The organism is Candidatus Nitrosotenuis uzonensis (genome assembly GCF_000723185.1).
GTDB lineage: Archaea > Thermoproteota > Nitrososphaeria > Nitrososphaerales > Nitrosopumilaceae > Nitrosotenuis > Nitrosotenuis uzonensis.
The window spans coordinates 281,071-336,630 of sequence record NZ_CBTY010000008.1 but is presented as its reverse complement, the minus strand read 5'-3'; the positions used below and the strand labels follow the sequence as shown (position 1 = coordinate 336,630).

Here is a 55,560-nt window from a genome sequence, read left to right as displayed (position 1 = left end):
TACGGCAATTGCAACTAGCAACAGCGTGGCAATTACAGGCGCTACTCCTTTGCGCGATTTATGAAGTCTTCGAGTGTTGTTTTGTATGTTCATTAAAGAATGTGGGGTATCGCAGATGTTAAGCCAAATGCTGTTCATTCAACACAGCATTTTCTATTAAAAATATTTCAACTCCAAAAGAACTGGTCAAGACCAGTCTGTTTTGGTCTACCGACTATCTTGTCAAAATCAAGGTCCATGGAGGATGTTATCTGGTCCAGAGTGGACTCCATAAATTCCATATACTTTGCAGAATCAATCTCATCTTGTCTTGCCATCTCTACTGGCTTTACGCCAGGCTTGTTGATTATTTTTACGTATGATATGATATCGCCACGCTTTATCTCGCGGTGCTGCTCTAACAATTTTGCTGCGCGTATGTGCTGAGGAACTGTCTTGTCATATTCATCGGGTGCCTTGCTTATCATTACATTGAAGGCAAGATCTGGAATCGGTATTTTCTTTTCCTTTACTTTTGTCGCACATTCTGAAATTTTATCACTAATCTTTTTCTTTGCGGCTTCGAAATCGTTTGCGGTTTCAACTTTCGATAAAATATCTAGCAGCTCGTAAAACAAATTCTTGATGAATGGAGGAGTGTGGCTTTTTTTGCCTGTCAAACCTTTTACGTCCACTTTTCCGTCCTTTGTCACCCCAAGATAGTTTTTCTTTCTGTTACTTAATACTACATAGCGGTATATCTTATCCACTTCTAATTCTACACCATGATCCGCTTTTGCAGTTTCAATAATTGACGATATTTGTTCTTGAGTTGGATTTTTTATAAAGAGACTGTCTGTATCAGAGTATAATACCTGAATTCCTCGTTCTTTACACTTTTTGATCGTCTCCATGATTATGTGTCTGCCAATCGCAGTGGTAGCTTCTGCCGCTGGAAGAAAATACAGTGGAAATATCTCCGCACCCATCACCCCGTAGCTGGCATTTAGGATAACCTTGAGCGCTTGGCTTACTACAGTGTATTGTTCTTTTTGCTCCTGAGTTTTCGCCCTTTTTGCCAGGCTTTTGTAATAGTTCACCCTTAGATCTCGTAGTGAGCCAATCAACATTGATGTAAGACCGTTGTATTTTGTGCACACCCAGTGATTTGTATCTGGAATGGTGTTATTCTTACATTCATCATGCGTACATCTTACTGTTTCATATGATAGATTGCGCACCTTGATTATGCTGGGATAGAGGCTTGCAAAATCCATAATAGTCACATTAAAGTGGATTCCCTCTGTAGGTTCTACCACCAGCCCTCCACGGTACTTTTTGTCTTTAATGACTGCGTCATTCATAACTCCCTGTGACTTGCTGTCAAGCTCCTCTCTTCTTGGGATCATCGCGTTTCTTTGCCTATGCTCATAGTACAACAAGCTGCGAATCCACTGTGATACGCCCATCCTTGCAATATCATCAACTGGCATCCTTGCGATCCTAGAAATTACAACCAGCAAATTCATCAACAAATCGCTGTTAAAGCTGGTAAGCTTGAGCGTAATCCTTGCATCATTATAGCAATAATTGGCAAGCTGATAGTTTGTTAGTCTGTCAAGGTCTACGCCGTAGTCGATCTTTGACTCGCCCAAAAGCGCCTTTGTGACGCTATTTAGGGAAAAATCAGTGTATTTGTGGCTGAACGCGTAGATCTGAAACGACCTGTTCGACATTGTTCTGTAAAGGTCGATATGCACCCCATGCTTTAGTGTGGCAGAATCACGCATCATGTATAATGGATTGTCCGAGTTTTTCAGGCCTAGTCTTTCTGCCCTGTTATACAGATATGGCATGTCAAAGTCATCGCCGTTGTATGTGATCACAAACGGATAGTCAGCTATTATCTTGAATGCATCCTCTATCATTTTCTTCTCATCGTTTTCTGCATAGAATGTCACCTTGATATCAGGTGGCAGCTCGCTCGTCCCATCATTAGAGCCAGTCTTTCGTAAAACAAAGACCTGTTTGAAACCATCAGAGCCTGCAAATCCTACTGCGGTGATACGTTTTTCTGCAATCTTGGGGTCCGGAATTCTGCCAATCTCTGATTCTACCTCGATATCAAAGCTAAGCCTCCTTATTTTTGGAATCGGTTGGTTCAAAAGGTGTGCCCACTGCGTGATGTATTCCTGGAATTCTTTTACATCTACCAGTCCCTTTGTGGTGTTTGCGTCAAGAAGCAAGCTCTTCATTGCAAGGTTGACGTCCTCACTGAGCTTAAAATCATGAGGAATTATTCTGCCATTCTCTATTCTGTAAAACTTGCCAACTATCAGGCCTTGATCATACAGGTAATTCTCATAATATTTGATATCTGACTCCCATGTCTCTATGATGTTTCTTATGCTCTTGTCAGTTTGTGTTCCGCCGATTGCAAGTGGGTCAGCCACAATTATCTTTGAGACTGTCTCCTCTGCATCCTTGAGAAAATTTTTCCGCTTTACTGCCTCTATTTTGATAATGTCTTTTCTTGAAGATAAAAATCCAAGCTCGTCTGGTTTTAGCTTAGAGTAACAGTACGGCTTGTGTCCTGTCTGATCCTTCCATAGTACGATCTTCTGCGTTTCCGGATTGTAAAACTTTAGCACTGCCGACTGGCTCTGGTTGTCATAAGTTGCAGATACTAAAAGCGATGGCGCTAATGTTTCTAGCGGTTCTGACACAACTCACACCTTTGGCTCATCAGTTAGTGAGCTTGCCCATCGCTGTATTCTTTTTTTGTCAAGCTTTACTATTTCCACTCCGGCTTCTCTTAGAAGGTCATAGTCAGTCTCAGGGTATGTGTCAAGGCAGACTATTCTTTTGATTCCTATGGTTATTGCCATCTTGGTGCATTCCAGGCATGGCACAAAAGTAGTATACAGTATAGCATCCTTTGTTCCAGCCTCTATTCCCATTATAGCACAGTGCATTATGGCGTTTGCCTCAGCATGGTTGCACAGACACCTATCAAGCGATGCGCCAGACTCTATCTTGCCTTCCATTCTGAGCATGCATCTTTTGCAGCCGCCCTCAAAACAGTTTTTCACGCCAGGCGGTGTGCCATTATATCCTGTGGCAATCTGGCGGTTGTTCCTTACTATGACTGCACCGACCTGCCTTGTCATGCAGTTTGAGCGAAGCTTGGCAAGCTCTGCCTGTAGCATAAAGTATTCATCCCAGTTGGGTCGCTCAAACTTTATCACACCAAATCCACAATCTATTTGATATTTTAGTGGATCTGTACTGCTCTTTTTAGTTGAGCTTGAAGCTACATTCTGCTAAACAAAATAATAAAATGCGCAGATCGGCCTAACTGAAGGTACTTGGCAGAGTATCTGGAGCACAAATTCATACGAGCAAATACGGTGGAAGCACGTGAATACCAAATCGCGCTTGCAAACCAGGCAAAAAGTGAGAACTGCATGATTGTGCTGCCTACTGGACTTGGCAAGACGGCGGTGGCACTGCAGGTAATAGCTGAATATCTGCAAAGAGGCAAAGGGGGAGTTCTATTTCTTGCACCCACAAGGGTTCTTGCAAACCAGCACTATGAATTCCTAAAGAACAATCTCAATCTTGATGATATCGCACTCCTGACGGGAGAGGATGTACTTGCAAAAAGAAAAAAGCTTTGGGCAAACAGCGTTGTTTGTGCGACTCCAGAGATTACAAAAAATGATCTTGAGCGTGGCATAGTTTCAGCCGACCAGTTCTCGCTTGTAATATTTGACGAGGCCCACAGAACAATAGGTGATTATTCCTATTCCTACATTGCACAAAAGCTTGCTGCAACTAATGCGCGTATAGTTGGCATGACTGCGACATTGCCAAGCGAGAAGGAAAAAGCAACTGAGATAATCACCACGTTGAGGATAGCAAGCGTTGCACAAAGAAACGACGACAGCCCTGATGTAAGGCCTTATGTGCAGCAGACAAACACCGAGTGGGTAAAAGTTGAGCTACCCGAAGAGTTAAGGCAAGTGCAGTATTATCTAAGAAAAGCACTTGCAGTACAGCATGACCTGCTTCAGAGATGCGGCCTGAAGCTCTCAAACGCGCCTTCGCTCTCACAACTTCTTCGAGCGCGCGATTTTGTAATAAGGCAGAACAGGCGCGCAGCAAAGCCGCTGTTCACTGCAATCAGACTCCACTATGCGCTCAACATTTTAGAATCGCACGGGATCACATCATTTCTTCGGTTCTGTGAGCGCACAAGGGAGAAAAAGGGCGCTGGAATAAGGGAACTCTTTGAGAGTGATTCCAACTTTGTTCGCGCTCTTGCATACGCAAAAGATGCCCAGAAAAAGGGAATAGAGCATAGCAAGATACCCAAGCTTGCAGAAATTATAAAATCACTTAGCGGCAAGATAATAGTCTTTACAAGCTATCGCGATTCCGTTGAGATAATCCATGAAAAGCTTATCCAGATGGGAATTTCTGCAACTTTTCTTATCGGCAAGGCAGGAGAGACGGGCCTGAAACAAAAAGAACAGATTGAGACAGTGCACAAGTTTCGTGACGGGAAATATAACGTGCTGATTGCAACGCGAGTTGGAGAGGAAGGACTTGATATCTCGGAGGTCAATACCGTGATATTCTTTGATAACGTGCCAAGCTCCATTCGGTTCATACAAAGGAAGGGAAGGACAGGACGCAAGTCTGCAGGAAGGCTGGTAGTGCTAATTGCCAAAGATACAATAGATGAGGTCTATTATTGGGTGGGACAAAGAAAGATAAAGTCAGCTCAGAGCATGGGCGAGCGCCTCAGCCGTGATCTGCAAAAACAAAATAACGGAACATCGAGCTCCGTACTCGATGCATACTTTTAGGCAAGCCTCTTGATGATGTGATAGCCAAATTCTGATTTTACCGGCTCTGATATCTGGCCTATTGACAGCTTGAAAGCGGCTACCTCGAACGGTTTTACCATCATGCCGCGCCCAAAGTATCCAAGGTCGCCACCACGTTTGCCGCTGCCCCTGTCAGTTGACAGTTCCTTGGCAAGCTCGGCAAACTTTTCGCCTTTTTTGAGCCTCTCAAGTATTGCAAGTGCTTGACTCTGCTTTTCAACAAGTATGTGGGCGCATTTTATTTTCTCCATAAATATCACAGTTTTGGTGTCTTTGAAATATTTTATGCCATTCCCCAAGATACCTTTGTTAGTGGGACTAGTTTGAGAAAAGGCGCCTCACCTTCCTTCCATGGATCCTTTCTGACCCACTCGAACTTTTCAAAAAACTTGGAATATATTTTCTTGAACTGGGCACCGTTCTCGATTATCTCAACTTTGCCCTGTGCAAGTATGGCTTTGTGGCCACCTGGTCTGTATATGTCGACAGATATTGCTGCATATTTGTTCGCCTTGATGTTCTTGTAGGTTCTTGTGTGATAGTCAGTGGCAATGAAAAATGCACCACCATCGAAGATGAACGAGACTGGTTTGACGTGAGGCATTTTTTTACTTGTGGTTGCAAAACGTGCCTCTTCAATTGAGGCCAGAAATTTTTTCTCTTTTTCTGAGAATCTTATCAACTGAAAATCCGCTCTCTTACTTGTGGAATCTTGGAGTAAATTAAATCGCGAATCTTTATCTGGTCTTGCTCTGTAGGTATGCCCTGCCTTACTGCAGCAACCGCGGTGCTTGCCATGCCAAGTGCCATCCCCATTACGATTCCATAAACAAATTCCTTCACATTGCTTACTTTTAGCTCATCCTGGTTTTGTTCTATTTCGCTCATGTATGATGGTATCATTGCCAGAGCGCCATCAAGTGTCTGGTTGATTAGCTGTTCAAGCTGTTCATCATCACTCATGGATGTACTGAAAGGCTATTGGTAATAAATCTGCCAGCCACATAATGCTTTTAATGCTCAAATTTTCATACCCAAACAATGTTTTCTTATTTTACTGTGGCCAATGCCAATGAGGCACTCCCAAAAGTGATTGAAAAATACAAGGCGTTAAAAAAACAGAAGCTCGAAGTCGAGCGCCTTGAGGCAAAGCTGAACTCGCAAATGTCCATCTCTTTTAATCTTGCAGAATATGCAGCAATAAAAAGAGAGTTAAACTCGGCAGTCACAAAATTCTATCAGGCAGTAGAAGATCTTGAGAATACCGGAGTCGTACTCAAAAGCCTTGAGGAAGGACTGCTTGACTTTCCTTCAAAAAGATTTGATGATGAAGTCTGGCTGTGCTGGAAAGAAGGCGAGACTGAGATAAAGTTCTGGCACGAAAAGGATGTTGGCTTTATGGGTCGCAAGCCTTTGAGCGTAAGCGACGAGTCCCTTGTATGAGTCTGTCAGTATGGTTCAGAGTAATTAGGGTAAAGTTTCTCCTAGCGTCAGTCATAGCGGTCTCGCTTGGCCTTGCAGTATCGTACTGGAAGGCCCAGAATATCGATCTTACAAGTGCGGTAATCACTATGGGCGGGGTTGTAGCATTGCATGCAAGCGTTGATCTGCTAAACGACTACTGGGACTACAAACGGGGAATCGACACTGCTACCAAGAGAACAAAGTTCAGCGGCGGCACAGGTGTACTACCGGAGGGCCTGCTAAAGCCGTCTATCGTTTATCGTGCAGGAATTCTGTTTCTAGTACTTGGCTCGCTTGCAGGAGTATATTTTGTTGCACTGTATGGATGGATAATTGCAGCAATACTTGGGTTTGCAATCATTTCAATTTACTTTTACTCTACAAGAATAGTCGATTCCGGACTAGGCGAGATATTTGTCGCAATAAAAGGATGTATGATCGTGCTTGGCACATCATACATTCAGACACAGTTCATCACCGCAACCGACATTGCAGCTGGCATTATAGCAGGCACGCTCTCATCATTTGTATTATACATCACATCGTTTCCTGACCATGATGCAGACAAGCAAAAGGGAAGACGAACGCTTGTCATAGTGCTTGGCAAGGCATCGGCCTCAAAGGTATTCTGGGCGTTTCCTGCAGTGACGTATGGTTTTGTAATCGGCGGCATTGCATCTGGACTTTTTCCTGTTTTTTGCCTACTTTCTTTAGCTTCATCTTTTTTTGCACTTGATGCAGGCAGGAAGATTACTGCAAGCATAAATGATGAAAAAGAGTTTCTTTCCGTTATGAAATCAACGCTGCTGTTCAGCAGGATAACTGGCGCATTGTTTGTGGCAGGATTTCTAGTTTCGTTTGTTGCAGATAATTACGGTTAAATTCGTACCCTTCCTAGGGATTTTATGATTTCAGGATTTTCCACGCCGGAAGGCACAAAAAAGTTCTCAGAAAAGCACGGACTTGCAGCAAACTTTAGGCTTGTTCATGGATTGACGCTCTCGAACGTCGGTATGGGAACCTATCTTGGGAATCCTGATGCGGCAACGGATACACTAGTAACTGATGCAATAAAAAAATCAGTCATGGCAGGCATAAATGTAATTGATACTGCGATAAACTACCGGGCACAAAAGGCTGAACGCTCTGTTGGAAGGGCATTATCTGAGCTAATACAGCAAGAAAGCATAAAGCGAGATCAGATATTTGTTAGTACAAAGAACGGGTACATTACAAATGATGCTGACATAAAAGAAGACTTTTGGGCGTATGTACAGCGCGAATACACAAAACCGGGAATCATAGGCCCGGACGATATTTCATCCGGATACCATTGTATGAAGGTCTCTTATCTTGAGGACCAGCTGAATCGAAGTCTCAAAAATTTGGGACTAGAATGCGTGGATCTGATGTACCTGCACAACGCAGTAGAAGGACAGATTCAGGACATATCTAAAGAAGAGTTTGTAAAAAACCTAAAGCAGGTCTTTGAGATGTACGAGCAAAAACGCAGAGACGGCAAGATAAGATTCTACGGCATGGCCACTTGGGAGTGCTTTAGGGTGGGCGAAGATAATCCGCAGTATTTGTCACTAAGTGAGACTGTGAGTATTGCAAAACAGATTGGCGGAGACGACCACGGTTTTAGATTTATTCAGCTTCCATACAATATGTATTATGATCAGGCATTCATGGCAAAAAACCAAAAAATCGACGGTATCCAAGTCTCGGTACTCGATGCTGCACAAAAACTTGGCATCGGTATCTTTACTAGTGTACCGCTCATGCAGGGAAGGCTCCTTGCACCTGGGACAATACCGGAGTTTGGCCAGCTAAAGCCATCACTTAGATGTCTCCAGTTTATCCGCTCAACTCCTGGTGTGCTTGCCCCGCTTGTGGGTCAGAAAGATCCATCCCACGTTCAGGAAAACTTGGAAATTCTCAAAGTGCCACCAATGTCGCATGATGAGTTTATCGGACTTGTAAGGAAACTCGTGCCGTCATACTAGTCATTTTTTACTTTGCCGCCAAAGTCAAGAATAGATGTTGATATGTTGGGCACAGTTCTCTGAATATCCAACAATATTCCCTGCTTTTCAGTTGCCTGTATCTGCAGATATTCGCCTGTAGACGGCCTGTCCTTCTCTGAGTAAATTATTACAAGGTTCATTATCTCGCCGTTCTGCAGGTACTTGTCACCGTCAAGGTTGATTATCCAATAAAGAAACGCTACAGTTTCCTGCGGTTTTTGTTCATCTATTAGCGGGTTGGCGCTTATCAGACCTTGCTCTTTTGCAGCCTTGATTGCAGATCCTACAGAATTGTATGATGTTCCGTACAGCGTTCCTGCATAGATGTTCTCCTGTGTTATGGTATAGCTTGCGTCTTTTATTATCTTGTAGGCAATTTTGATATTTGATGTATCAAGATCCACTATTCCATTTATGGTGGTGGTTATGGGCGTTGCTGTAACCATTACCTCATTTGCAGCAACTTGCGCGGTTCCAGTCATGCTACCTACAACTTGAAACGCATTGGCAGAATCTGTTACTGCGTCCTCGATTACATCCTTCATTACCTCGCTTGATGAGAATCCAGAGTTCATCACAGTCCATGTCATTCCTATTGCGACTGCAGCAAATGTGACTAGTGCGGCGTTGTGCCAGAACAGCAAGCCCGCCCTATTTTGAAATCTCAACGTATTATGTGGATTCCAAGTGACTATTTTTTCTAGTGTGTTTGAGCTGAACGGATAACTTTCTCATTCGTTTTATATTGTGCGTTCTGTGAAAGGCTGCATGAGCTGCCTACCAAAATTTTCTAGCAAGGCGTTTTTGGCTCCCATGGCAGGCGTCAGCGATGCAGCACTGAGGCTGCTTTGCAAGGAGATGGGTGCAGGTCTTGTTGCAACAGAGCTTACAAGCATACATGCAATAATTGCAAAAGAAAGGCAGCTAAGACTTGAGGGCAAGAAAATAACTGAATTTGTCGAGTTTTCTGAAAAGGAACGGCCCATATCAATACAATTGTTTGGCTCAGATCTTGATGCACTTGGAAGGGCAGCGAAAATAGTAGAACCATTCTTTGATATAATTGACTACAATATGGGCTGTCCCGCCCCGCACATAACACAGCAGATGGCCGGAGGAGCACTACTTCAAAATAACGACCTTACAAGAAAGATATTTCGAACACTTGTCTCGTCTGTGAAAAAACCCATCACGCTAAAGATGCGAGCAGGCATCAACGACCCGGATAGATTCAAAGACATAGCACGAATTGCACAGGAGGAGGGAATACAGATGATAACGCTTCATGCAAGAACTGTAAGACAGGGCTATTCTGGACAGTCTGATTGGTCACTGATACGAAAGCTAAAAGAAATTGTAGACGTGCCAGTGGTGGGCAACGGTGATATTACAAGTCCGGAACTTGCAAAAAAGATGCTAGATGAGACAGGATGTGATTATATCATGATTGGCAGGGCGGCCATGGGGAATCCGTTTCTTTTCAAGCAGATTGGCGAGTACATTATGACTGGCACATACCAGGAATACTCTGCAAGATACCAAGTGGAAATGTTTCTCAAGTACGCCGAATATGCCTTACACTATAACATAAAATTTCCAAACATACGACAGCAGGCAATGAGGTTCACAAAGGGACTTGTGGGAAGCACTAGACTAAGAGATAGGATAATGGTAGCAGATACTATAGACGATATCCGAACAGTGATGTTAGAAGCATAGTATCTGTGAGTCTATGTACAGCCAAGTGTATAAATAGAAAATATGCCGGGTCTAGTTATGCCCGTGGATCCTGTGTGCGGAATCGAAATGGATGAGAGCCTTGCAGTTACCTACGAATACGACAGTAAGAAATATTTTTTCTGTTGCAACGGATGCAGACGAATCTTTAAGAAAAAACCCAAAAAATGGGCAAAAAAGAGCTAAACTGGAAACTTGCCACACATCCTACAAAATCTGGACTCTATTCCAGCATTGCAGTCGGGGCATTTTTGAACTCCAATTGAGCTTGGGGGGTCATGGTTTTTGCGGAATATCTCATAGTATTGTAGCGACTCCTTTGTCCTGATTGTAACGTTGTCCTTTTCTTTTATCTGCCTTGCCCTTTGAGCAAATACATGATCTGGAATAGAGTGCTCAAAAAACTCTGTCAGCCCTTGAGTTCCAGCCCCCTCCTGCATCGGTGATTTCTCTCTCCAAACTATTGACTTTGGTATTTTATCTTCAAAGACCTTGCGTAAAATCAGCTTGCCATATTTTTTACCATCGTGTTCCCCGACAAGCATGTTTGCAGGAATAGTTTTTGCAAATTTGAGTACATTAGTGCTACAGAAAGGGGACTCTACAGCTATGCCTAGTGCCTTTCCTATCTTTTGAGATGGAAAGTGCATTATTTTTCTAATTCTGTCTAGCTCGACCTGTAGCTCACTTTCGGTTTTATTTAAAAGGAAATTATACCCTGCAAATATCTCATCTGCCCCGTCACCGGTGACTATTCTATCAAAACCTAGATTCTTTGCTTCATCAAATGCAAGGTATGCCACTACGTTGTTTCTTATCTCTATGTCATTGAAGTTACCAAGTATTTCCACCGTCTGCTCTATTGCATGGTATATCTGATCTATCTGGCACATCTTGATTGAAAGTGGCATTTTGAATCTCTTGGCGGCAAGCTGGCAATAAGTTAGGTCACTTGCAATAAAGTCTTTTGAAATGACGGATATTGCGCTAACTCCTTTATCTTGCAGAAAGTATGCGATGATTGCACTATCAAGTCCGCCTGAGAGTGAGATGGATTTGGCGTTGCATTCTAAGACGGCATTTTCCAGTATTTTGTATGTCTGTTGGAGAACCTGATTCATATTGATATCTGTATTGATTTGAAATTAAATTTTGAGTTCTGGCAATCTTTGGATTTAAAACAATGTTTGTTGCATTTTGAATGTAAATGCAAATTAGTTTAAGCTAAATTTATCCTGTCAAAATAATGTGTGTGATTTTGTAAATGTTGATGTGCATGTTAACTTTAAATATATTGTAGGCTGATTTTTGCTATTGCTACTGCCTGCCGAGATTGAATCAAAAACGCTAATTCCTGCACTGCGCGCCATACTGGCAAAAAAACTAGCAGAAGAGCACAAGATACGCGAAGATGAAATATCGAAAATGCTTGGAGTAACTCAAGCTGCAATCAGCAACTACATACGTGGGACTAGAGGTGACCCAAAACTAATCCAAAAACTTGTTGCCGATGAACAGGTATCACAGATGATAAAGGAGCTAAGCGAGCGACTTGCTTCGGATATGGCATACACCCCATCAAGTCTTGCCAAATTCATTAGTTTGTGCAACTATATCAAGTCAAGTCTATTGATATGCGAGATACACCACAATCTGGAATCTAACATAGATGAGGCAATCTGCAAAGAATGTGAGAACATGTTGCTAAAAGGGCCAGGCAGCGTATACTAGTTTTTTACAATTAAAATCTCTATTGTTGAGATCATTCTTTTCCCAAACTCGTTTTCTGAATCAAGAAGTATGTGCTCTATGGTGCAAACTCTGTTTAGCATCTTTTCCACTAGTATGTTTGCAATGGCAACAGCACTTGGAATGGAGCCCCCCTTTGCAAGCAACATGCCTTTGCCATGCTTGTTGATTATAGTGAAAACATCAAGTGCAGCCTGCATTACCGGCTCGTTTCTGACATGATATATGTAAGGTTCTGTCCTTTTTTCAGCAACTCTTAATTCCTCCGTTGTCTCCCCCATACTAATCATTGAGTTTTTCCAAAAATGCAGCGTTTTTAAGTTTTATCGACGATTTGTTCATTAGTTGAAATAATCTATTGGAATATTCTGATAGTCGCCATTTGGCAATCTACGTCTGATTACGATTGGGATTGCTCTGTCTTCTAGCTCTTTTAATGCGATATCTAGTGATGTTCTTGCATCTGGTGGAATCGATATGAACGGTGGTGCACCTTGTGAGAGTTGTAGTGCACGTGCTCCAAGAATTCGTGCTTTCTCAAATCTTGTCAATGTCGGTGGCCCGATTGCAATCTTGCCCTTCCCTGCAAGCGGTATCTCGACTGCTTGGTGGATTGGGTCGACATCGATAATTTCTCGCTGTTCCATTTCCTTTATTTTCTTGTCTAGCTCGGCTCGTTCCTCATCAGTAAGTTCTTTTGTCTCAAAAATTTTCCTGTATGCGTTAATTGCATCCTCCATCGAGGTATCTTCGCTTACTTCTTCACCTGCCGGTCTGACAAAATCTGGTTCCTCTTCGATCTCTTCTGTAATCTCAACTTCAGCTTCTTCAGGATCGGACAAGTGAAAAAACTCACTTGGTACGGTTATATATTCATACGCGAAATCTCTGTGAATGAGCGCCGGCTCCGTATCTGGTCTACGTCTGATTTTAGAAGTCAAAGGTAAGGCAAAACTCAACTGCGAGCTAAAACGACACCTCTCACCAAAAACAGTAGGATTGATATCGCGATCACTACCGCTTTCTGGCAACACACACTTTCTTGGGCAAAGCATAGTCTATTTTGAAACGATGGTAAATTCTGGTGTAGAAAGACAAAGAAAAGAGTTCAAAAAAGGCGATATTGCATTCTCGCCTACTGGTAGTAGCATCTGCATTTTTGTTGCAGATGTGATAACAACCAAACCTATGACGCCTATAGGAAAGATACTAGAAGACGTTGAACTATTAAAATCTGCCAAACCCGGTGACGTGTTGTCGCTTTATGAAGTTGGCTGATATATCCAGTGGCCGCTAAATCCGCCGGCTCTTTTTACTGCGCCTTTCTTTAGAAGACCAACAAGGCACGTATTTGCAGTAGATATCTTGACTCCTGTCTGCCTTGCAAGCTCGGTGGCGGTGATAAAATTATTTGATTTTATGAGCTTGAGCGCTTGGTCCTCGTTTACTATGACTGTAATCTCTGCTTTCTTTTCCTGTTTTTCTTGCTTTTTGTCTTTCTTGCCGCCTGATTCTTTTTTCTTGTCGCTTTCCTGGCTTTTTTCCATTTGAGCTGCACTCTTTTTTTTGTCTCCGCCCATCGTCTAATGGCTTATTTCATCCATTTATAACGATTTACGTAATATCTGTGTCAAATCCATAAAATCTGTTCGTGTATATTTTACAAACTAGATTTAGTATACCAAGTGAAAGGATAGGAGTTAGAATGACGCGTAGGTATCTGGACCGCAAGACAAAGGAGCGCTACAAGCGCCTTATGCGATCTGATGATTATCCAAAACACATAACGGAACACGGCCCAAAGATTCCCGAGCTTGACGAGACGCTAACGCCAAAGAGGATCATATATCTGAAGGACGTCTCAGCAGAGCCATGTTCACTGAGCGAGATTCTTGAGGAAAAGATCTCCGAGCTAAACAAGACTGCCGAGGAAACTAGCAGGTACATAAAACATGTGAATAACCACCTTGACCAGCAAAAGATCAGAATAAACGAACTAAAGAAATTCCAAAAAATATTTGAAAAACAGATTGCATCACTTGATGCAAATCAAAAAGTGCAACAAAACTAATTCTAAATTCTCCCATGCTTGCTTATCGTGATTGCAATTTGAGCAGGATCAAACGGTTTTAACACATAGTCTATTGCCCCCGCACGCATAGAGTCCTGAACTATGTGGCTTTTTCCAGTGGACGAGATCATTATCACTTTGGCAAAAGGATCGATTTTCTTGATTGCCCTTAGCGCCTGTATGCCGTCTGCTTTTGGCATAAGCACGTCCATTGTCACAAGTGTAGGTCTGTGCTCTTTGTATTTCATTACTGCTTCCACACCGTCTGCTGCTTCAATGATCTTTGTTGCAAGCATATTTGATTCTATTATCTTTCGTATTGCACGCCTTGTAAAATGCGAGTCATCAACTATCAATATGGATGGTTCCCAGTCTTCGCTCAATGCAATCACTTTGCGTTTGCCAGTGCGTAAAGCACGTTGGTCTTGTTTATGATGCCAACAAGCTCTCCGCTACTGTTGCTTACCCCAAGACTATCTATCTTCTTCTCAAGCATCAATTTGGCAGCTTCCATCATATTTTGATTGGATCTTATGCTGATAATTCCCTCACTCATTACCTCACCTGCTTGCTTTGAGCCAACGAATCCTGACTCTGACCACAGCCTGTTTTCTTCTGAATATGTGGTAAGACTTGACTGGACTATGCTTAATTTGTTAATTGACATAGTAATTCTAAAAATATCTCCGTTTGTTATTATCCCTACAGGAGTCTGATTTTCTGTTATGACAACACGCGAGACATCACATGTGATCATCTTTTTGATTATCTCGTGCAGTTTTGATTCCACGTCTGCAGAGTAATAACTTATGGTCATGTAATCAAGTACCTTGCTGGTATCGTGCATCCTGTTAACATAGTATTGTAACAGATCTGTTTTAGTGACTATTCCTAAAAGATGTTGGCGTGAGCCGATCCCAAGTGAGCTTATCTTGTTGATTAGCATTGTTTGTGCTGCTTGCCTGCACGTAAGGCTGTCAATAACATAACAAATACTGTTCATTATCTGGTCCACAGTAATCTCATCAAACCGCTTACCACTTCGTTCGTTGTATAGGAATCTGATAATGTCTTTATCAGTAACTATGCCTACTGGCAGATTCTTATCAAATATGAACAGCTTACTTATCCCATTGGTGATGAGGTTTATTATGACATCGTACAGATTATCAGAAACGTCAGCCTTGATAATATCTGCATTCTTTATTTCAATCACAGTGTCATCTGGTGACGAACCTACAAGGTATTCTGAGTGTGCCATTTGCTAGAATTGGCAAATTCGCAATATTATCTCGTAGTTAGTTTGTTACGAACAAACATTTTGTCTGTGGTGTTTCAACTATAAATATAATGTAATTAATCCACATGCATGGGAATCGTGGCAAAAGGTGCCAAATGCGACGTCGATGGATGCAGTAACGACGGAGCACGTTCGCTAAACTCCTCAAAGGTGGAAAATGCGGGTATGCGCCTAAGATCATCTGCCAAAAAGGCAGTTCTCTGTAAGGACCACTACAAGGAATGGAAGAAAGAAACTAAGGATGACCGCGAACTAGAACGAGCTAGATTCGACAGATTCTAGTGCTTTCTTTTTATTTTGGCCTTGCCTTTGTGAACGTTTTGCAGATAATCCTGCTGCAACTTTGAATAGTATTTTGAAAGATCTTTGTATATTCTCTTTGGCTTTCTTGGCTTTTGCGTTGCAAGCACATATGCCGCTATTATTGGAAATGCAATAGTAGAATCGGCATAAACTGTGACTGTGCCAGAATGCGCATCCTGCACCTTGCCCCAGCTTTTTCCTTCTTGCAGTGTCGCTCCAGAAAGTCCTCCAGTATCAGGTCTTGCATCAGTAATCTGTATTATGTAGTCTTGACCTCCATCATTATTACCGAGTATTTGATCTAACATCGGACCTGTTTGTTGTGCTGTATTCTTGGGCACGCCACCCCCAAGTTCAACTATTGCCGATTTTTTAGAGTTGTAAACTATTGCCGCCTGCTCAAGAATCTCTCGCACAAAGTCAAGATTATAGACTTTATTCTGCAGTCTATGCACTCCCAAGTTCATCGCAAGTGAGGAGTCCTTTAGGGTGGAAACGTATACTGGAACATCGTATTTGTACGCAGATACAAGGAAGCTTTTTTCCGGATACTTTGCATTCTTGGCACTTAGCATGCCCATGATGTTACAAAATTCAGCAGTGGTAAACGGTTTGCCAACTAGTTGGTCTCTGAACATCTGTTGCACGACCTTATCCTCGGCCGCAAGCGTTTCAATAAATTTTATGTAAACATCTCTTATCCGGACTATTTCCTTCTCGTACAATATCATGTCATCAACTTCAAAATGGCCCTGTTTTACTGGAAAGCCTCTTGCAAAATGATCTTCATGGTACACGTTCGCACCAGTGGCAATTATCCAGTCAACAAAACCTTTCTCTATCAGAGTCTTTATGATGCCGCCAAAACCTACTGGTGTCATGGCGCCCGCTACGGTAAGACAAATGACTGCATCTTCTTCAATCATTCTTGCGTACAGCTTTGCCGCATCCCCAAGCTGCCTTGCATTGTAACCGGTGCTTGAGAAGACATCTACAAGATCCTCTATGGTTGTCTTTGATGTGAGCCGGATATGTGGTATGTCCTTGCCTTTAAAATGATGGTGATCCATGATCAGGAGTTTTCGTATTGGTATAATAATCCTGTGTCTGAAAATAAAATTCTTAAAATGTACATAATTGTTTTAGATGTCAGTTGAAAATAATCGATGTTGCAAATCCACAACGGGTCAACCGTAATCCTGATAAAACTATGACTCTTCTTTCGTCAGGAAATTTTGTAGAGTATGGTGTCACAGTAAAGAGAGTCGAGATGCGTCTGTATATTGAAGGCAGCGATCCAAAACTTGGATCGTATTCACTGATAACTGTTCTTGTTCAGACAGACATGGGAGAAATCGAATCAACATACGATGAAGGGTACAGAGGCGATAATGCCCTTGAGCACACATCTCAATTCGTTCTGAATAATCTGGGATTATCTGGCATAATACTTCGTTCCGTAATTACACTAAAAGAAGAGACGAAACAGAACAATGTAAAATCAAACTGAAAGTAAGGGGAACAGTTGGTAGGGCTCTACCAAAAGCACTATGGTCTGGGGAACCGTTCCCGTAACTACATGTATGTGTTATGCATATAATATGAATTCAGCTAATCTTATGATAAATCAGCTGATCACATTAGCAATTGTAATATGAGAAAAATCAATTATGACAACGTTGGAAACAACAACCATCTACAAAGAGAACAGACTGCACGATCTGGCATATCTTGGGATTAGGTTGGCACTAGGTGCAATATTTATCGTTCACGGATATGCCAAAGTTGACGCAGGTTTTGCCGGCTTTCTTGGCCGTCTTGGCCTGCCTGCAGAAATGCAAATACTGATAGCTCTGGCAGAAATTGTACCAGGAGTATTGCTAATTGCAGGAGTGATAACAAGAATATCTGCTTCCATCCTCTCTACAATCATGTTGGGAGCAATTTTCTATGTGAAAAAACCAACCGAGTTGACAGGACAGGCAGGCTTTGAGCTCGAGCTAATTCTGCTGGTTAGCAGTTTGCTTCTTGTAGCAGTCGGCGCCGGAAAGTTCTCAGCTTCGCACACTTTGAAGAAACTACCGGGCTTTCTAAAATAATCTTTCTTATTTTTTGCTAGTTACACCATTTTACTGTGTTTTCAGTATGGAAAAGATCAAATACTACTCAGAATCAAGACTCATTCTTGAGAATAGATAGCTGCAGAAACTGTGGTAATGCCCTAGAGGTCTCCAAGTACTGTCCAGTATGCAACCAGCCACTGCAGTTTATCTGTATACATTGCGCCCATTTTGCTGACGATCCGATACATACTGGATGTGCTCAAAATAAAATGATAAAACATACACTAGCTTAGGCAAATTGGCCTTGCAGTGGCCACAAACATTTAATTCAATATCATCTTTCCTCGAGATTGTGCGTATACTACAGTTACACTGCGACAGCATAGAATACAATCCAACGAAAAAAGAGATCAAATCCGCAGAAGAGATCACACCGGAACCAAAGAAAATAGAGGAGGTAGTAGTGGCCTTTATCGCAATAGAAGATGGTGATGATTCCGAAGTTGCAAGAAAGGCAATTGCGGAGATCACTGCAAGCATGGCAAAGGTAGGGTGCAACAGATTATTGCTTTACCCGTATGCGCATCTGAGCTCAAACCTTGCATCACCTTCGATCGCACTTTCACTTCTAAAGGAAATGGAATCAAACGCAAACTGCGAGGTCTCGCACGCACCATTTGGCTGGACAAAATCATACAATATCAAGGTCAAAGGACACCCGTTGGCGGAGAGCTCAAAAGTGATAACAAAGGAAGGACATGAACACGAAGACGGTCATACCTCGGAGGCACTGAAATCAGAATCAAAGATCAAGTCGTACTGGTACATAATGACTACCGATGGCATAATGCATGAAATCGACAATTTTGACTTTACAAAGCATGAAAAACTAGAGATTCTCTCAAAGTATGAATCTGCAAAGAAACGGTCAGTTGATGAGCCCCCGCCACACGTGAAGCTGATGAAGAAGATGGCCATCGCAGATTATGAGCCAGCATCTGATTCTGGTAACATGAGGTTTTATCCGAACGGACGACTCATAAAATCACTTCTTGAAAGATACGTCACAGACGAGGTGAAAAACTATGGTGGTCTGGAAGTTGAAACACCGATTATGTATGATTCGCATCATCCTAGTATGGAAAGTTACTTTAACAGGTTTCCGGCAAGACAATATAATATCAACACCGAGGGAAAGCAACTCTTTTTGCGATTTGCAGCATGTTTTGGCCAGTTTCTGATGGCAAATGATTTTCAGATATCATACAAGAATCTACCGCTAAAGCTGTACGAGCTTACGCGATACAGCTTCAGGCGCGAACAATCAGGCGAGCTTGTGGGCCTCAGAAGACTGCGCGCATTTACGATGCCTGATTGTCATGCATTCTGCCAAGATATCCCACAGGCCATAACTGAGATAAGGAAGAGATTTGATCTTTCTCGTTCTGTACTCAGAGAAATAGGAATAACGGAATCTGATTACGAAATGGCAATAAGATTTACAGAAGAATTCTATAACGAACACAAGGAAATAATTGTAGACCTGGTCAAGAAAATGGGCAAGCCGGTACTTGTGGAAATGTGGAAGGAGCGCTTCTTTTATTTTGTACTTAAATGGGAATTCAACTACGTTGACAACCTTGGAAAGGCATCTGCACTCTCAACTGACCAAATCGATGTCGAAAACGGGGCAAGATATGGAATAAAGTTTTTCGATGAGAGTAATACTCCGCACCACCCTATAATTCTGCACAACTCGCCTAGCGGTGCAATAGAGCGTGTTGTTTATGCGCTTTTGGAAAAGGCTGCATTTGAACAAAAAGAAGGGAAAAAACCACAGCTGCCGCTCTGGCTCGCTCCTACTCAGGTAAGAATAATACCACTAAAGGAAGAATTCCTAAAGTACTGCGAGGATCTGGCAGACAGACTGAGCTCCCAGAACATACGCGTGGATATTGACGATAGGAACGAGAGTATAGGAAAAAGAATTAGGGAATCGGAAACAGAATGGATAAGGTATAGCCTCGTTATAGGAGAAAAAGAAATCAACAAAAAAGAGCTGGCAGTAAGGGACAGGCAATCTGGCAATGTAAAAGAGATACCGTTTGAAGAGTTTGTTAGGGAAATAAAAGAGCAGACAAAGGACAAACCATTCACAAAGTTGAATTTGGCAAGGCACCTCTCAAAGCGTCCGCAGATAATGGTCTAGTTTGTTTGGAATAAACAGACCAATCTAAAATAGCATGGAAATACAACAAATGAGAATGGGCAGAAACATACTCGTGGCAGAAGACAGTCCATCATACGCGCTACTTTACAAGCAGATATTCGAGTCACGAGGGCATACGGTGACTGTTACTAGTGATGGAGAGGAATGCGTTGCATTATACAAGAATATGACTGCAAACTCTGATGCTAGGCAGTTTGATATGGTGATTCTGGATTACTCCATGCCAAAAAAGAACGGACTTGAGACTGCAAAGGAGATTCTTCAGATACGGCCAGATCAGAGGATTCTCTTTATTAGCTCGTTCGGAGATGAGCTTACGCCAAAGCTTCGCGCCTTGAGCAACGGGACTAACATAGACGTACTGGAAAAACCGTTCAACTCCCAGAGCCTGATACAGAAAGTTGAGTTTGAAATTGAGGGACAAGTACAGACCGGCCTGGTGCTCCAATAATGATCTATTGATTTATTTTCTAGTGATTTTAAAGTAAAAATTGAAATTGAGTTATCTTGATTTGTATATGACCAAGAGTCCGTACATAATTAGCCCGGATGACAGAGCTGAGCCTGCTGCCATTGTATTTGGAATCCCATTTGACTCTACGCATTCTTACAAGCCAGGATGCAGATTTGGTCCTGAAGCAATACGCAGCGCATTCAACAACATAGAGATTTTTCATCCGGATTTACAAGTAGACCTCGAGTCCGTCAACATACAGGATCTTGGCAACGTGCACCACACAGTAAACGTAGAAGAGATGACAGATATGGTTCACAAGCTTACTAGCGAGCTGATTGCAAAGAACAAACTGTTGATAATCCTTGGAGGCGAGCACTCTCTTACATTCCCGACATATACTGCATTCCCAAAGGACACCGGCTATATGGTGTTTGATGCACATTATGATCTACGCTCGCAATACGCAGGTGTTCGACTCAGTCATGCTGCATACCTCAGACGCATAGTGGAAAAAAATGGTGCAGAAAACATAATCCATGTCGGGGCTCGCTCGTTTGTAGGAGAAGAGCTTGCATTTCTTAAGGAAAATAAAATCAAGACCATAACAGACAAAGACATCCGGGATGGAAAGGGCCCAAAGATGGTATCTGACGCTATTTCTACCTTCAAAAAAGTGTATGTGAGTGTAGACCTTGACGTATTAGATCCAGCGTTCGCTCCAGGAGTTGGCAACCCTGAAGCCGTAGGAATCACATCGCGAGAACTGTTTGATATGGTCTATGCTATGGATGGCCACAAGATAGCGTGCCTTGACATAGTGGAACTAAACCCTGCATTTGATAACGGTGCTACCTCATCGCTTGCAGCCAAGCTAATGTCAACTATGATTGCCATGAGTATTAAATAGAATCTTTTCTTGTTACAAGGTAACCAATGCTAAACAATTTTAGAGACTCACTCAAGCCGCATCTTGAAAAAATAGGTACTGTGTTTGCATCTACAGGACTGTCGCCCAATTTCTGGACTGCAGTAGGACTTGTCTTTGCATTTGCTTCGGCTGCAGTATATGGGCTTAACATGCACATCTCATACGCTGCAATAATAGGCGGCATTTTATTGTTGGTGTCTGGATTCTTTGACATTGTTGACGGTCAGGTGGCAAGGATCACCAAAAAGGTCTCAAAGAAGGGCGGTTTTTTGGATTCAGTATTTGACAAGGTCGCAGAAGTTGCGATATTTCTTGGGATTTTGGTCGGCAACTTTGCAGAGCCTCATATGGTACTCTTGGCAATAACACTGTCACTTCTTGTAAGCTATTCGCGTTCACGGGCAGAATCTCTTGGCGTAAAACTACAAGGAATCGGAATTGGCGAGCGTGCAGAGCGATTGCTTGTGATTGCGATAATTGGAATGATCCCAGGACTCATGCCGTATGCTATACTCGTAGTTGTGATAATTGCTGGCATAACGTTTGTTCAAAGAATAGTTGTTACTGCAAAGAATATTTCGGACTAGTATAGTCTGCCGGCTTGTCTTCTAGAATCAGCTGATCGGATTTTGAGTATGCCAAAGTGAATTGCGCATGATATGCAGTACCACTTGAGAACCTTGGGTGCTGCAATGTATGCTCCTTGCGCTCTAAGCTCACGTGCAAGCGATTGTTCCACAAGGCTCAATCTTGAGGTGACTTTTTTTGCCTTGTCCTTCGGTACGGTTGCGCCGCAGTTGGTGCACTGGATCCTGTCTGATGATCCCTTTCCACCTTTACGACGGCCTCTGCTTGCTCGCTTTAATGGCATGGCTTCCATTCAGAGTGCCTCTTTATATTCTTGGTGCGATATGTGGGCTAGTCCTGCTTTGGGGTCACACTATACACGTCAAGCTTGTTTTCTACATCAATGTCATACGAAGTCACTTTCTCAAACCGGTATTGCTCGATCTTTTTTACCTTCTCATAGAGAGGCTGGCCTATTATGAGCGTGTTTGGTTTTGCAAGCGAGTTTATCTTCGAGCATGTGTTGACGGTGGTTCCAAAAATATCGTCAATTGAGGATGTAGCGATGATTGCAACTCTGACAGGACCATAGTTGGCACTTATACGGTAGCTTAGCTCGGGCAACTCCTCCTTTCTGAGCAGCTCGTTTATCATGGAGCGTGCCTCGATTACTTTCATATTGCATCTTAGCATCTCTGCAAACGGGCCAGCCTCGTCAGTGTCAGTCTTTGGGAAATAATACAGTAGAGCATCTCCAATGTTTTTTACTACAACTCCGCCGTTCTGAGTTATTATCGTGGCAAGCGAGTTTAGGAAGATGGAATAAAACTTGCTTGTTTGCAGGTCACTTAGTTTTGCTGTGAGTTTAGTAGAGCCTACTATATCTACAAAACAGACACAATAATTGGAGCTGAACTGGGAGAACTGTAGCAGTACTTCTTTTTGTTGTCGTATGACGTCTTCACGCTCTTTTATTTTTAGGAGCGAGTCCTGAATCTTTTCTGCCATCTGATCAAATGCGCGAGAAAGCTGGCCAATCTCATCATTGGTTCTGATATCTGTTCTTATGTCAAAGTTGCCATCTGCTAACACGTTTGCTGCATTTTTGAGTTTTATGAGGGGCTTTGAGATTAGCTTTGAGAGAAAGTATGCGGCAATTGCGACGGCTACGGTGATTGTGATTCCAAGCATGATAATGTTCTGGCGCAGCGTGATTATAGGTTGGAATACCTCCTTGTCATCTATTTCCACGAGCAAAATTAGCCCCAAATCACTCATGCAGTTTGATGATCCGAGAACTTGTATTCCTCGATAATCGTCATAAAGGCCATAATGATTCTTTCCACTTGAAAAGCAAAGCTCAACTGGATATGTGTTGACCTGCTGATTGAATGCAGCATTTTCAATAAATCTGGATTCTGATACCAAAAGTCTTTCCTCGTTTACAATATATGATTCACCAGTGTTTCCAAGGCCAAGCCGATTTAGTAAAATCTGATCAATTGATTGTGTATTCATAGTCACAATTGCAACTCCACTTGCCTTTTGATCTTTTGGATTCTCGTAGATGGGGGTGGCAGCAACAAGCAGTCTCTTACCGTTTTCATATGTGATTTCGATGAACGGCTTGTTAATGCCAAGATTGAATGCGTGATCCTCAAGAAAGTCTTTCTTGCTTTTTGTGTTTATCAATGCAAAAAGTCTCTTTCCGTCCTTGCTGACTATCTCTACGTTTTCAAGGTCGTTTGCGCCACCTATGCTGGATTCAAAGGCTTGAATTTGTATTAAAAAGTCGATTCTTTTTTCTGCCACCTTTCTTGCAAACTCTTCATCATTGTCTATCACATTAAACTCGCTTATCAGTTTGCGAATCATCGGATCTGTGGATATTACCTGGATTTGCTGGACTTTAGAGCCAAGCGTGTTTCTTATCGAATCACCTCTTATTGCTGATTCACTGTTAAGGTGGTCTGCTATTCGCTCTTCCACAATTATGGTTGTATAGTGAAATGAGAGTGTTATTGTAATGCCTATTCCAACAAGCGACACTAATATGACTAGGGTTACTAGTTTTTTATCAAGCGTTACGGGAAGGCCTCTCATAGTGTTACTCTGGAAAGTCAGAATATCTCCTTTTCCTAGATTTTTAATACGGAGAGCAAATACGTGAATAGTAAATTTATTCAGGTGTGTGGTAATACAATCATGCGCGGACTGTGTCATGCGTGTCTAACATCCAACGTAGAGTTGGTAATAGAAAAGGGACAAATCCTATGCAAGGCATGCTATGAAAAGCAAAAAACTAAATTCTGATTCTAGCGAGAAAGAAAAATGCGTCTTGGTATTTTCTCGCATTGTACAGTAGATGAGATCAGAATAGATGATAGTGTTTACGATCTGGCCGGTGGTCCAGCATTTTACTGTAGCCTTGCTGCAAGACAATTCGGATTTGACATCACACTGTGTACAAGATTTGGACATGACTACAAATATGCTGAGATTTTTGAAAAAAACAAAATAAAATTAATTGATGCACAATCGAAAGTGCAGACGACAAAATTTGTCTTGCACATAAACAATGATGAGCGAACGCTCTGGCTCAAAAATGCATGTGATGAGATTCAATATCACAAACTGGACACTGATGGAGTTCTTGTAAGTCCAGTGTTTAGCGAGGTCTCGATGGAAACATTCGCCAAATTAAAAAAGGATACTGACAACCTGTTTCTGGATCCTCAGGGTTTTCTTAGGCGCGTTGATTCTGAAGGTCGAATACATTTTGAAATGACTGAAATTGATCTGAGTGGAATCTCAGTTCTTAAAGCAGATCCAAATGAGGTATACCATCTTACGGGCAAGGAGGGCATTGAGGGCGCACTTGAAATTCACAAAAAAGTAAAGCACGTCCTATACACCAACAAGCGTAATGTCTCAATGCTGTACAAAAACAAGGAATATTCGCTTCAGCTGCCGAACATGGAAATTTATGATACTGTTGGAATAGGGGACATATTTACTGCCACATTCTGCTGCACGCTCTTAAAAGAAAAAGATCCACTATGGGCGCTAAGCTTTGCAGGTGGCGCGGCACAGGCTGCGCTAGAATCAAAGATGGTCGGGCTTGAAAAGATACCGCCAAAGGCTGCAACTGAGGCAAATGGTGCCTATTTTTACAACACTCTAAAATTCAGAGATGTATGATTTTTTTATTGGTGTACACCAGTACAGAGTGTGCATATTGGAATCTCCGGTCTCAATCAATCTGATATTGGAGTAAAGACTATCAAAACTGTACTTGATGACTATGGAATTACATCAAGCTATGTCGGATACAAGCCTAAAAAGGACACTGACTGCATAATTGTGACTGGCGGGGACAGAGGAGTGAGAAATTATTTCCACAAGACGCTGGACCCACAGATACCCATACTCGGAGTCAGCGAATCTGAGGCAAGTGGGTTTCTTGCCCAAATTGATTTGAAGGAATTTTCAGCATATGTTAACAGGATAAAGAAAGGGGATTATCAGATAAGCGAATTCACTCGCCTTGGAGTGAAAATAGATGGCAGGCCGACCTATTCTGTCATCAATGATGTCGCAGTATTTCCATCCAAAAGCGCAATGCTCATGGAACATATACTGAGAGTTAACAGTGAGGAAGTCTGGCATGATAGCTCTGATGGAGTGATTGTCTCAACACCAATAGGCTCATCTGCATATTCAATGTCTGCTGGAGGCCCAATGATATTTCAGGACTCGCCAGTATTTGGAATAGTTTCAGTGAACTCATTGGACATTACCCGAAGGCCTCTCATAGTCTCAGATTCTAGCACTATAGTGATCGATGATATCTCTGCCAGACTTTACTGCGAGGTGGTTTTAGACGGAGTTGATAGGCTCCGGATAAACAATACTCTAGAATGCACAAAATCATCCCCTTCTGCAAGGATAATTAAAATGAAAAAGGACTCTACTGCCGTATCGGCACTAACCAAAAAAGTCAAGCTTGCCGAAGAGCTTCTCAACATGCCTCCAAGCTCAAAGCTGCTTTTGAAGACTCTTGAATACGAGGGCTCGATGACACAAAAGGAGCTTGCACAGAAAACAGTTCTTCCTGACAGAACAGTCCGACTTGCATTGAGGCATCTTTTGGACAAAGGATATGTTAAAAAGAAGATATCGATTCGGGATGCCAGGCAGAAAATCTATGAGATCTCAAAAATAGACTAGGCACTTGATGCTGCCTTGATGAATGCCTCAAATGACTCTTCTGGGAAGCCGGGTCTACTGTTAAATTCTGGGTGAAACTGCACTCCAAAATAGAACCTGTGTGATGGTATTTCCAGCATCTCCATTCGTTTTGAGTTGTCGCTTTCGGCAGAAAACACCATTCCGTTTTTCTCAAACACATCAAGATATTTTGTGTTGATTTCATACCTGTGTCTGTGCCTTCTCATCACCTTGTCTGAATTGTACGTTCTGTGGGCAAGTGTGTTGCTTTTTATGATTATTTCGTGAGCTCCAAGCCTTAATGAGCCGCCCATGTTTGAGATGGTCTTTTGTTCTGGCAGTAAATCGACTACGGGATTTGCAGTGTTTGCGTCAAGCTCTGTAGAATTTGCATCCTTTAGGTCGCATACGTGTCGCCCGAATGCTACTGCCGCCAGCTGAAATCCAAAACATATGCCAAGGTAAGGTATGTTTTTCTCCCTTGCAAAATTGGCAGTTGCTATTATTCCCTCTGCGCCCCTGTTTCCAAATCCCCCTGGCACCAGTATGCCGTCAAATTTTGCCAACTGTTCAGTGTTACCGTTTATGTTTTCTGAGTCAATCCAATCAATTGAGACGGCCTTGCCAATCTTTGCACCTGCGTGCTTTAACGCGTGATTTACACTCACATAGCTATCAGCAAGGGTTACGTATTTGCCTACCATTGCGATTTTCACATCTCCTTTGGCATTCTCAAATGATTTTATAATGGAATTCCACATGTCCCAGTTTGTCGAGGTGTTAACAAGACCTATTTTGCCAAACTTGGTAAATATTGTCTCAACTATTCCCTGATCATACAAAATTTGCGGCACCATGAAGATCGATTTGACATCGTGACATGAAAAAACATCTTTTGTTGTGACATTGGTAAACATGGAAATCTTTTTCTTGGTTGATTCCAACAGCGGTGTTGAGCATCTCACCGCTATCAGGTCTGGCTGGATACCTATTCTGCGCAATTCTTGAACGCTGTGCTGCGTCGGCTTTGTTTTTTGCTCTCCTACGACGTCAAGTGATGGGGCAAGTGTCACATGGACGAACAGCACGTTATGCTGACCGTCCTCAAGTCGCATCTGTCTTAAGGCCTCAAGAAATGGAAGACTTTCAATATCACCTACAGTGCCGCCGCATTCTACCACGAGGACATCAAGCTTTTCATCCTCGGCAATCTTGCGTATACGGCGTTTTATCTCATCGGTTACATGCGGTATTATCTGAACACATGCTCCAAGGTATTCGCCCCTTCTTTCAGCCTCTATTACTGTAGAGTATATCTGGGCTGTAGTTATGTTGTGGTTTTTTGTCAGGTTCTGATTTAGGAATCTTTCATAATTTCCTATATCCATGTCGCATTCGCCTCCGTCGTTTGTGACAAATACCTCTCCATGCGCAATTGGGTTCATGGTACCTGCATCATAGTTCAGATATGGATCTATTTTTACACATGAGACCTTTTGGTTTGATAACTGTAAGAGCTTGGCTATTGACGATGTAACTACACCTTTTCCAAGTCCAGACATAACTCCGCCTGTAACGAAAATGAATTTTGTCTGCACATTTGAGGATAGAATATGGTATTTTTAATTCTTTATTTACAAACTAGATGTCAGGGGTAAATGTTTTAATGCTCTTGAATTTTCTTCAATAGGGTTGATTTTTGAGGGGATATGGCTTACACTTGTAGGTAGCATTGCATCTGCACTTGTCTCTTCAAGCTTTATTCCACAGATCATCAAAGGATACAGAACAAAAAAGCTGGAGGATGTATCATACCTTTTGATGATATTGATTTCTGCCGGCATGTCATTGTGGATAGTCTATGGAATTGAAAAGCAGGACTATGTCATAATAGGTGCAAACGTTACCACCATAGGACTTAACATGTTGTTACTGACATTGAAAATAAAATACTCACACTGACATTTGTGTAGCATGTTTCATATTTTTTGTATATTCTGTGACTGCAGATTGTAGTTTTGCATGAGGTGTTTTCTCAATTATATTTATCAGAGCGCTGCCTACTATTGCCGCATCAGCTCCCTGTCTTTTGTAATTGGATACATCATCTGGCGTGGATATGCCAAAGCCTATTCCTACCGGAACCTTGCCGCTAGCTGCGTTTTTTGTCCTCTTTAACGCCTCGATTGTATATTTTTGAATCTTGTTTTGCACTCCGGTAGTACCAAAGACAGACACTAGATACAAAAATCCTGTAGTCTTGGACACGATTTTACGCAGTCTTGATTGGCTAGTGTTGGGTGATACTAGAAAAATGGTGTCAATGCCGTGTTTTTTTGCAGCCGCATGATATTCTTTTGAGTCTACTGTCATGTCTGGTGTGATGAGTCCGTCAATTCCTGCAGCCTTTGCGGATTTGAAAAATCTGTCGTATCCTTGCCTGTACAGTATGTTAGTATACGTCATAAGAACCAGCGGTATCTGGCTTTCTTTTCTTATCTGTCTTACAAGTGAGAGCATGTGGCTGATTTTAGTTCCCCTCTCAAGTGATGCAGTACTTGCGTTCTGGATTACAGGGCCGTCTGCAAGTGGGTCGGAGAATGGAAAGCCAAGCTCGATAATGTCTGCGCCTCCCTTGATGAGGCCTCTGATTATTGGCATCATGCTTTTTCCGTTTGGGTATCCAACCATGACATACATGATTAGTGCTGTCTCGTTTCTTGATTCTAGTTCTGCAAACTTGGCTTTAATTCTAGAATTGTTTTCTGACATATTCTTCAACTACTTCTACGTCCTTGTCTCCTCTTCCTGAGAGTGTGACAACTATTGTCTCTGATCTTGGTTTTGATTTTGCGATTTTGATGGCGTGTGCAACTGCATGTGCCGATTCTAATGCCGGAATTATGCCTTCAGTTCTTGTCAAAAGTAAGAACGCTTCAATCACTTCCTTGTCTGTTGCACTGGTGTATTTTACGCGCTTGGAGTCTTTGAGGTAAGAGTGTTCCGGGCCGACACCTGGATAGTCAAGACCTGCTGAAATGCTATGTGTCTCTTTTATCTGGCCTTCTTTGTCTTGTAGCAGATATGTCATCATGCCGTGCAGGACTCCCTTTGAGCCTGCGCTAAGTGTTGCAGAGTGATATTCTGTATTGATTCCCTTGCCTGCTGCCTCTACGCCAATTATTTCGGTATCGGTGTCTACTAGCGGATAGAATGTTCCTATGGCATTAGACCCGCCGCCGACGCATGCGATCACTGTATCAGTAGTCTTGCCGATTTTTTTCATCTGTGAGATTATCTCAATACCTATGACTGACTGAAAATCCCTTACCATGACAGGATATGGATGCGGCCCAACGGCGGAGCCAAGCAAATAATATGTGTCTTTGACATTAGTTATCCAGTCTCGTATTGCCTCATTGATTGCATCTTTGAGTGTTTGCGAGCCGCTCCTTACTGCGTGAACCTTACATCCAAGCAGATTCATTCTAAAGACATTCAGCTTTTGGCGTATGGTATCCTTGTAACCCATGTATACTTCGGCCTTCAGACCTAATGCTGCACACGCCATTGCAGTTGCAACACCATGTTGCCCTGCACCAGTCTCTGCAATTATACGGGTTTTTTTCATCCGTTTTGCAAGCAATGCCTGTCCAAGTGTGTTGTTTATTTTGTGGGCCCCACCATGAAGTAGGTCTTCACGCTTTAAGTAGATCTTTGCACCTCCAATCTTTTCTGAGAGGTTTTTTGCATAGTAAAGCGGCGTAGGCCTTCCGGCATACTCAGTAAGATAGTATTTTAACTCTTTTTTGAATGAGGGCTCGTTTTTGTATTTTAGGTAACTTGATTCGAGCTCCTCTATTGCAGGGACTAGAGTTTCTGGAATGTATTTTCCTCCAAATTCGCCAAATTGTCCGTTCTTTGGAAATCTTATTTTCATATTGCGTTAGCCAGCCTCCTTACGCTTTGTTCCACATCCTGGCTTTTCATTATGCTTGAGCCAACAAGAAAGGCATCCGCACCGCATTTTCTTAAAAAGATAATCTCTTCTGGTGTTTCTATGCCGCTTTCTGAGATTACAACTCTGTCTTTTTTGTGGCCTTCAAGTATGTTCTTTGTCACGTTGATGTCTATTTTGAGCGTGTCAAGATTTCTATTGTTGATTCCTATGATGTCAGCGTCCGTTTTAAGTGAGTTTGCAAACTCTTCTTTTGTATGTGATTCTACTAGTACCTTTAGACCTTGTTTGTGGCCATACTCTACAAATTCGTCGATTTCCTTCAAATGGCCAGAGTCAAACAATGATTGTATTAGCAGCATATAGTCCGCTCCTATTCTTTTTGCCGCATCTATTTGGATTTTGTCAACTATGATATCCTTCATGAGCATCGGGATTCTGAGCTGTTTTCTGATCTCCATAAAATACTTTGGCGAACCCTCAAACAAGTAAGGTTGGGTGAGAACTGATAATCCTAGTGCTCCTCCTCTTACCATTGATTTGGCAATCTCTACAGGGTCGCTCATAGAGCGTATCTGTCCTAGCGATGGTGAGGAGAACTTTACTTCGGTAATAAGTGATGCGCGTTTGTTCGCTCTTATGGATTCTATGAGATCGAACGGGGACTGTTGGAGTGACTCTACGATCTCGTACGTTCCATCTGATATTGCTTTGTGTGAGTTTTCCACCAGCCTCTTTAGTGTCCCGCTTATGCTTCCTGCACCTCGCTTATCTTGTCTATGTTCCCGTATTTTGTAACATATTTGACAAAGAACTTGTACGCAGCGCCGCTCTGAAGCGTGTCTCTTGCAATCTCTAGACCTTCGCCAAAGTCTTTTGCAATGTTTCCGACGACAAGGCCTCCTGCGGCATTAAGCATTACAATCTCACTCATTGAACGATTTGCAGTTCCATCAAGTACTGATAAAAAAGCTTTGATCGCCTGCTGCTTTGATGAGATTTGCAGATCAGATAGCGTGGCTCTTTGTAGACCCAGTTGCTGGGGATCAAGCAAAATGTCTGTTATTTTTCCATTTTGTAAAAAACAAATTTTGTTTTTTGCCCCGGTTGAAAGCTCATCCAGTCCGTCGCCAGAGTGCACAGTCATAATGCTTTGTGCATCGCGTCTTTGCAATAAGAATACTATTTTGCGGAGCAGTTCTTCTGAGAAAACGCCGATAAGCTGATTTTTGACGCGTGCCGGATTGCAGAGCGGGCCTAACAGATTGAACGCCGTTCTTGTACCAAGGATTTTGCGCGCAGCTGCCACATGTCTCATGGCAGGATGGAACTTTTGTGCAAACAGAAACGCGATTCTGTCTGATTCTATCATGCTTTTGATTTTTTCTGGATGCGCATTAAGGTCGATTCCAAAATACTCAAAGATATCGGCGCTACCTGAAATACTGGAAACGGAACGATTTCCATGCTTTGCTACATATCCTCCCGATGCTGCAACTACAAACGATGCAGTAGTTGAGATGTTAAATGTGGATAGTCTGTCTCCTCCGGTTCCACACATGTCAATTATCGTGCCGCTACATTTTGGTTCTATGTGAATACAAAGCTCGTCCATCTTGCTTAGCATTGCAAACAACTCATCATTTGTCTCGCCTTTTTTTGCAAGAAATCTGAGAAATTCTGCCTTTTGCTTATCTGGCGTGCCTTCAGTAAGAATATCATTCATTGCTTCCATGGTTTCATCAAGTCCCAGGTCCTGTCCTGATTGAAGCTTGACTATGGTGTCTGTGATCATTTCTTAACCCGCTTGATAAAGTTGGCCAGGATTTTTTTGCCGTCTGTGGTCAGGATTGACTCTGGGTGGAATTGCACTCCTTCGATTGGATATTCTTTGTGAGACACACCCATGACTTCTCCGTCATCTTCTGCCAAGGCGGTGACTCTAAGAGAATCTGGTATGACAGTCTTGTCTCCCACAAGGGAATGATATCTTGTAGCTCGGAATGGATTTTTCACTCCTTCAAAAATAGAGTCTTCAAAATGTTTTATTGGGCTTGTCTTACCATGTCTGACGTTTCCTGCATTGACTACTTTGCCGCCAAATGCATGGATTATCCCCTGATGGCCAAGACATACGCCAAGAATAGGCGTGCTCGGGCCGAGCTTTGTTATCACGTCCGTGCAAATGCCAAAATATTTTTTATCTTCAGGGGTACCGGGGCCGGGAGATATTATGATTGCATCGTATTTGTTTGCAGCTATTTGCTCTATTGTTATCTTGTCATTTCGTATTACTTCTGATTCAACGCCAAGCTCACCTAGAATTTGGGCTATATTGTACACAAAAGAATCGTAATTGTCTATTATAAGAAATTTCATCGGGTGGCCTCCTTTAGTGCTGCAATCATGGCGCCTGCCTTGTGTTCGGTCTCTATGAATTCACCATGGGGCGTAGAGTCTGTTACTATGCCTGCGCCACTTTGAATGAATCCGTTTTTGCCATCGATGAATATGCTTCTTATGGCAATTGCAAAATCGCAACAACCGTTATTTGAAAAGTAACCGACTGCTCCTGCATACTGTTCCCTGATGTCTGGCTCCAGCTCATTAATTATCTCCATTGCCCTTACCTTTGGAGCCCCTGTGACGGTGCCTGCTGGAAAGACTGCCTCAAAGGCGGTGAACATGTCTTGGTTGTCTGCAAGCGTGCCTATTACATGCGTGACCATATGCTGCACATGCGAGAAACGCTTGACTACCATAAGCTCTGCTACGCGTACGCTGCCATATTTGCAGACTCTTCCTATGTCGTTTCTTCCAAGGTCTACTAACATCGTGTGTTCTGCAATCTCTTTTTCATCGTTTAGCAGTTCTTCTTGTAACTGTGTATTTTTTTTCTCATCATCAGTTATTTTTCTTGTACCAGCTATTGGAAATGTTTCTACTTCCTTACCAGTTACACGCACAAGCATCTCTGGTGAGCATCCGATGTATGTTTTATGACCGAATTTGATATGATACATGTATGGCGATGGGTTAAGCGCCCGCAGTTCCTTATAGATGCGAAGAGCATCACCAGAAAGTGTAAAGCTGAACCTTCTTGAGAGAACGACTTGGAATATGTCGCCATCATGTATGTATTTTTTTGCCCGCATGACAATATCTGAGAAATTTTGCTCGTCCATGTTGGCAGAAATATCGGAAAGTGTTATGCTGCCAAATGTCTTCTCTGACATTTTTATTTTTTCTATTCTGTTTTCATCATAATAAAAATACATGGACTTTTTTGTCTTGTTATCGTAAAGGATTCCATCTTGGTATATGCCAAACTCGATTAGAGGTTTGTCATTGTCCTTGATGGGAATTTTCTCGTACATCTTGATTGCATCATAGTTTATCATGCCAACAGCACCACCAAGATACCTGTATGTCATGTTGTCTGTTTTTCTTATGAATTGTTTTAGCTCAGATATAGGATCCGTGGTCGGTATGCTCTTTATGGTTCCGTCCCGGTACTTTAGTACTAGTCTGTCTTGGTATCCTTCTACTGTTATTTCAGGATCAAACCCTATGATTGATGTCTCTGCAAGCTCTTCTGGACCTGTGAGAGATTCAAACAGAAATGTACAAGGATAGTTTTGTTCCAGTCTTGAGTAAATTTCAAACTGCGTTCCAGGTAGACCTAGTTGTATTATTGTTGGTTGAGAGTTTCCAAAGGTGTCCACCCATGAATTTGTTGGACTTTGTGACCTATTTAATAATTTCAACGGGATGGCATTTTAGGATCATGTCAATATTTTTGGTATGATCGGCAAATTTGTGTATTAATTGGGCTTGAATTTTGCAAAAATTACCGTATGGTACGGTACCTTTATATGCGATCTTGCCGTATAATACTACATGAGTCAAATATTGCTTGGCAAACCAAAAGATTGGGTGCTGTATTCAGAGCTACACTTTCCAAAGCTTACCGTTCATCTAAAGAGTCAGGCAAGCGAGGTAGCCTGCAACGTGTGCGGCTCTATCCTAAAAGAAGGAAACGGTCTTGTTGCACGCAGAATAAATGGCAATATTGCCTTTTTATGTTCGCATCATTTGTAGTCAGATATTTACCATGCAGGGCTTGTAATTGCTCCTTGAGCTGCTGATCCGACAAGAGAGGCGTATTTTGCAAGTGCGCCTGATTCATAGTTGGGTTTTCTTGGTTTCCATTCCGCCTTTCTTTTTTCAAACTCTTTTTCTGATATGAGCAGATCTATTTTATTGGTCTCTGTATCTATTGTTATCTCATCGCCGTCTTTTACAAGTGCAATGTTTCCGCCAACAAAAGCCTCGGGTGCCACATGACCTATCATGAATCCTCGCGTTGCACCTGAAAATCTACCGTCTGTTACCATTGCGACTTTTTCGCCTAGTCCCTGTCCAACAAGTGCGGCCGTTACCGCAAGCATTTCTCGCATTCCCGGCCCGCCCTTTGGTCCCTCATATCTTATTACTACGACATCTCCTGGTTTGATCTGATTTTTAGATACTGCCTCAAAGGCATCTTCCTCTCTGTCAAAGACTTTGGCGTTTCCACTGAATTTGGTAATTTTAACCCCAGACATTTTTACCACTGCGCCATCGGGTGCAAGTGTGCCCTTGAGTATTACTGCAGTTCCTGCTTTGTATAGCGGTGAGTCAAGCGGTTTTACAATATTGCTGTTAGGTTGCGGCGGAATTGTGATTGAATCAAGGTTCTGCTTCATAGTCTTTCCTGTCACAGTAATTGTGTTCTCATGAAGTAGCTTTCTGTCCAAAAGTTTTTTGAGCATGAGCGGTACTCCCCCGACCTTGTCAAGATCATTCATAACATACATTCCTCCAGGTTTGAGGTCTGCTATGTGTGGCACTCGTTTTCTTACACGCTCAAAATCATCATATGTTAGTTTGACTCTTGCTTCATGCGATATTGCTAAAAGATGCAAAATGGCATTAGTGGAACCTCCAATTGCATTGAGTATTGTTATCGCATTCTCAAATGCTTCAAACGTGAGTATATCTCTTGGCTTTATTCCAAGCTCTAGCAGCTTTGCTGCAGCAACTCCTGTATCATACACCATTTTATCACGCCTCTCATCTTCTGCAGGAGGACTAGCGCTTCCAGGAAGCGAGATTCCCAGTGCTTCTGAGATTGATGCCATAGTGTTTGCAGTGAACATTCCTCCGCAAGAACCCGCAGATGGGCACGCATAGTTTTCAATATTTTTTAATGCCTCAAGTGTTATCTGTCCTGAATCATATGCACCGACTGCCTCGTACACGTCCTGAACGGTAAGCTGTTTACCATTGTAAAATCCTGGCATTATCGTTCCTCCGTACACGAACACCGAGGGAAGATTCAGTCGTGCCATTGCCATCATGGTTCCAGGCAAACTCTTATCACATCCTGCGATGCCGACAAGGCCGTCGTATTGGTGTGCCCTCACCATCAGCTCAATAGAATCTGCAATTACCTCTCTGCTAATTAGTGATGATTTCATTCCCTCGTGTCCCATCGCTATGCCATCGCTTACGGCGATTGTGCTAAACTCACGCGGAGTGGCGCCAGCATCGTGCACACCCTCTTTTGCCTTTTGTGCTAATCTGCCAAGATGAATATTGCACGGAGTGGCCTCGTTGCCAGTATGTGATACTCCTATGAACGGCCTGTCAAGGTCTGTATCTGTAAGGCCCATTGCCTTGTACATTGCTCTGTGCGGCGCACGAGCAGTTCCGGTTACAACATTTCTGCTAGATATCTCAGTACTCAATATCTTGTGTTCAGACATGCACAATATTAGATTTTACCTGATTCTTATGGTAGAGTTTATCTTCTGATTACCTGTGCGTCAAGCTCTCTTAGCTGATCGTCAATTTCTTCTTGACTTTGGTTTCCATAGGAGATGAGAATCCTATCATCTTCTTGAATGACATAGTCTGTTATGCTGTCTACTTTTTTGTGGTTGATATAGAACTTTAGAGAATAATCTTCATCAGTGCAGAATGTGTGCTCTGGCTTTCTGTCAGGGAAGACAAAACACTCATCGCTAAGGCCTACCTTTATTGTCTCAAAGAGAAATCCTAGTGGCACCCCAGTAGCATGTCTGTGGATGGTATCTCCGTCCTGTCCTTCAAAGTGTATGAATGCGTTCTTTACTTGAAAGTCGGGACGCGAAAAGTCAAACTTGTCGCCATGAATTCTAACAAGTATTGATGCGTGCTGGTGGTCGTCTCCAAGCTTGCCAAAGCCTTGCGTGGTAGTTGATTTTTCGATAAAGTGCAATGATGCATATCCTACAATGGCTGCAACAACAATTAAGACGCCAATGCCGATGAGCGTGTTCTTGCGTTTTTGCTTTGTCTGCCTGTCTGCAAAGCTCTCGCGTTTTTCATTGGCCTCCTTTTTCTCTTTGTTGTTTTTTCCCATAAAACATACATCCTAAAAAATTAGCCCTAATTAATCAATCGGACGTGATCCTTTCGATGAAAAACGATAGCATAATAAATTAAATCCGACCAACTCAGTTGTGAGCTGTATTTTTTGTGACATAGTTGAAGGAAAACGCGAAGGCTATTTCATATATGAGGACGAGAATCACGTGGCTTTTCTTGACAAATATCCAATAGACAAAGGCCATGCTCTTGTAGTTACAAAAAAACATTATGAGAGAATAACTGACATGGACGAAAAAAGTGTCGGCATGCTCTTCTCTCAGATTCCAAAGATAACTCGAGCAATAATGAATACGACAAACGCAGACGCATTCAGCTTGGCACAAAACAACGGACGAGCTGCAAAACAAATAATCCCGCATGTGCATGTGCATATAATTCCCCGCTACAACGATACTGGCTCGATGTGGACAAAGCGTACCATTCCAACATCAGATGATCTGAAATCTCTGGCCGAGCAGATACGTGCAAAACTAGCGGCCTGAGCCTAACAATCTTGTTATGTCATCTAGAGCGTCTTCTATCTTGGCTGATTTGACGCCTGCCTTTTTTAGCTCTTCTCGAAGAATTTCCAGCGGATCGCCTTCTGAGTGCTGATTTCTCAGGATTTGTTCTTTTAGTCTGTCTATTTGGGTTGATTTTCTTTCAAGCTCGTCTTTTGTTTTCTGTACAATTAGTTCTTGGTATAACAGTTTTTCCTTTGTTTTTTCATACTCCTCCTCTAATCGGTGGATTAGCATTTCTGCCTCCTTTCTTGTAAGTGGCCTCAGACGCCTGTCGGTTTTTTCAGCATCCATGGCAGCATGCAGTCTTGGATATGTACAATCTCTCAAGCAGTTTTTGTAAACGACAGATGTGTACATGTCGTCCTGTTATCCCTGCGTGTCCTCTCATGTATGCTGTTTGCATTTCTGCGATTTTATCTGGATGCTGTTTATGCGAACACACATGTTTGTTTGAAACAAAAAAACTAGTCTTAAAAGATTCTTTGCTGGTTTTTTACTGTGATGCCATTTGAAATCTTGATTGCAGAAGATAACGAATACACTGCAAGACAGTACAAGCTAGCATTGGAAAAACGCAATCACAAGGTCACGATAACAAAGGATGGCGTGGAATGCGTTGATTACTATCTCAATGAGGCAAAATATGACGAGTTTTTCAGAAAAAGTAAGGCTCCTCCGTTTGATATTGTGCTGCTTGATCATGATATGCCAAGAAAGACAGGTGCGGATGCAGCACGCGAAATACTGGAGATGCGTCCCACGCAGAGACTGATATTTCTATCCGCATATGGCAACGGAATAATTCAAAAGCTAAAGGATCTTAGAGATGATACCGTACAGATTGTTCAAAAACCGTTCTCACTCAGCTTTCTTATCAAGAAAATAGAAGGAGCCAGCATACGCAATAGAGTAATCAACAAAGTTCAGGAAGGGATACCGATGACTGCATCACAAGACAGTGCTGCAATACGATAAAGTCAAGGTATGCTGAGCCTGCCGCCAATTTTTGCCTCAAGCTCTGCTTTTTCCTGTGCTATTACCTCTAACATTCTTTCCTCAGATTGCTCCGTCTTTTTTATACTTTCTTGCTGGGCTTTTTGCAATGCAGACTCTTCGATAAATGGCAGTCCAACAAAAGATGCGACAAACACTATCATGGCTATGCCAGAGATGATGGCAACTCTTGTCTTGGTAGCTGACTTCATTTCAAGACATACTGTGTCTATTGAAAATTAACTGCATGATGATCGTTTCATGCAAACAATTTCTGATTATTACTGGTTGGGATTGTACCTTAAGATGGCGCCTATTTTGCCAAGGCTGCTTAGCATTGCTCCATATTCTGAGGCACCTGATATGACCTCGACCTTTGTGCCGACAGGAGTTGCAATCAGGGAGATGTAATCTACGATATCTTGTGATACTGCCTCTTGGTCCATGCTCTTGCAAGCAGGACATGGCTTGTTGAGCATCTCAGTCTGTCTTGGGATGAGCTTGGGACGCTCGATTATTTCCTCTTGTACATTCTGACATCGCTTGCATTTTACTTCCAGTCGATAAAGATTTGTATCATCGGTTATCAGTAGTGTATCAACTACGTTATTTTTGAGCAGTTGTAATATGTCTGCCATTCCATACACCCCAAGGCCTGAACGGGCGTTTATCTCCCGGAAAAGCTTCTCTACCAGCTTTTTCTCCTCAGATAATCGGAAATCGGACAAGACGTCTTGAGCTTTTAAGAAAGCCTCACGTATTCCCTCAGCACCAGAATATGACGTATCAAGAGTGGCAATCACCATGTTCTGCAATCTGTATTCAAGATAGTTTGATTTCAAAAAATCTTCCTTTGTGGGACCGGGTCCTGACACTATGAGCCCCTTTATTGGATAAATGTCGATGAAAAACTCTTTTGTGACCTCGGCTACTCTGTTGTAATAGTAACTAAGCTCCATCTCTCTGAGCCGCTCAAATCTTCTTGCCGACTGGCCTCCTTGCCTGTGTTTTCCTGCAACGCCTGAGCTGGTCTCACGGAGTACTTCGATTTTATCACCATGCAGCAGGCCCCATCCTGCATCCTTTGTATCTATTGCCAGAAAACCAATTAGGTTGTCGTCTTTTAGCATGTCTTTTAGTATATCTACATGAAAGTGATCATCGCATCTATACAGGAATGTGGAAAGATCCTTTGGGGGCTCTATCTCCCAGACCTTGATTACCTCGCTGCCTATTGGGCCTCCTCCTTCCGGCGGCAGTGCACCACAGAATATTACAAGGCCATGCTCTGGTGTGTTCTTGTATAGCTTTAACCTTTGCTGGACCCTTGAGAGAGCGTCCACCACATGCGACCTTGTCAGATCTGATTTTATATTATCTGCAGTTCCTTGCTCCTCACGTAGGTTGTTTATGACCATGTGGAGCTGCTTGCCTTTTGGTATGTATACTGAGATAAGCTCAGTACCCCTGCCCGAAATACGTGATAGCTCATCAAGAGTTTTCTTTATCTTGTAGATTTTCACAGAGTCTTGCTTTTCAATATTGATCTTGCCCATCACCTGAGCCTTGAGAGGCTCAATATTAAGAAGTTTGGCTATAACGTTTCCAAATTGGAATTTAATTTCGCTCCAAAGTACCGCACTAGTCATTAATATAGCAAGTTTTGTTGCAGCGTGGACGAACAGATACCATACTGCATACCAATAACTGACTATCCAAAGATGCTCAGATACAGACTGACTGCCAGGGGATTCTATCACATCGAGGATCTGGTATCGGAGATTTATCTTGAGGAAAGGCCTGCTTCGATGTACAAGCTTGTAACGCTAGGCATACTGCTCCGAGTCAACATGTGCCAGACAATGAACATGGAAAATGAGAGCCTGTACAAGGACGTCTCAAAAAAGGCTTCGCGATTTGGCGGTGTTGAGCCGCAGTATCTTGCTCAATGTATAAAATCGCTTACGATGCGGGGGTTCTTGGAGTCAAATCCAAAATATGATAAAAATATTGCCCTTGAGATGCGCAAGATTATCTAAAGACCATCAAGTGTCTTTCTAAACACGTCGATTGGCTGGTTTCCAGTTATTTTGATAATTCTATCTCCGCTGATTATAAGAAATGATGGAGTTGCGTTGATTCCAAGCTTTTCGCCAAGATCGTATGTTTGAAGCACTTGCTCTCTGTATTTTGACGAATCAAGACAAGAATCAAACTGTTCCATCTGCAGGTCTACTGATTTGGCAAATTCTCTAAGAGAATCTTTTGTAACCCAGCCTGTGTTCTCGCCGTTCCAGTTCTTGTATATCTCATCGTGGTATTCCCAGAATTTGTTTTGGTCCTTGGCGCAGTGTGATGCCTCGGCGGCAAGAACTGATGCGGGGCCGTTCAGGGCAAAGTCCTGAAACACCAAGTTGACTTTCCCTGCTTGGATATATTCCTCCTTTATGGTCTCAAGGCTTGAGCTATGAAATTTCATACAATAAGTACATTGATAGTCTCCGAATTCTACGATTGTGACTGGTGCAAACGAGTTTCCAAGTATTGGCGAGCCGTTTCGGATTATCTCGTTTTTTGTAAATCCGACCGTATCATCATTCTGATTTCCAAAATAAGATGACGCAAAGATGCCTGCTACTATTCCTATTACCACAGGAATTGCAATTAGATGGTATTTTACCACAGATTATCGAAATTTCACAGTTTCAAATAGTTTGCTATCTGGTATGAGTTGCCATTGTCCATAAAGCAGAGTTTTTTGCAGAGATTTCTGCTACAAAAGGCTCGTTTGCAGATGTTATTATTATCATATCCTCATTCTCGGGCTTTAGAAAATTACATAATGTCTTTTTTGTGTTCTTATCGTTCAGCAGGCAGTCAGCAGTATCATTTGGAAACGTAAATCTGCCATCACGGAAAATTATCGTTGTGGCGCCTGTAGCCCCATACATTATAGCAAAATCTCTTTGTTCGGTTCCGGATTTTGTTGCAAACGCATATTTTTTTAGCAGTATTGCATGGTTGAACTTTCCTATAGATATTGAGCATTTTTTGATTTCGCACTCTGCAGGTATGTTGTCAAGAAGGTTTTTCATAAATCTCCTTCCCTTCTGGGTCAAGAACGTTCCGGACTTTGTAGAGTCTGCCATACCTTCTTTTTTCAAGTGCAAGATCATTGTTTTTACTGCGCCCTCGCCCATGTACAGGCTGGTACAAAATGATGCCCTGCTAACGTAAGGTTCGTAATAGAGCATCTGGAGCGCCTTGAAGACATGCGGCATTGAGAAGGTGAGAATTTTGCTTGATCCTTTTCTTGAAATGATATTTTGCAAAATCTGTATTTGTTGTCTTGAGTTCATTTTATTAAATATTGGATGATTCATCCAAGAATTTAAATACATTCATCTGGACACGATTTGCATGTCTATCTCAAAAGAGATTGCAGTTTCAAAGACATCTGTTCCAAAATTGGCGCTGCTTGCACTAGCTGCAGTGTTTGCATTTGGAATGTTCGTAGTCGGCTATGACCAAGGTCATCTGTTTAGCATTGCTTTCGGCGACCAGGCATATGCTGACATGTACATACACGAGCTCACACATGACATGAGACATGCCGCAGGATTTCCCTGTCACTAGCTGATCTGTCATGAAAACGTCTCTTTTTATCGCCATAGTGCTTTTGGCTGGATGCACTGCAGGCATCATCCATGGCCTTGTGAATTTGGCAATTGTTGAGCCTTATCTTGACACTGCAATAGGAATTGAGAATGAGCATCTGTTTGCCACAGGGGAGGCAGAAAATACGGCAGAATTTCAGGCAGAGTATGCCGCATACAGGATATGGCAGAAAGGCGGCCAGTTGCTGGCAGGTGCCATACTAGGTACATCAATTGGTGCATTATTTGGGATAGTTTTCGGTTTTTCACGTAAAGTTTTGCCAGGTACAGGTTTTATCAAAAAATCGTTGTTCTTGGCAGCAATAATGTGGGCCACACTGTATGTCATACCATTGCTCAAATATCCGGCAAATCCACCAACTGTGGGAGACCCCGAAACAATAGTGCTAAGGCAGGCACTCTATCTTGGATTCATAGCAATCTCTGGCTTTGGCGCTCTTGGGTTTTACCAAATCTATAAGAGGATAAATAAAAAGTTCCTAGCGTTTGTAGGGTATGCGGCACTAGTCTCTGCAGCCTTTGTAATAATGCCTGCAAATCCTGACCCTGTTACTGCCCCAGAGGATTTGGTTAACGGGTTTAGAATAACTTCGGCAGTAGCAGTTTCTGCATTCTGGCTTTCTGTCGGCGTCATACTAGGCGCATTGTGGCAAAAACTGCAACCTGATCGTATTCCGCAGTCAAAATTTAGCAACTAATTCCTTGTTTTCTCTTCTCATTCTATAAAACAAGAATAATAACATTTTATTTAAACGGCAATCTAACATCACTGACAGTTGAGCCGAAAGTTTACCCTACCCCAACTTAAAAAATATGACGTAACACAAAAAGTCATAGAGGCTCTAGCAGACGCTGAATCCAGGACGATCCTGTTTTCTTTGATAAAACAGGGTCGGACTGCAGCCGAAATTGCAGACAAATACAAGATACCGCTAAGCTCAGTTTACAAAAAGCTTGCAGACCTTGAGGATTTAACACTAATACATGTGGAAAGATGGATGATATCAGAGAAGGGAAGAAAGTTCAAGGTGTACAGAAGTAGGATAAGTAAGGCCGACATTAGCATAAAAAAACCAGAGCCAATACTGGTTCTTGCACCGAACAGCATGTGATTTTGTTTATATGAGAAAAAATACCATCTTTCAACTCAGCCAGTACGATGTAACTCAGCAAATAATTGAGACGTTATCAAACATTTATTCACGTTCCGTTCTGTTTTCAATTATTAACTCGGCAAAAGATGCGCAAACAATCTCTGATGATCAGAACATGGCAATTTCCACAGTATACAAAATACTGACGAATTTGGAGAATCTAACATTGGTATATGTTGACAAATATGAAATTTCACCGGCAGGGAAAAAGATTAAGTTTTACAAAAGCAGGATTAAGAAAGCAGAGATTGTGCTAGGAGGTATGACTCCTGTATTAAAGCTGCAATCAAACTAGATACCGTTCTATGATTTTGGAATGGATTTCTGTTTTAAATAATCAGATTTGTCATACCACAGACATTGATATCTCGTTTAGCGCTTGCAATTTTGTTTGCAACTGTGTTGTTAATTGATAATGTGTATGCACAAGACGCACCATTAGCTGATGCTGCAGGAAAGGTAACTGGCATAGGATTAGATCTCACAAAATCCAGTATTATGGATGGTAATATGCACTATGCAAAGATATACTCAAAATTTACAGCTGATTATTACGGTAGGCAGCTGGGCCAAATAAGAAACTCAGATTTTGAACATGTCGATGATTTACATATTCTAATTCTTGATCTGCATTCCAAAATAGAACAAGATGCAAAACGGGACGAAATTCTTTCTGATATCATGATTGCTAAATCATATCTTGAAAAAGCTCCAGTTTCTGGGCAACTGCCTCTTGTGATATCTATCATGCTTTCTACAGCTGATGAGGTGTATCAAGCGTCTATTGAAAATGATGCGTATTACAATCTTGCGGAATCCTTAGTAGACAAGAGCATGAATTTGTTTTCTGATGTAGATATGTTTGATCAAAGACAACAGAGTGAAATCAACTCGTTTTTTTCTGATTTAAAAGCACAGATGTCTGAAAGGAAGGACTTTGTATCTGTTGGCAAGCTAATAACCACAATTCAACGTGATCTGACAGGAACGGACACCGTATCCTCCGATTCCTCGACTCTATACAATACGATTAGGTATCTATACGAAGAGTCGCTGGCAGAAATTAAGCAGGGTAATTATGCAAGAGCGGAAGAATATGTCATATCAGCGTATCTTGATAATTTTGAATACCTTGAGGCAGACATCGAATCCGTTGACACGGAACTCTTACACAAAATGGAAATCAACATGCGTGAGGATCTCAGAAACATGGTAAAACAAAAGAGATCATACGAGGAGATTCGTGATTTCATCAATGATCCCATACTTGTGGATTTGGCTAATGCAGAAACGATGGTGGGTAATCTGAACCGTCAGGAAGCAAATATGCCCATCTCTGCAAAAAAAGAGATGTTACCTATGGGTTCTGCAACAGAAAATGAAAAATCTGGAGTTCGAGGAAACATAGATTTTATCCGTGACACTCTTGAGACAATGTTGAGCCAATACAGAGAGAAAAACTATCAAACTGCATTTACCTCGGCTAGAACTGCGTATCTGGATAGCTATGAGCATGTGGAAATCCCGTTGCGCGCAATCGATCCTGATTTTACTTTGGAAGTCGAACTGCAGTTTGCCGAGCTTAGAAACCTTATAAATCAACGTGCACCGTATGAGGATGTCCAGGAGGCCACTGTTGCAGTGAGGCGCAGTCTTGATGAGTCAGAAAGACTTGTGACTGGAACCGGACACTTGGCGCCCACAATCGCATTCACATCCTCATTTGCAGTTGTGTTTCGAGAAGGACTAGAATCAGTACTCGTTCTTGGCGCCATCCTGACGTATTTGGAAGCATCAAGAAACGCAAGATTCAAACCATACGTGTATTATGGCGTGATTTTGGCAATAGGTGCAACCGCCGTAACGTGGCTTGTTGCATCATATGTCATCACGATTTCCGGTGCAAACAGGGAGCTAATCGAGGCAGTTGCTGCCTTGTCTGCAACTGCTGTACTATTCTATGTGAGTTTTTGGATATTAAATAAGATAGAACACAAAAAGTGGATGGAGTTTGTCAAAGCCAAGGTGTGGCAAGCAACCACAACTGGCGGCACCGTAGTGTTTGTCATGTTGGCATTCTTTACCGTATATCGAGAGGGATTTGAGACAGTACTGTTTTATGAGGCAATGTTTGGTTTTGCAAAATATATGGAATTTTATGTTGGAATTGGATTCGTAGCTGGCCTTGCAGTTCTTCTTGGAGTATATTATGTTACAAGAAAACTTGGAAAAAGACTTCCTCTTAAACTTCTCTTTGCACTCACAATGGGAGTTGGCGCATACTTGTCTATCGCATTTTTGGGTAATGCCGTACGGGAATTACAGACATTAGACATTGTTCCATATACGGGCATGCTGGGAACAATTCCACGACTTGATATTAATATGGCAAAGATGACTGGCATTTATCCAACACGTGAGACCTTGATTGCACAGATTGCCTTGCTTGGAGTTTACCTTACTGCATCACTATACGTGTTAGTACTAAGACCAAGAAAAGAGCAAAAAATACTATCGATGCGCAAATCAAGAGGCAAGGCAGATGAGTTCCAAGCGTATTAGAATCGGAATTGATGTTGGAGGCACCTTCACAAAAGCGATTGCACTAGATTTACGAACGGGTAGTATAGTGGCAAAAGCCACAGTTCCGACAACTCATACTGCAAAAAGAGGAGTCTCTGAAGGGATAATAGATGCGTTAGCAAAAATAACAAAATCCGGTATCGATATATCCGATATTGAACTTATCTCGCATAGCACTACCCAGGCAATGAATGCACTTCTTGAGGCAGACACTGCCAAAGTCGGAATAATCGCCATGGGAGTTATGCCTGAAAAGAATACCATAATGAAAAGAACCCGTCTTGATGAAAAAAACTCTAACCACAACATTGCTGTTGAACATGCGTTTTTAGATACTTCACATCTTATTACAGAGTCCGAAGTGCAAAAGACAGTATCTTATCTAAAAAGCAAGGGGGCACAAGTGATTGTCGCCACAGAAGCCTTTGGAGTTGATGATCCGTCAAATGAATTGTTTGTGATGAAAAATGCCGCAAACAGTAATCTTCCATCCACAGCATCGCATGAAATTTCAGGAATATATGGTCTTGAGATAAGGACACTGACTGCGGCAATCAATGCAAGCGTACTGCCAAAAACGTTTGAAGTTGCAAACTTTGTGGAAAGTGCAATTCATGACGCCGGAATCAGAGCACCATTAATGATAATGAAAGGTGACGGAGGAGTGACAAACATGGATGCATTTAGAACAAAACCTATTCTTACCATCCTTTCAGGTCCGGCGGCAAGCGTAGCAGGCGCACTATTATACCTGAAGATAACTAACGGCATCTTTGTCGAAGTAGGTGGAACCAGCACAAACATCTGCATAATAAAAAACGGAAAACCAGAAATCAAGTATGTAACAATTAATGAACATCCTACATGTGTGCGCTCAATGGATGTTAGAGTGCTCGGCGTGGCAGGAGGCAGTATGATACAAGTAAAAGATGGACATATACACAAAGTTGGGCCAAGAAGTGCCTATATTGCGGGCATGCATTATGCATGTTTTGCAGATCCAAACTCCCTCAGCAAAGGCAAAATTGTACTAGTGCGACCAAGGCAAAGTGATAGAGAACCATATGTTGCAATTGAGTGCGAGAATGAGACCTTTGCCATAACCAACACGTGCGCTGCAAATGCACTTGGAATGATAAGCCGGGATGATTATGCATTCGCAAATCAAGAATCGGCAAAAATTGCGATGGAAATGTTAGGGAAGATGTTACATGTTTCAGGAACCGAGGCCGCAATGTCTGTTATTCAGACTGCCTCATTTGAAATTACAAAGACAATTTCAAAAATAATGAAAGAATTCCGACTCGAAAAGGGAAGAACCCAGATAGTTGGCGGAGGGGGCGGTGCGACTGTATTGGTACCTTTTGTTGCAAAACAGATGGGTATGTCTTATAAGCTAGCAGAACACGCCGAAGTCATTTCATCGATAGGAGTGGCATCATCCATGTTACAAGAAGAAATTGAAGTGACAACTGTAAACCCAACACCAAAACAAATCACTGATTTGCATAGGAAGATACACACTGTAATGATAGAGCGCGGGGCAGTTCCTGAATCAATCATAGTCAACAGTGAATTTGTGTCGGAAAAATCACTGCTACGAGTTTCAGCAATAGGAAATGTGGAGCTTGACAGCGCAGATAACGCACGAAATGTATTCACGCAAGAAGATGCAATTACGAGAGCAAGTGAGATATTTGATGCAGATAATGAGAGGATAAAAGAAGCTTTCAAGACGGATCATTATTTTGTATTTGTATCTGAGATCACCGAAAAAAAACTGTTTAACAAAAAAAACAAAACACGAGTACTCGTATTGGATAAATATGGTAGGCAAAGACTTTTTTTGAAAAACGGTAAGGTAATTTCTGGTAAAATGTCGATTGATGAACTGGCAAATATACTTGATGCAAAAAAAGATATTGTCTCACCACAGGTCTACCTGATAAACGACTTAAAATTACTGGATTTTTCTAGCTTAATCTCGGCATCACAGATAATTGATGCAGTAAAGCAAGAAGTACAAGATTTGCAAAACATTGCAATATTAATTGACTTGTAATTTTACTAAAAACAAGTATTCATTCTAAGCTCCTGTTCTACTTGATTAGAAATTACTCCTCATTTATAAAATACGCATAAAAATTGCAAGCATGGTAAGAGTGTTAGCGATTTCAGGTTTAGTTGTTTTACTTACAGCATTGTCCATAATGCAACATGTCGACGCGGATGAAGATGATGCGAAACTGGAATTTGCAGGATACATTGAAGAAACTCTGGGTCACTTTTGGGCACTAGAGAAAAATCTTAATGAAAAGAACGCAGAGCTTGCGCTTGTACATGCAACACATCCGATAGCTGAATTATATGACCTAATGAAACCACATTTGAAGGAAGCGGATATTGCTTTTGATGAAAAAGTACAGAAGACTTTGTTGGAACTGGGCAAAAAAACAGGCTCTGACGTAACTCGTGAAGAAGCACAGGTAGCAATTAATGAGGCAAAATCAATCATTGAGGAGGCAAGGAATTTGGTAATCGGTCCTGAACTTAGCAACAATGTCGTGTTCAAAGCGGGGCTTATGATTGGCTTGCTTGAAACTTCAATTGGTGAATATGAGGAAGCAGTAATGAACAACCAGATTCAAGAAATGGCAGAATTTCAAGATGGTTCTGCATTTGTTTGGAGATCACAGCAGATTTTTAACACTATAAAAGACAATCTTGAAAAACACGATTCTGATGAGATTGAGGCTATGTATGCTGATCTATGGAGTGCATATAATACAAAAGATGACCCAGAACATGTTGCAACGCTTGCCAATGGGATAATCAACGAGGTAGGTGCAGCTACGGGAGCAAAAATAGAAGATGTTGATTTGCTAGTCTACGTTGATAACATAAGGGCATTATTGGCTGAAACTAAAGTAAAGTACGCGGAAGGTGATAAAGATGAAGCACTACGGCTTGCAACAAAGGCATATCTTGATAATTATGAGTTTCTAGAGCCGACTCTTGCAGATATTGATAAAGATCTGATGGAGGAGATCGAGATTATGCTCCGTGAAGACCTCAGAGCTATGATGCGAAACAATGCACCTTCAGAACAAGTAAACCAACATATTGATCTAATATTTGCCAAGATGGACAATGTTGCACAAGTGATTCCGGAATTTGGAGCGCTTGCACTGGTAATACTTACAACAGGAATAATCGGCATGATTGTTCTAATCTCAAAAAGTAAAGGTTTGTTGACATTGAAAATCTAAAAGTTAAACCACCGAGTCTTTTGTCATTATTGTTATATTGTTTTGTAACACGATTTTGAAACAAATTATTAAAACAACATGAGAGTATAGTTAGATAATTTATTACCAGATTTCTGAAAAACGTATTGTCATGAAAAATAAAATCATGCTGAGCAGTTTAATCGGAGCTGTTGCAATAGCCTCGATTGCACTGATTGTAAGCATGTCCGAAACAAAAGAGATCACTGCGGCAGATGCACCGAAAGGGAATGAACAGTACCTGTTCGGTGAGTCAACATATCCAGTAGTAACTTTCAAGTTCAGAGACGCCACTGTCAAACACGACTTTCAGATAATATCTCAAACATCAGGGTTTAACTCTGGTGCTCGTGGCAGCACACCTGAATTCACACTGCAAAAAGTCATAGGTAACACACCGTACCTGCACCAAGCAGTAGATCAAACACACCAATACACTACAAGATCTCTGCAAGACTATCCATATAAGGAATTTGACGTCGTTGTGGACATTGTTCAGTCAGGCAAGACACTACGCACCTTTGAGTATCAGCGATGCGGAATATCAAACTACAAGGTAAATACCGAATTTGACAAGGCGGAAAGCTTTACCGGAAAGGACGGATTCGCTGTGCTTGAGCAATACACCTTTACATGTGCAGGATATATGCCAAAAAATCCTACATATGACGAAATGATGAAACCAAAGTCTCCGTTCTAGACTGGTTTTCCAATCTTTTTTCTTATTTTCGTTTTCTTGGGTATAAAAGATATATTTTTAACATCACGTTTTCATAAAACATAGAGTTGGAATTTCTTCCGATATTATGATGCTAAAACGATTTAACAGTTTAATAGAAAAACCATTAGATTAGCCTAATTGTGACTTATTTAGAGGCGTGCTGTCTGCATCATCCAACGGAAATCGAAGGTGAGACCGTGTGCAGGGACTGTGGGATCGTACTTGGATATTCCCTTGTTCAAAGCGTGGATGATTGGAAATCCCACACTGTCGGATTTTTTGGTAAAAGCGGAATTATAGGAATAATTCTATATGTGGCAAAAAACCTTAACCTGCCAACATACGCTACTCAGACGATAATACAGATAACCACACGGCTAATGAAAAAAAAGATTACAAAAAAACAGGCGATATTGTTTGCGACTGTTTATGCGTGTAGAATACATAAGATACCTCGTCTTCTTGAAGATGTTTTTCTCACGGTGGAAGGAAAAATGTCAAAGAGGAATCCACATACTGAAAAATCTCTGCTAAAGATGCTAAATAGAATTATCAAAAAAGCAGATGATCCTGATCTGTGGTTAGAGCCTCCAAACAAAGAATATTATCTTCATGCATACCTTGCTAAAATTCAGAACATAGTACTTCGGGAGACGGACCCTAAGTACTTTGAGCAGATAAAGTGGAGGGCTATGAAAAGTATTGTGACTGCTGGCACAGATCCAAGTCTTGCTGCAAAAAAAGCCATAATGCAAAACACATGCAGTGTCATAAGAGCAAAAATAGGTGGCATTTTAGAATGAAAATAGAGCAAATTCAGATTGGCAGACTAAATGAAAACCCATGGAGGTTTCGAGTGTTATCTGATGCTGATTATCATAACATGGTTTACGCAGTTAAAGAGCGTGGAGACGATGCACTAAGTCCTCCTATTGTAGCACAGATTGGAAATAAGTTATACATAGTTGACGGCCACTCCAGAGTGGCAGCCGCCGCAGAGGCAGGACTGAAGAAAATAACATGCAAGATTACAGAGACCGTAACAGATCATCATCAATTGCGCATAATGTCATTTCAGCTGAATCGGGAAGGCTACTCTAACCCGTTACCACTATCAGATATGGTTTATGAGGACATGACACTCCTTGGCGATATAAGAAAAGTGGCCGACGCTTATGGAATAAGCGAGGATTACATAACGTCGCTGCTGAAAATAAAAGATCTTCACGACGATACAAAACTGGTAATACAGAAAATCATCAAGGTGGCAAAAAGAAAATACCAGTTTCTTTTAAGCCAGATAACTCCGTCACACCTTGCAGGGCTGACAAGGCTCTCACCTGATAAACAGGTCGAAGTGGTTGATTGGATATTTCAGGACATAATGTACGGCCCGTCTGACGAGTCACTGATATCGATTCCAAGCATATATGAAATAATAAATGAGATTGAAAAGATAACAAATCAGAAAGAAAAAAAGACATACAAGAAAAAGACCGGCGGTAGCAGAGTTGACGAAATTCCTTTTGTCTGCAAATGCGGTTCTAAATACGACATAACAAAAGCAGGCGAAGTGTATGAATACGTAGAGCAGAATAATGTGATCGTAAAGCGACAGTTCAATGTCAACAGAACATCAAAAGTATACACTTCTGCAAACTATACTAGAAAGGAGCTCAAGAATATGATTGAAAAATTCGACGATGAGTTTGAGCTCACGCTGATAGTCTCAAAGAGAGAAGACAGATGAGAATTGGCAATAATGAGCTTGTCATAATCGCATTACTCCAAAAATACCCACGCCTGAATGAATCCGAGATTCAGTATCTGTTTACTTCTGTCACCGGGAAAAAAATCCGCGTCAAAAAGATTCTCCAGTCCTTGAGAATAAAAGATGTGGTTGACAAGAACTTTAATCTTGATCTTGCCGCAGTTGAGAAATACAGCCTGCCCGAAATCAACATAGAATCGGAAACTCTTTTGAATTTGCAGCAAATTGATGAGAACTTTAAGATGGGCTCGGATGCCAAGGCAACGCTTTACATATTATCAAAGATAAACAAGGCATCATTACAATTCCTTGCAAATTTTTTTCACAAGCCCATACCTAACACATATGCTATTCTGGAACGACTTGAGGAAAAAAATCTTGTGTATGGATACCATTCCAGAATAAAGCATGTCAATTCAATGGGTAAGGGGTTTAGGCCAAAATACTACACCATCACGGACCTTGGAAGAACCATATGCAAAATCAAGGCAGATGATTCAATAAACAAATCAGAAATAGACCAAATGCTGAATGTCACACATACTGAGATAGAGGCAATGAAAGCTGATTTCAAACCCATCTAAACATAACATAATGTTTAGATGAAATTCGGGCTATTTTGTCTTGTTTAATATTTCTATAAATTTTTTTGATTCAGTATGGATTATTATGTTGGTAATCTGCTCTGGGGAATTTGTACTCTCGGTAAAATTTATGACAAGTTCGACCAGCATATTCTGCGGAATCGTCGAAGAATAGTTTATCGTTCCAGTTAAATCCCTTACGTACCATCTTGCAGGCGGAGCCAGTTTCTCCGTACCATTTACAAATATTGTAGATATCATAATGTCTTTTGTTCCGTAATTGAACAAATGCGTTACAGAATAATCCACGGTATTTCTGACTCTGTGCATGTTTACTTGTTCGATCAGCTCTGAGATGCGATGCTCGGATAGAACTATTGCCTCTTTAACGCTGAGTGCATCGCCTAGAATTCTTTGTTGTGATACAATCACGTAAAACCCCATACCAGATATTACAATAACTATTACAAGCACTACGCTGATCAGCTCACTAATGCCTCTTCGCATCATACACTTTCCACCCTTGATGCCTTTACTGGTATTGATGTTGAAAATGATGAATCAGCTGAATTTGCCAGGATTCTGACCACGTACGTGTTCCCGACTGTAACGTTTCCACACGTATGTCCGTCAAACATTACGGTATTCTCATATGTGTGTCCGGGTTCCTTGGTGGTAGCATCCACAAGCTCTGGCGGATTCCACTTTGTGTTGTTGGTAAATGTGGCATTTATCGTAGTCATGGTGATGGGAAGAGTTCCGGTGTTATGAAGCGTAAGCGAGAAATAACAAGAGCCCGCTGAATCTTTTTTCAGATTTACATTTGAGACCTTGTACTCTATCTGTGCAAACGTTTTGCCTGCAAAGTCTTTTGATAGGCCGTTTAGAAGCACACTTCCCACAAGTGCTATTCCAATCAAGATTACAACACTTAGTATTGGAGTGATTCCCCTTCTCATACCCAATACTTGAAATTCTCTATATAAAGAAAATACGAGCACATAATGTATGGAAATACAGGAGAGGTGAAAGGACAGAATGCAAAGCGATACAAGTATGCGGCCCAGTGGAAAATCCGCAAAAATGGTAATCCTTGGCAAGATTGGCAAAATGTTCTCTTCCAAACCAAAAAAAGTCTCTAACCTAAAATTTGAGCTCCAGAGCATATCTGTTCCTGATTTAAAGTCATACTCTGTTGTCTCGCAATATGGAGTAGGAGTGTGTATAGTATACATTGCCAAGGATTCTGCAGGCAAAATGCATTATCTTGTATCGGAGCCACCTATAGGTGAAAAGGGGAAAGCAATCTATTCTAAAATAATGAATTATCTTTTTATCTCATTATCATATGATCTTCCCGCAAACGAAAGTGATATTGGAGGTTTTATCAGAAAAAAAATAATTGAGATAAGCAAAGAGCTTGGTCTGCTCACATCTACGACCAAGATACTTGACAAGTTGCAGTATTATGCCATACGGGACTCTTTTGGATACGGCATAATCGACGTACTGATGAAAGATCAGAACATAGAAGATATTGTAGAAGAGAGTTTTGACAAACCAGTAGGTGTGGCACACAAGGAATATGGAGAATACGGTATACTTGATACCAACATTTGGTTCAACTCATTTGAGATGGCAAATTCTTTTGTGCAAAAACTTGTACAAAGAACTGGCAAGAGTATGACTGCTGCAGTTCCGTATATTGACACAATGACAAAGGACGGCAGTAGGATTGCTGCCACATTTGGCAAAGAAGTATCGCTACCAGGTCCGAACTTTACAATAAGAAAATTCAGTGAAGAACCATATACCATAACAAAGTTAATTGAGCTTGGTACGCTCAATACGCTGATAGCATCATATGTGTGGCTGCTCTTAGAGTCAAAAGCGTTCTTACTTGTAATCGGTTCTACTGCTGCAGGCAAGACTACGACAATAGGCGCTCTGAGCTCTCTGATAAATCCTCAGATGAAGATAACCACAATTGAGGACACGCCAGAGATGAAAATAGGTCACATTCACTGGCAGAGACTCATCACAAGAAAAAGCTCTAGCATTTTTGAGGACAAATACGAGGTAACAATGGATGATCTCATAAAACTCTCGCTCAGATCAAGGCCAGATTATATCGTGGTAGGCGAGGTCAGAGGAAAAGAAATATCCTCACTAATACAGGCAGTGTCTACTGGACACGGGGGTCTTACAAGCTTTCATGCTTTTGATGCTGCGTCGGCATTTGTCAGGATGGAAAGCCCGCCGATGAATGTGCATGTGGGAGGCCAGATGCTTATTTCGGCGTTGTTGCACCAAAAAAGAATTGTAAATCCTGACGGCAAAACATCAAGAAGGATTACAGAGATAACGGAGGTCATACCAAGACAGAGCAGCATATCACTTAACAAGATAATAGAATGGGACGCGTCATCATCGCAGTTTGTTCCTTCAGATATAAACGAGGTAATAGATAGATCCATCAGACTAAAAGAAATTGGAGTCATGAATGGTTGGAATCGGGATGAGATAGCAAGTCAGCTAGTCACAAGAATGTGTTTTCTCTCAAAGATGGTAAACTCTGGAATTTTACGATTCAACGAAGTGACGCGCGAGCTTGCCAAGTTTTACTATGATCCGATTGAAAAATACACAACGGTTCTTAATTCAAAATCTTTATCTGATGTTGAAAGACTTAGGACTCGACGGGCCTAGTCTTGTAAATCTATTGACAATCACAAGAATAATCCCGCCGACTAATATGAGAATGCTTGCTGGAAACTCTGGTACAACTACAGGCAGTGAATACTGATCTATGCTAAATTCTTTGCCTGTTTTTCCGACAAGAAATATCTTATCGGATTCGGCTCTGAGAAAAATGGGCGCATTTGTTATACTTGGATCAAGCAACGTGTTAGAACCATTATAGAGATGAATCATGTGTAATGACGATGGGACTTGGGTGTTGTTAACCAGAAAGATATACTCTCCTGCAATCAAATGCGGCTTGTAATGTGCTACAGAATCAAACCTAGCTATGTTTGCAGTATTTTTAAATTCATAAATCTTCCTTACGGTTTTACCATCAAATTCCATTATGGCAGTATAGTCACTAACGTTATTTTCAGTAGAATTCACATAGATCTCATTCCACCTAAGTCGACCATTACTTGTATCTAGTGAATAAGGAAGACTTGGTGTGTCATAGACGGTGTGTGGTGAATCAAATGACACATGCGATATACTCTGATCGCTTTTTGCCATGATTTTATGCAGATTCTCATTTACTTCCTCAATCCAAAAGACACTGCCGTCAAGATATGCCACATCAAGTATTATGTTGTCTGTTTTGTGTATGAGACGTTTTGTACCATCAAAGTTTATCTCCCAGATGTTTCCGTTTGACTCTGAAACATAGAGACTATCTGGCTCCATATGGATGTGAATTGCAGATTTTAGACCAGTTGCCAATGTAGATGAAATTCCATCTATTTTTGAGACGCGGATTATATTCTGATAATCACACGCGATAAAGCCAACACATTCGTCTGCAAGGGTGGCAAAATAAAGATAATCTCCATTTGAAGAAAGCTCCGTAGGATATATGAATAAATCACTAGAAAGAGGATGTTTTGTATGATCATTTAATTCAATTATTTTTGTATCTGCTATCCATGTTTGTGATTGAATGCTTCTATCAATTTCAAAAAAATAGATATTTTCGTTGTCGTATAGTAGATCCGTTATATCATTCAAGTACTCAACAAGAGGTGCTGCGAAGGCATTACCTATCAGCGTTGGAATTAAAAAAACTAGAATTAATTGTACTATCATAATTAATTCCAAATCAATTAG

68 protein-coding genes (1 of these 68 only partly in view) are annotated in these 55,560 nt (G+C 41.7%); 35 read left to right on the top strand and 33 right to left on the bottom strand.

Features of this window, described 5'->3' with window-relative positions; all coding sequences use genetic code 11:
* The 3 genes in view from NITUZ_RS04560 to NITUZ_RS04550 are tightly spaced (at most 29 nt apart) and all read right to left on the bottom strand, a layout consistent with a single transcriptional unit that may run on beyond the window.
* On the bottom strand, positions 1–138 hold the beginning of the coding sequence (locus NITUZ_RS04560; RefSeq protein ID WP_244443810.1) for an archaellin/type IV pilin N-terminal domain-containing protein. It extends 516 nt beyond the left edge of the window; the window shows 138 of its 654 coding nt (coding positions 1–138); its start codon is at positions 136–138; its stop codon lies beyond the left edge, outside the window.
* A 29-nt stretch (positions 139–167) separates the two neighbouring features.
* Positions 168–2,705 carry a DNA-directed DNA polymerase I gene (locus tag NITUZ_RS04555; RefSeq protein WP_048195758.1) on the bottom strand — a complete coding sequence of 846 codons (2,538 nt, stop codon included), beginning with the start codon at positions 2,703–2,705 and terminating at the stop codon, positions 168–170.
* A 3-nt stretch (positions 2,706–2,708) separates the two neighbouring features.
* Positions 2,709–3,227, bottom strand: a complete 519-nt coding sequence (locus NITUZ_RS04550; RefSeq protein WP_177309451.1) for a deoxycytidylate deaminase — start codon at positions 3,225–3,227, stop codon at positions 2,709–2,711.
* Positions 3,228–3,347: 120 nt separating this feature from the next.
* Here NITUZ_RS04550 and NITUZ_RS04545 point away from each other — a divergent pair, with 120 nt between their 5' ends.
* Complete coding sequence (locus NITUZ_RS04545) at positions 3,348–4,853, top strand: DEAD/DEAH box helicase (protein ID WP_048195752.1); 1,506 nt, start codon at positions 3,348–3,350, stop codon at positions 4,851–4,853.
* On the opposite strand, the gene NITUZ_RS04540 is transcribed toward NITUZ_RS04545, so the two are convergent.
* The 3 genes from NITUZ_RS04540 to NITUZ_RS04530 are packed head-to-tail and all read right to left on the bottom strand — an operon-like array spanning position 4,850 to position 5,837.
* Positions 4,850–5,125 (bottom strand): peptidylprolyl isomerase, encoded by a 276-nt coding sequence (locus tag NITUZ_RS04540; protein WP_048196092.1) that lies wholly within the window; start codon positions 5,123–5,125, stop codon positions 4,850–4,852. The two genes, NITUZ_RS04545 and NITUZ_RS04540, sit on opposite strands and share 4 nt — an antisense overlap.
* A 32-nt stretch (positions 5,126–5,157) precedes the next feature.
* Positions 5,158–5,556 (bottom strand): pyridoxamine 5'-phosphate oxidase family protein, encoded by a 399-nt coding sequence (locus NITUZ_RS04535; RefSeq protein ID WP_048195749.1) that lies wholly within the window; start codon positions 5,554–5,556, stop codon positions 5,158–5,160.
* Positions 5,553–5,837, bottom strand: a complete 285-nt coding sequence (locus tag NITUZ_RS04530) for a hypothetical protein (protein ID WP_048195747.1) — start codon at positions 5,835–5,837, stop codon at positions 5,553–5,555. Before NITUZ_RS04530 ends, NITUZ_RS04535 begins: the two co-directional genes overlap by 4 nt.
* Positions 5,838–5,915: 78 nt before the next feature.
* Here NITUZ_RS04530 and NITUZ_RS04525 point away from each other — a divergent pair, with 78 nt between their 5' ends.
* Genes NITUZ_RS04525 through NITUZ_RS04515 form a run of 3 tightly spaced genes read left to right on the top strand, consistent with a single transcriptional unit; the run spans position 5,916 to position 8,347 of the window.
* Positions 5,916–6,317: a DUF2203 domain-containing protein gene (locus tag NITUZ_RS04525; RefSeq protein ID WP_048195745.1), complete on the top strand. Its 402-nt coding sequence runs from the start codon at positions 5,916–5,918 to the stop codon at positions 6,315–6,317.
* Positions 6,314–7,219: a prenyltransferase gene (locus tag NITUZ_RS04520; RefSeq protein WP_081844860.1), complete on the top strand. Its 906-nt coding sequence runs from the start codon at positions 6,314–6,316 to the stop codon at positions 7,217–7,219. Before NITUZ_RS04525 ends, NITUZ_RS04520 begins: the two co-directional genes overlap by 4 nt.
* Before the next feature lie 24 nt (positions 7,220–7,243).
* Positions 7,244–8,347 carry an aldo/keto reductase gene (locus NITUZ_RS04515; RefSeq protein WP_048195743.1) on the top strand — a complete coding sequence of 368 codons (1,104 nt, stop codon included), beginning with the start codon at positions 7,244–7,246 and terminating at the stop codon, positions 8,345–8,347.
* Here NITUZ_RS04515 and NITUZ_RS04510 read toward each other — a convergent pair.
* Entirely contained in the window at positions 8,344–9,036 is a 693-nt protein-coding gene (locus NITUZ_RS04510) for a hypothetical protein (RefSeq protein ID WP_155991337.1), read from the bottom strand. The genes NITUZ_RS04515 and NITUZ_RS04510 overlap by 4 nt on opposite strands.
* 100 nt (positions 9,037–9,136) lie before the next feature.
* On the opposite strand from NITUZ_RS04510, the gene dusB reads away from it, so the two are divergent.
* Positions 9,137–10,087 (top strand): tRNA dihydrouridine synthase DusB, encoded by a 951-nt coding sequence (gene dusB, locus NITUZ_RS04505; RefSeq protein WP_048195739.1) that lies wholly within the window; start codon positions 9,137–9,139, stop codon positions 10,085–10,087.
* Positions 10,088–10,129: 42 nt separating this feature from the next.
* Positions 10,130–10,291 carry a YHS domain-containing protein gene (locus NITUZ_RS04500; RefSeq protein WP_320409003.1) on the top strand — a complete coding sequence of 54 codons (162 nt, stop codon included), beginning with the start codon at positions 10,130–10,132 and terminating at the stop codon, positions 10,289–10,291.
* On the opposite strand, the gene NITUZ_RS04495 is transcribed toward NITUZ_RS04500, so the two are convergent.
* Positions 10,288–11,226 (bottom strand): asparagine synthase C-terminal domain-containing protein, encoded by a 939-nt coding sequence (locus NITUZ_RS04495; RefSeq protein ID WP_048195735.1) that lies wholly within the window; start codon positions 11,224–11,226, stop codon positions 10,288–10,290. The two genes, NITUZ_RS04500 and NITUZ_RS04495, sit on opposite strands and share 4 nt — an antisense overlap.
* 193 nt (positions 11,227–11,419) lie before the next feature.
* Here NITUZ_RS04495 and NITUZ_RS04490 point away from each other — a divergent pair, with 193 nt between their 5' ends.
* Positions 11,420–11,836 carry a transcriptional regulator gene (locus tag NITUZ_RS04490; protein ID WP_048195733.1) on the top strand — a complete coding sequence of 139 codons (417 nt, stop codon included), beginning with the start codon at positions 11,420–11,422 and terminating at the stop codon, positions 11,834–11,836.
* On the opposite strand, the gene NITUZ_RS04485 is transcribed toward NITUZ_RS04490, so the two are convergent.
* Both NITUZ_RS04485 and NITUZ_RS04480 read right to left on the bottom strand, forming a co-directional pair.
* A complete protein-coding gene (locus tag NITUZ_RS04485; protein ID WP_244443809.1) occupies positions 11,833–12,144 on the bottom strand; it encodes a DNA-binding protein in 312 nt (103 codons plus the stop codon). The two genes, NITUZ_RS04490 and NITUZ_RS04485, sit on opposite strands and share 4 nt — an antisense overlap.
* A gap of 51 nt (positions 12,145–12,195) precedes the next feature.
* Positions 12,196–12,696 carry a DNA-directed RNA polymerase subunit K gene (locus NITUZ_RS04480; RefSeq protein WP_048195731.1) on the bottom strand — a complete coding sequence of 167 codons (501 nt, stop codon included), beginning with the start codon at positions 12,694–12,696 and terminating at the stop codon, positions 12,196–12,198.
* Between the two features lie 52 nt (positions 12,697–12,748).
* Between NITUZ_RS04480 and NITUZ_RS04475 the strand changes: the two genes are divergently transcribed.
* The gene (locus NITUZ_RS04475; RefSeq protein ID WP_048195729.1) at positions 12,749–13,132 is read left to right on the top strand and encodes a cyclophilin-like fold protein; all 384 of its coding nucleotides are present in this window, start codon (positions 12,749–12,751) and stop codon (positions 13,130–13,132) included.
* Here the strand turns inward: NITUZ_RS04475 and NITUZ_RS04470 are convergent.
* A complete protein-coding gene (locus NITUZ_RS04470; RefSeq protein ID WP_048195727.1) occupies positions 13,117–13,434 on the bottom strand; it encodes a putative DNA binding domain-containing protein in 318 nt (105 codons plus the stop codon). The two genes, NITUZ_RS04475 and NITUZ_RS04470, sit on opposite strands and share 16 nt — an antisense overlap.
* A 125-nt stretch (positions 13,435–13,559) precedes the next feature.
* Between NITUZ_RS04470 and NITUZ_RS04465 the strand changes: the two genes are divergently transcribed.
* Entirely contained in the window at positions 13,560–13,925 is a 366-nt protein-coding gene (locus NITUZ_RS04465) for a hypothetical protein (RefSeq protein WP_048195725.1), read from the top strand.
* 2 nt (positions 13,926–13,927) lie between these two features.
* Here the strand turns inward: NITUZ_RS04465 and NITUZ_RS04460 are convergent, their stop codons facing one another.
* Together NITUZ_RS04460 and NITUZ_RS04455 are read right to left on the bottom strand one after the other, a co-directional pair.
* On the bottom strand, positions 13,928–14,308 hold the full coding sequence (locus tag NITUZ_RS04460; RefSeq protein ID WP_239654948.1) for a response regulator: 381 nt from the start codon (positions 14,306–14,308) through the stop codon (positions 13,928–13,930).
* Between the two features lie 5 nt (positions 14,309–14,313).
* Entirely contained in the window at positions 14,314–15,186 is an 873-nt protein-coding gene (locus NITUZ_RS04455; RefSeq protein WP_048195723.1) for a CBS domain-containing protein, read from the bottom strand.
* 108 nt (positions 15,187–15,294) lie between these two features.
* Between NITUZ_RS04455 and NITUZ_RS04450 the strand changes: the two genes are divergently transcribed.
* Positions 15,295–15,507 (top strand): hypothetical protein, encoded by a 213-nt coding sequence (locus NITUZ_RS04450; RefSeq protein ID WP_048195721.1) that lies wholly within the window; start codon positions 15,295–15,297, stop codon positions 15,505–15,507.
* Here NITUZ_RS04450 and NITUZ_RS04445 read toward each other — a convergent pair.
* On the bottom strand, positions 15,504–16,598 hold the full coding sequence (locus NITUZ_RS04445) for a homospermidine biosynthesis protein (RefSeq protein WP_048195718.1): 1,095 nt from the start codon (positions 16,596–16,598) through the stop codon (positions 15,504–15,506). The two genes, NITUZ_RS04450 and NITUZ_RS04445, sit on opposite strands and share 4 nt — an antisense overlap.
* Positions 16,599–16,681: 83 nt before the next feature.
* Between NITUZ_RS04445 and NITUZ_RS04440 the strand changes: the two genes are divergently transcribed.
* From NITUZ_RS04440 to NITUZ_RS04415, 6 genes are all read left to right on the top strand, one after another.
* Positions 16,682–17,038, top strand: coding sequence for a hypothetical protein (locus tag NITUZ_RS04440; RefSeq protein WP_048195715.1), 357 nt, complete (start codon positions 16,682–16,684; stop codon positions 17,036–17,038).
* A 169-nt stretch (positions 17,039–17,207) separates the two neighbouring features.
* Positions 17,208–17,627, top strand: coding sequence for a DoxX family protein (locus tag NITUZ_RS04435; RefSeq protein WP_081844874.1), 420 nt, complete (start codon positions 17,208–17,210; stop codon positions 17,625–17,627).
* Positions 17,628–17,943: 316 nt separating this feature from the next.
* A complete protein-coding gene (locus NITUZ_RS04430; protein ID WP_048196083.1) occupies positions 17,944–19,800 on the top strand; it encodes a threonine--tRNA ligase in 1,857 nt (618 codons plus the stop codon).
* Between the two features lie 34 nt (positions 19,801–19,834).
* Positions 19,835–20,272 (top strand): response regulator, encoded by a 438-nt coding sequence (locus tag NITUZ_RS04425; protein WP_052370072.1) that lies wholly within the window; start codon positions 19,835–19,837, stop codon positions 20,270–20,272.
* 46 nt (positions 20,273–20,318) lie between these two features.
* Positions 20,319–21,185, top strand: coding sequence for an agmatinase (gene speB / locus NITUZ_RS04420; protein WP_177309459.1), 867 nt, complete (start codon positions 20,319–20,321; stop codon positions 21,183–21,185).
* Between the two features lie 26 nt (positions 21,186–21,211).
* Positions 21,212–21,793: a CDP-alcohol phosphatidyltransferase family protein gene (locus NITUZ_RS04415; RefSeq protein ID WP_048195708.1), complete on the top strand. Its 582-nt coding sequence runs from the start codon at positions 21,212–21,214 to the stop codon at positions 21,791–21,793.
* On the opposite strand, the gene NITUZ_RS04410 is transcribed toward NITUZ_RS04415, so the two are convergent.
* A complete protein-coding gene (locus NITUZ_RS04410; RefSeq protein WP_048196076.1) occupies positions 21,790–22,077 on the bottom strand; it encodes a 30S ribosomal protein S26e in 288 nt (95 codons plus the stop codon). The two genes, NITUZ_RS04415 and NITUZ_RS04410, sit on opposite strands and share 4 nt — an antisense overlap.
* A gap of 47 nt (positions 22,078–22,124) precedes the next feature.
* Complete coding sequence (locus NITUZ_RS04405; RefSeq protein ID WP_048195707.1) at positions 22,125–23,876, bottom strand: cache domain-containing protein; 1,752 nt, start codon at positions 23,874–23,876, stop codon at positions 22,125–22,127.
* A gap of 228 nt (positions 23,877–24,104) precedes the next feature.
* On the opposite strand from NITUZ_RS04405, the gene NITUZ_RS04400 reads away from it, so the two are divergent.
* Together NITUZ_RS04400 and NITUZ_RS04395 are read left to right on the top strand one after the other, a co-directional pair.
* Entirely contained in the window at positions 24,105–24,974 is an 870-nt protein-coding gene (locus tag NITUZ_RS04400) for a PfkB family carbohydrate kinase (protein ID WP_048195705.1), read from the top strand.
* Between the two features lie 30 nt (positions 24,975–25,004).
* Positions 25,005–26,003 (top strand): NAD(+)/NADH kinase, encoded by a 999-nt coding sequence (locus NITUZ_RS04395; protein ID WP_048195703.1) that lies wholly within the window; start codon positions 25,005–25,007, stop codon positions 26,001–26,003.
* On the opposite strand, the gene pyrG is transcribed toward NITUZ_RS04395, so the two are convergent.
* Positions 26,000–27,601, bottom strand: a complete 1,602-nt coding sequence (gene pyrG, locus NITUZ_RS04390) for a glutamine hydrolyzing CTP synthase (RefSeq protein ID WP_048195701.1) — start codon at positions 27,599–27,601, stop codon at positions 26,000–26,002. The two genes, NITUZ_RS04395 and pyrG, sit on opposite strands and share 4 nt — an antisense overlap.
* A 94-nt stretch (positions 27,602–27,695) precedes the next feature.
* On the opposite strand from pyrG, the gene NITUZ_RS04385 reads away from it, so the two are divergent.
* The gene (locus tag NITUZ_RS04385; RefSeq protein ID WP_048195699.1) at positions 27,696–27,965 is read left to right on the top strand and encodes a SemiSWEET family sugar transporter; all 270 of its coding nucleotides are present in this window, start codon (positions 27,696–27,698) and stop codon (positions 27,963–27,965) included.
* Here the strand turns inward: NITUZ_RS04385 and trpA are convergent.
* The 6 genes from trpA to NITUZ_RS04355 are packed head-to-tail and all read right to left on the bottom strand — an operon-like array spanning position 27,957 to position 33,686.
* The gene (gene trpA, locus NITUZ_RS04380; protein WP_048195697.1) at positions 27,957–28,775 is read right to left on the bottom strand and encodes a tryptophan synthase subunit alpha; all 819 of its coding nucleotides are present in this window, start codon (positions 28,773–28,775) and stop codon (positions 27,957–27,959) included. The two genes, NITUZ_RS04385 and trpA, sit on opposite strands and share 9 nt — an antisense overlap.
* Entirely contained in the window at positions 28,756–29,943 is a 1,188-nt protein-coding gene (trpB, locus tag NITUZ_RS04375; protein ID WP_048195695.1) for a tryptophan synthase subunit beta, read from the bottom strand. The genes trpA and trpB overlap by 20 nt, the downstream gene beginning before the upstream one ends.
* Positions 29,940–30,689 carry an indole-3-glycerol-phosphate synthase gene (locus NITUZ_RS04370; protein ID WP_244443808.1) on the bottom strand — a complete coding sequence of 250 codons (750 nt, stop codon included), beginning with the start codon at positions 30,687–30,689 and terminating at the stop codon, positions 29,940–29,942. The genes trpB and NITUZ_RS04370 overlap by 4 nt, the downstream gene beginning before the upstream one ends.
* A 20-nt stretch (positions 30,690–30,709) precedes the next feature.
* On the bottom strand, positions 30,710–31,756 hold the full coding sequence (gene trpD / locus NITUZ_RS04365; RefSeq protein WP_048195691.1) for an anthranilate phosphoribosyltransferase: 1,047 nt from the start codon (positions 31,754–31,756) through the stop codon (positions 30,710–30,712).
* Positions 31,753–32,340, bottom strand: coding sequence for an anthranilate synthase component II (locus NITUZ_RS04360; RefSeq protein WP_048195689.1), 588 nt, complete (start codon positions 32,338–32,340; stop codon positions 31,753–31,755). Before NITUZ_RS04360 ends, trpD begins: the two co-directional genes overlap by 4 nt.
* Positions 32,337–33,686, bottom strand: a complete 1,350-nt coding sequence (locus NITUZ_RS04355; protein WP_048195683.1) for an anthranilate synthase component I family protein — start codon at positions 33,684–33,686, stop codon at positions 32,337–32,339. Before NITUZ_RS04355 ends, NITUZ_RS04360 begins: the two co-directional genes overlap by 4 nt.
* Positions 33,687–33,861: 175 nt before the next feature.
* Here NITUZ_RS04355 and NITUZ_RS04350 point away from each other — a divergent pair, with 175 nt between their 5' ends.
* A complete protein-coding gene (locus NITUZ_RS04350) occupies positions 33,862–34,062 on the top strand; it encodes a hypothetical protein (RefSeq protein ID WP_155991334.1) in 201 nt (66 codons plus the stop codon).
* A gap of 8 nt (positions 34,063–34,070) precedes the next feature.
* Here the strand turns inward: NITUZ_RS04350 and ilvD are convergent, their stop codons facing one another.
* Together ilvD and NITUZ_RS04340 are read right to left on the bottom strand one after the other, a co-directional pair.
* Positions 34,071–35,771, bottom strand: coding sequence for a dihydroxy-acid dehydratase (gene ilvD, locus NITUZ_RS04345; protein ID WP_048195679.1), 1,701 nt, complete (start codon positions 35,769–35,771; stop codon positions 34,071–34,073).
* 38 nt (positions 35,772–35,809) lie between these two features.
* Positions 35,810–36,409, bottom strand: a complete 600-nt coding sequence (locus tag NITUZ_RS04340; RefSeq protein WP_048195678.1) for a hypothetical protein — start codon at positions 36,407–36,409, stop codon at positions 35,810–35,812.
* 100 nt (positions 36,410–36,509) lie between these two features.
* Between NITUZ_RS04340 and NITUZ_RS04335 the strand changes: the two genes are divergently transcribed.
* Complete coding sequence (locus tag NITUZ_RS04335) at positions 36,510–36,920, top strand: HIT family protein (protein ID WP_048195676.1); 411 nt, start codon at positions 36,510–36,512, stop codon at positions 36,918–36,920.
* Here NITUZ_RS04335 and NITUZ_RS04330 read toward each other — a convergent pair.
* On the bottom strand, positions 36,909–37,268 hold the full coding sequence (locus NITUZ_RS04330; RefSeq protein ID WP_048195674.1) for a magnesium transporter CorA family protein: 360 nt from the start codon (positions 37,266–37,268) through the stop codon (positions 36,909–36,911). The genes NITUZ_RS04335 and NITUZ_RS04330 overlap by 12 nt on opposite strands.
* A gap of 174 nt (positions 37,269–37,442) precedes the next feature.
* Between NITUZ_RS04330 and NITUZ_RS04325 the strand changes: the two genes are divergently transcribed.
* Positions 37,443–37,916 carry a response regulator gene (locus tag NITUZ_RS04325; RefSeq protein ID WP_048195673.1) on the top strand — a complete coding sequence of 158 codons (474 nt, stop codon included), beginning with the start codon at positions 37,443–37,445 and terminating at the stop codon, positions 37,914–37,916.
* A 2-nt stretch (positions 37,917–37,918) separates the two neighbouring features.
* On the opposite strand, the gene NITUZ_RS04320 is transcribed toward NITUZ_RS04325, so the two are convergent.
* Positions 37,919–38,146: a hypothetical protein gene (locus tag NITUZ_RS04320; protein WP_048195671.1), complete on the bottom strand. Its 228-nt coding sequence runs from the start codon at positions 38,144–38,146 to the stop codon at positions 37,919–37,921.
* 69 nt (positions 38,147–38,215) lie between these two features.
* Entirely contained in the window at positions 38,216–39,490 is a 1,275-nt protein-coding gene (gene prf1, locus NITUZ_RS04315; RefSeq protein WP_048196074.1) for a peptide chain release factor aRF-1, read from the bottom strand.
* 117 nt (positions 39,491–39,607) lie between these two features.
* Here prf1 and NITUZ_RS04310 point away from each other — a divergent pair, with 117 nt between their 5' ends.
* Positions 39,608–39,973 carry a hypothetical protein gene (locus tag NITUZ_RS04310; RefSeq protein ID WP_048195669.1) on the top strand — a complete coding sequence of 122 codons (366 nt, stop codon included), beginning with the start codon at positions 39,608–39,610 and terminating at the stop codon, positions 39,971–39,973.
* Here the strand turns inward: NITUZ_RS04310 and NITUZ_RS04305 are convergent.
* Positions 39,970–40,617 (bottom strand): DsbA family protein, encoded by a 648-nt coding sequence (locus NITUZ_RS04305; protein WP_048195668.1) that lies wholly within the window; start codon positions 40,615–40,617, stop codon positions 39,970–39,972. The two genes, NITUZ_RS04310 and NITUZ_RS04305, sit on opposite strands and share 4 nt — an antisense overlap.
* A gap of 34 nt (positions 40,618–40,651) precedes the next feature.
* Positions 40,652–41,293: a DUF4443 domain-containing protein gene (locus NITUZ_RS04300; RefSeq protein ID WP_048195666.1), complete on the bottom strand. Its 642-nt coding sequence runs from the start codon at positions 41,291–41,293 to the stop codon at positions 40,652–40,654.
* A 61-nt stretch (positions 41,294–41,354) separates the two neighbouring features.
* On the opposite strand from NITUZ_RS04300, the gene NITUZ_RS04295 reads away from it, so the two are divergent.
* From NITUZ_RS04295 to NITUZ_RS04245, 11 genes are all read left to right on the top strand, one after another.
* The gene (locus NITUZ_RS04295) at positions 41,355–41,570 is read left to right on the top strand and encodes a CbtB domain-containing protein (protein WP_048195664.1); all 216 of its coding nucleotides are present in this window, start codon (positions 41,355–41,357) and stop codon (positions 41,568–41,570) included.
* 10 nt (positions 41,571–41,580) lie between these two features.
* Positions 41,581–42,309 carry a CbtA family protein gene (locus NITUZ_RS04290; RefSeq protein WP_048195661.1) on the top strand — a complete coding sequence of 243 codons (729 nt, stop codon included), beginning with the start codon at positions 41,581–41,583 and terminating at the stop codon, positions 42,307–42,309.
* A gap of 78 nt (positions 42,310–42,387) precedes the next feature.
* Entirely contained in the window at positions 42,388–42,723 is a 336-nt protein-coding gene (locus tag NITUZ_RS04285) for a winged helix-turn-helix domain-containing protein (RefSeq protein WP_048195659.1), read from the top strand.
* 10 nt (positions 42,724–42,733) lie between these two features.
* On the top strand, positions 42,734–43,060 hold the full coding sequence (locus NITUZ_RS04280) for a hypothetical protein (RefSeq protein ID WP_048195657.1): 327 nt from the start codon (positions 42,734–42,736) through the stop codon (positions 43,058–43,060).
* 65 nt (positions 43,061–43,125) lie between these two features.
* A complete protein-coding gene (locus NITUZ_RS04275) occupies positions 43,126–45,327 on the top strand; it encodes an FTR1 family iron permease (protein WP_244443807.1) in 2,202 nt (733 codons plus the stop codon).
* Positions 45,308–47,410 carry a hydantoinase/oxoprolinase family protein gene (locus tag NITUZ_RS04270; protein ID WP_048195650.1) on the top strand — a complete coding sequence of 701 codons (2,103 nt, stop codon included), beginning with the start codon at positions 45,308–45,310 and terminating at the stop codon, positions 47,408–47,410. Before NITUZ_RS04275 ends, NITUZ_RS04270 begins: the two co-directional genes overlap by 20 nt.
* Positions 47,411–47,558: 148 nt before the next feature.
* Entirely contained in the window at positions 47,559–48,617 is a 1,059-nt protein-coding gene (locus tag NITUZ_RS04265) for a PEFG-CTERM sorting domain-containing protein (protein WP_244443806.1), read from the top strand.
* 130 nt (positions 48,618–48,747) lie between these two features.
* Positions 48,748–49,335, top strand: a complete 588-nt coding sequence (locus NITUZ_RS04260) for a hypothetical protein (RefSeq protein WP_048195644.1) — start codon at positions 48,748–48,750, stop codon at positions 49,333–49,335.
* 161 nt (positions 49,336–49,496) lie between these two features.
* A complete protein-coding gene (locus NITUZ_RS04255; RefSeq protein WP_048195642.1) occupies positions 49,497–50,159 on the top strand; it encodes a cyclin family protein in 663 nt (220 codons plus the stop codon).
* On the top strand, positions 50,156–51,106 hold the full coding sequence (locus tag NITUZ_RS04250) for a ParB/RepB/Spo0J family partition protein (RefSeq protein ID WP_048195640.1): 951 nt from the start codon (positions 50,156–50,158) through the stop codon (positions 51,104–51,106). Before NITUZ_RS04255 ends, NITUZ_RS04250 begins: the two co-directional genes overlap by 4 nt.
* Entirely contained in the window at positions 51,103–51,711 is a 609-nt protein-coding gene (locus NITUZ_RS04245) for a helix-turn-helix domain-containing protein (protein ID WP_048195638.1), read from the top strand. Before NITUZ_RS04250 ends, NITUZ_RS04245 begins: the two co-directional genes overlap by 4 nt.
* A 30-nt stretch (positions 51,712–51,741) precedes the next feature.
* Here the strand turns inward: NITUZ_RS04245 and NITUZ_RS04240 are convergent, their stop codons facing one another.
* Both NITUZ_RS04240 and NITUZ_RS10135 read right to left on the bottom strand, forming a co-directional pair.
* Complete coding sequence (locus NITUZ_RS04240; RefSeq protein ID WP_048195636.1) at positions 51,742–52,221, bottom strand: archaellin/type IV pilin N-terminal domain-containing protein; 480 nt, start codon at positions 52,219–52,221, stop codon at positions 51,742–51,744.
* The gene (locus NITUZ_RS10135; protein WP_048195634.1) at positions 52,218–52,670 is read right to left on the bottom strand and encodes an archaellin/type IV pilin N-terminal domain-containing protein; all 453 of its coding nucleotides are present in this window, start codon (positions 52,668–52,670) and stop codon (positions 52,218–52,220) included. Before NITUZ_RS10135 ends, NITUZ_RS04240 begins: the two co-directional genes overlap by 4 nt.
* Before the next feature lie 79 nt (positions 52,671–52,749).
* Here NITUZ_RS10135 and NITUZ_RS04230 point away from each other — a divergent pair, with 79 nt between their 5' ends.
* Positions 52,750–54,420 carry a type II/IV secretion system ATPase subunit gene (locus NITUZ_RS04230; protein WP_244443805.1) on the top strand — a complete coding sequence of 557 codons (1,671 nt, stop codon included), beginning with the start codon at positions 52,750–52,752 and terminating at the stop codon, positions 54,418–54,420.
* Here the strand turns inward: NITUZ_RS04230 and NITUZ_RS04225 are convergent.
* Positions 54,382–55,539, bottom strand: coding sequence for a hypothetical protein (locus NITUZ_RS04225; protein ID WP_048195632.1), 1,158 nt, complete (start codon positions 55,537–55,539; stop codon positions 54,382–54,384). The two genes, NITUZ_RS04230 and NITUZ_RS04225, sit on opposite strands and share 39 nt — an antisense overlap.
* Between the last annotated feature and the right edge of the window lie 21 nt (positions 55,540–55,560).

Excerpts from the sequence above, each read along its gene's own strand:
- NITUZ_RS04540 (WP_048196092.1), bottom strand. The coding sequence starts at position 5,125 with ATGGAGAAAATAAAATGCGCCCACATACTTGTTGAAAAGCAGAGTCAA.
- NITUZ_RS04530 (WP_048195747.1), bottom strand. The coding sequence starts at position 5,837 with ATGAGTGATGATGAACAGCTTGAACAGCTAATCAACCAGACACTTGAT.
- NITUZ_RS04525 (WP_048195745.1), top strand. The coding sequence starts at position 5,916 with ATGTTTTCTTATTTTACTGTGGCCAATGCCAATGAGGCACTCCCAAAA.
- NITUZ_RS04520 (WP_081844860.1), top strand. The coding sequence starts at position 6,314 with ATGAGTCTGTCAGTATGGTTCAGAGTAATTAGGGTAAAGTTTCTCCTA.
- NITUZ_RS04515 (WP_048195743.1), top strand. The coding sequence starts at position 7,244 with ATGATTTCAGGATTTTCCACGCCGGAAGGCACAAAAAAGTTCTCAGAA.
- dusB (WP_048195739.1), top strand. The coding sequence starts at position 9,137 with ATGAGCTGCCTACCAAAATTTTCTAGCAAGGCGTTTTTGGCTCCCATG.
- NITUZ_RS04500 (WP_320409003.1), top strand. The coding sequence starts at position 10,130 with ATGCCGGGTCTAGTTATGCCCGTGGATCCTGTGTGCGGAATCGAAATG.
- NITUZ_RS04495 (WP_048195735.1), bottom strand. The coding sequence starts at position 11,226 with ATGAATCAGGTTCTCCAACAGACATACAAAATACTGGAAAATGCCGTC.
- NITUZ_RS04485 (WP_244443809.1), bottom strand. The coding sequence starts at position 12,144 with ATGATTAGTATGGGGGAGACAACGGAGGAATTAAGAGTTGCTGAAAAA.
- NITUZ_RS04475 (WP_048195729.1), top strand. The coding sequence starts at position 12,749 with ATGAGCGCCGGCTCCGTATCTGGTCTACGTCTGATTTTAGAAGTCAAA.
- NITUZ_RS04470 (WP_048195727.1), bottom strand. The coding sequence starts at position 13,434 with ATGGGCGGAGACAAAAAAAAGAGTGCAGCTCAAATGGAAAAAAGCCAG.
- NITUZ_RS04465 (WP_048195725.1), top strand. The coding sequence starts at position 13,560 with ATGACGCGTAGGTATCTGGACCGCAAGACAAAGGAGCGCTACAAGCGC.
- NITUZ_RS04455 (WP_048195723.1), bottom strand. The coding sequence starts at position 15,186 with ATGGCACACTCAGAATACCTTGTAGGTTCGTCACCAGATGACACTGTG.
- NITUZ_RS04450 (WP_048195721.1), top strand. The coding sequence starts at position 15,295 with ATGGGAATCGTGGCAAAAGGTGCCAAATGCGACGTCGATGGATGCAGT.
- NITUZ_RS04445 (WP_048195718.1), bottom strand. The coding sequence starts at position 16,598 with ATGGATCACCATCATTTTAAAGGCAAGGACATACCACATATCCGGCTC.
- NITUZ_RS04425 (WP_052370072.1), top strand. The coding sequence starts at position 19,835 with ATGGAAATACAACAAATGAGAATGGGCAGAAACATACTCGTGGCAGAA.
- NITUZ_RS04415 (WP_048195708.1), top strand. The coding sequence starts at position 21,212 with ATGCTAAACAATTTTAGAGACTCACTCAAGCCGCATCTTGAAAAAATA.
- NITUZ_RS04410 (WP_048196076.1), bottom strand. The coding sequence starts at position 22,077 with ATGCCATTAAAGCGAGCAAGCAGAGGCCGTCGTAAAGGTGGAAAGGGA.
- NITUZ_RS04405 (WP_048195707.1), bottom strand. The coding sequence starts at position 23,876 with ATGAGAGGCCTTCCCGTAACGCTTGATAAAAAACTAGTAACCCTAGTC.
- NITUZ_RS04400 (WP_048195705.1), top strand. The coding sequence starts at position 24,105 with ATGCGTCTTGGTATTTTCTCGCATTGTACAGTAGATGAGATCAGAATA.
- trpA (WP_048195697.1), bottom strand. The coding sequence starts at position 28,775 with ATGTCAGAAAACAATTCTAGAATTAAAGCCAAGTTTGCAGAACTAGAA.
- trpB (WP_048195695.1), bottom strand. The coding sequence starts at position 29,943 with ATGAAAATAAGATTTCCAAAGAACGGACAATTTGGCGAATTTGGAGGA.
- trpD (WP_048195691.1), bottom strand. The coding sequence starts at position 31,756 with ATGATCACAGACACCATAGTCAAGCTTCAATCAGGACAGGACCTGGGA.
- NITUZ_RS04360 (WP_048195689.1), bottom strand. The coding sequence starts at position 32,340 with ATGAAATTTCTTATAATAGACAATTACGATTCTTTTGTGTACAATATA.
- NITUZ_RS04350 (WP_155991334.1), top strand. The coding sequence starts at position 33,862 with ATGAGTCAAATATTGCTTGGCAAACCAAAAGATTGGGTGCTGTATTCA.
- ilvD (WP_048195679.1), bottom strand. The coding sequence starts at position 35,771 with ATGTCTGAACACAAGATATTGAGTACTGAGATATCTAGCAGAAATGTT.
- NITUZ_RS04340 (WP_048195678.1), bottom strand. The coding sequence starts at position 36,409 with ATGGGAAAAAACAACAAAGAGAAAAAGGAGGCCAATGAAAAACGCGAG.
- NITUZ_RS04325 (WP_048195673.1), top strand. The coding sequence starts at position 37,443 with ATGCCATTTGAAATCTTGATTGCAGAAGATAACGAATACACTGCAAGA.
- NITUZ_RS04320 (WP_048195671.1), bottom strand. The coding sequence starts at position 38,146 with ATGAAGTCAGCTACCAAGACAAGAGTTGCCATCATCTCTGGCATAGCC.
- prf1 (WP_048196074.1), bottom strand. The coding sequence starts at position 39,490 with ATGGGCAAGATCAATATTGAAAAGCAAGACTCTGTGAAAATCTACAAG.
- NITUZ_RS04300 (WP_048195666.1), bottom strand. The coding sequence starts at position 41,293 with ATGAACTCAAGACAACAAATACAGATTTTGCAAAATATCATTTCAAGA.
- NITUZ_RS04295 (WP_048195664.1), top strand. The coding sequence starts at position 41,355 with ATGTCTATCTCAAAAGAGATTGCAGTTTCAAAGACATCTGTTCCAAAA.
- NITUZ_RS04290 (WP_048195661.1), top strand. The coding sequence starts at position 41,581 with ATGAAAACGTCTCTTTTTATCGCCATAGTGCTTTTGGCTGGATGCACT.
- NITUZ_RS04280 (WP_048195657.1), top strand. The coding sequence starts at position 42,734 with ATGAGAAAAAATACCATCTTTCAACTCAGCCAGTACGATGTAACTCAG.
- NITUZ_RS04270 (WP_048195650.1), top strand. The coding sequence starts at position 45,308 with ATGAGTTCCAAGCGTATTAGAATCGGAATTGATGTTGGAGGCACCTTC.
- NITUZ_RS04265 (WP_244443806.1), top strand. The coding sequence starts at position 47,559 with ATGCAACATGTCGACGCGGATGAAGATGATGCGAAACTGGAATTTGCA.
- NITUZ_RS04260 (WP_048195644.1), top strand. The coding sequence starts at position 48,748 with ATGAAAAATAAAATCATGCTGAGCAGTTTAATCGGAGCTGTTGCAATA.
- NITUZ_RS04250 (WP_048195640.1), top strand. The coding sequence starts at position 50,156 with ATGAAAATAGAGCAAATTCAGATTGGCAGACTAAATGAAAACCCATGG.
- NITUZ_RS04245 (WP_048195638.1), top strand. The coding sequence starts at position 51,103 with ATGAGAATTGGCAATAATGAGCTTGTCATAATCGCATTACTCCAAAAA.
- NITUZ_RS04240 (WP_048195636.1), bottom strand. The coding sequence starts at position 52,221 with ATGATGCGAAGAGGCATTAGTGAGCTGATCAGCGTAGTGCTTGTAATA.
- NITUZ_RS10135 (WP_048195634.1), bottom strand. The coding sequence starts at position 52,670 with ATGAGAAGGGGAATCACTCCAATACTAAGTGTTGTAATCTTGATTGGA.
- NITUZ_RS04230 (WP_244443805.1), top strand. The coding sequence starts at position 52,750 with ATGCAAAGCGATACAAGTATGCGGCCCAGTGGAAAATCCGCAAAAATG.
- NITUZ_RS04225 (WP_048195632.1), bottom strand. The coding sequence starts at position 55,539 with ATGATAGTACAATTAATTCTAGTTTTTTTAATTCCAACGCTGATAGGT.